Raw genomic sequence first — 55,521 nt, forward strand, 5'->3', positions numbered from 1 at the left:
GGCGCCGTAGCCGCCGACGTTCAGCGACAGGGCGATGATCGCACTCGGCCAGGGATCGATCGTGATGCCGATCGAGGGCATGCCGTAGAAGATCACGAACAGCTGCACGAGCAGCGGGGTGCCGCGGATCACCGAGATGTAGAACCGGGCGACTCCCGAGACGATCGGGTTCACCGAGATCCGCATCAGGGCGACGCCGACCGCGATGAGGAGCCCCAGGGCGAACGACGCCAGCGCGAGCGGGACCGTCGCCGTCAGACCCGCCAGGGCGATCGGCCCGAGCGAGTCCAGGAACAGCTGCCAGGGGCTCTCCATCGGTTACTGCGAGACGTCTTCGCCGAAGTACTTCTCGCTGATCTCGGCGATCGTGCCGTCTGCGCGCAGCTCTTCGAGCGCGGCGTCGACGGCTTCGACGAGCGACTCCTTGTCCTTCGTGAAGGCGAAGGCCTGCTCGCCCGCCTCGTCGGTCTCGGCAGCGATCTTGAGGCCCGTCGGGCTGTTGGTCGTCTCGTAGTCGAGGAAGGTGAGCTTGTCGTTGATGGTCGCGTCGACGCGGCCCTGACGCAGCAGCTCGACGGCCTGCGCCCAGCCCTCGACGCCCTCGACCTTGGCGCCGGACTCCTCGGCGAGGTCCTTCCAGTTGCTCGTGAGCGACTGGGCGGTGGTCTTGCCCTCGAGGTCGGCGAACGACGAGATGGAGTCGTCGTCATCGGCGACCACGATCACGCCGGGCGACACGGTGTACGGCGTGCTGAAGAGGTACTTCGCCGTGCGGTCGTCGTTGATCGTGACCTGGTTCGCGATCACGTCGAAGCGGCCCGCGTCGAGCCCCGCGAAGATCGCGTCCCACTGGGTCTCCTCGAAGGTGACCTCGAGGCCCAGCTTGTCGGCGACGGCCTCGATGATCTCGACGTCGTAGCCGGTGAGCTCGCCCGCGCCGTTGTCGTCGTGGAAGCTGAAGGGGCGGTAGGTGCCCTCGGTACCGACCGTGAGCGTGCCCTCCGTCGCGAGGCCGAAGTCGGAGGATGCCGAGCTCTCGTCGCCCGACGTGCTGGCGGGCGTGCTCGAACCGCTGCAGGCGGTGAGCGCCGCGGCGGCGACGACGAGTGCGGTGACGGCGATGAGACGACGGGACATGAACCCTCCTGGGGCATAAGGTGCGCGGTGCGATTTTACGCGACCGCGGCGGGACTCCCCCACAGTACGTGGAGTCGAGGGGGTGGCGGGCCGGCGATGACGTTGCGTTGCGGTTTTGGTATATCGGGCGCGGATGCCGGGACGCAGAAACGCCCCCGGGCGGACCCGGGGGCGTTTCGGTGACTCAGCGTCAGATGGAGTTGACGTCCAGCGGGATGCCGGGGCCGAACGTGGTCGACACCGCACCCTTCTGGATGTAACGGCCCTTCGAGCTGGACGGCTTGAGGCGGACGATCTCCTCGAGCGCTGCGCCGATGTTCTCGTCGAGCTGCTCGGCGGTGAAGGAGGCCTTGCCGACGACGAAGTGCACGTTGGCGTGCTTGTCGACGCGGAACTCGATCTTTCCGCCCTTGATCTCCTCGACGGCCTTGGCCGTGTTCGGGGTCACGGTGCCGGTCTTCGGGTTCGGCATCAGGCCGCGCGGACCCAGGACCTTGCCGAGACGACCGACCTGGCCCATGAGCTCCGGGGTGGAGACGGCCGCGTCGAACGCGGTCCAGCCGCCGGCGACCTTCTCGATGAGCTCGGCGCCGCCGACCTCATCGGCACCCGCAGCGATCGCTGCCTCGGCTGCGGGGCCGGTGGCGAAGACGATGACGCGGGCGGTCTTGCCGGTGCCGTGGGGCAGGATGACGGTGCCGCGCACCATCTGGTCCGCCTTGCGGGGGTCGACGGAGAGCTTCAGCGCGACCTCGACGGTCGAGTCGAACTTCGACGAGCCGGTCTCCTTCGCGAGGGCGACTGCCTCGGTCGGGGTGTAGAAACGGTCTGCCTCGATCTTCTCGGCGGCAGCCTTGTAAGCCTTGGACTTAGCCATGATTATTCTCCTCAGCCCTCGACCGTGATGCCCATGGAACGGGCGGTTCCGGCGATGATCTTCGAGGCGGCCTCGATGTCGTTCGCGTTCAGGTCGGCCTGCTTCTGCTCGGCGATCTGACGGACCTGCTCCTTGGTGATCTTCGCGACCTTGACGGTGTGCGGGGTCGACGAGCCCTTGGGCACGCCGGCGGCCTTCTTGATGAGCTCCGCTGCGGGCGGGGTCTTCAGGATGAAGGTGAAGCTGCGGTCCTCGTAGACGGTGATCTCGACGGGGATGACGTTGCCGCGCTGCGACTCGGTCGCGGCGTTGTACGCCTTGCAGAACTCCATGATGTTGACGCCATGCTGACCGAGCGCGGGGCCGATCGGCGGCGCCGGGTTGGCTGCACCGGCGTTGATCTGAAGCTTGATCAGGCCGGTCACCTTCTTCTTCGGTGCCATTTCCTCTTCCTTTCCTCGAACGGATGCCGGATGCATCCGCTCTCCCGCGATCCGGCGATTCCGGACGGCGGTGATGTTCGCACGCACGCAGAAACGGCGCACAAACCATAGAAGTCTACCGGATGGATGCCGCAGCTCGCACCTCGCGCGACGCGCGGGTGTTCCCAGCCGGAAGTCGGATACGGATGCGAGGGTGAACGGGTCAGCCACCGCCACCTCGGCACGAGAGGTGGCAGGAGAAGGAGAGCACGAATGGGACTGTTCCGCCGCACGCCGAAGACCCCGACTCCCCCACCCGCACCGCGCGTCGAAACCGCGCCGCCGACGACGGCGATGCCGATCATCCGCGGCGACCTCGAGGCGGAACTGGCCGCCGAGCTCGACGGCGGTGCTCCGGTTCGCGGAGCCGCGTTCTCCGGCCGGGGTCTGCGCCTGCAGCATCCGCCCGAGGCGGAGTTCGCCGCAGCGCACGCGCAGACGTTCGCCGACGCCGTGCGGAACATCGACGGCATCACTCTCGACTACTCGGTCGAGAGTCTGCGCACGGTCGACGGCGTGCTCGGGAACTTCGAGGAACCCGGCAGCGACGCCGTGGCGGAGACCGTGCTCGCCGCCGGGTTCTACGTGGGCGAGGTGATGGTGCGCCAGCACGGCTACAGATGGGTGAAGACTCCGGAGTACGTACCTCTCCGGGCTCCGTTCGACCTTCTGGTCGTCGGCCCGAAGGGCGACTATTCCAATCCGCTGAGCAAGGCGTTCAAGCGCGTGGAGAACGGCCCGGAGGACAGCGTCGCGTACTTCGTGGTCGCGATGGTCGCCGCGGCTGATCGCGACTAGCGACCGAACGCAGAACGCCCCGCCGGACGGACCGGCGGGGCGTTCTGCGTGAAGAGTTCTGGGTCAGATCATCTTCGTGACCTGGTCGAACGACAGCTCGACCGGGGTCTCGCGCTCGAAGAGCGAGACGAGGACCGTGAGCTTGCCGCTCTCGGGCTTGATCTCGCTGATCGAACCGGGAAGGCCCGCGAACGAACCCTCCTTGATGGTGATCGTCTCGCCGACCTCGAAGTCGACCTCTGCCGGCAGCGGACGGGCGACGGCGACGCCGCCCTTCGACGCGATGTTCTTGGCGGTCGGCACGTCCTTGACCTCGACGAGCGACTTCAGCATGTTGAAGGCCTCTTCGAAGCGCAGCGGCGTGGGGTTGTGGGCGTTGCCCACGAAGCCCGTGACACCCGGGGTGTGGCGCACGACCGACCAGGTGTCTTCCGTGAGCTCCATGCGCACGAGCACGTAGCCGGGGATGCGCACGCGGGTGACCATCTTGCGCTGGCCGTTCTTGATCTCGACGACGTCCTCCATCGGGACCTCGACCTGGTAGATCTCGTCCTCGACCTCGAGCGTCGACTTGCGCTGCTCGATGTTCGCCTTGACCTTGCGCTCGAAGCCCGCGTACGAGTGGATGACGTACCACTTGCCGGGAAGCATCCGCAGGTCGAGGCGGAACGCCTCGTAGGGGTCTTCCTCGGAGTCCTCGTCGGCCTCGTCGGCCTCGACGTCGGCGGCGGGACGGTCTTCCTCACCGTTCACGTCGGGCCCGTCGTAGGGGGTGACCTCGTCGGCCTCGGCGGCCTCGAGCTCGGCCGTCTCTTCGGCCACTGCGTCGTTCAGGACCTCGGCGGCGGCTTCGGACTCCGCTGCCTCGTCCAGGTTGAGAGCGTCGTTCACGATCGCGTCCGCCTCCGGGTCTTCGATTTCGATGTCGTCGTCGGTGTCATCGCCGTCTTCGTCCTCGACGTGCACGGCCACGTGCTCCGCCGACTCGGATGCGCGCTCTTCCTCGGCGAGGATGTTGCCCTCCTGGGCCTCGTCCTCTTCGCTGGACTGCTCTGCGGCAGGTGCCCAGTCGGCGTCGTCGGAATATCGTTCAGACACGTTGCTTCTTTCCACTCACCGCGGCGAGAGCCGTGGAGACTTTTCGGTCAGCCTGCGGCGCGAGCCGCGGGGGTGTCATCAGCCGGGGATACCGAACACGTAGTGCGTCACGAACGCGAAGAACGTGTCGAGGCCGTAGACGATACCCATCACGATCAGGACGAAGACGAGCACGACCGCGGTGAACTTGAACAGCTCTTTGCGGGTCGGCGTGACGACCTTGCGCAGTTCGGAGATGACCTGGCGGATGAACAGGGCGATGCTTCCGAAGAACCGGGAGAAGGGGTTGCCCTTCTTCTCGCGGGCGGCGCCAGCCGCGATGACCTCGCCGCGCGGTTCGTCCTGACTCATCCTGAATGTACCTTTCGTGTGTCAGCGTGCGCTGACGCGCAGGGCGGACAGGAATCGAACCTGCAACCTGCGGTTTTGGAGACCGCTGCTCTGCCAATTGAGCTACCGCCCTAGAGACCGGGAGGTCTCGGGGTGTTCCCACATCCTTTCACGGAATGACTCGGAGTGACCCGGGGCACGGCGAAAGAATGCAGAGAACAAACTGCTCCCCCAGTGTACGGCATCCGACGTCGCCCGCCGAACCGGGGCGACGTCGGCGCCCTCTTGTAGGCTTCGATGCGGGGAATCTCTGGGAGGGGTGTCGATGACAGCGGATGTGCAGCAGTTCCAGGTCGATCTGCGCGGCGTCGTCGACCTCCTGAGCCGCCACATCTACTCCAGCCCCCGGGTCTATCTGCGCGAGCTGCTGCAGAACGCCCGTGACGCGATCACCGCCCGACGAGAGGTCGACGGCGAGGGCGGACGGATCCGCATCACCCCGCTCACCGCCGAGAACGGCGAGTTCGTGCTGCGCGACGACGGCGTGGGACTCACGCTCACCGAGGTCGCCGATCTGCTCGCCACCGTCGGCCGCAGCTCCAAGCGCGACATCTTCGACCTGCCCCGCAGCGACTACCTCGGCCAGTTCGGGATCGGCCTGCTCAGTTGCTTCATGGTCGCCGACACCATCGTCATCCGCTCCCGCAGCGCGAAGGGCGGGGCGTCGGTCGAGTGGACGGGCAGCTCGGACGGCACCTTCCAGGTCGCCGAGATCGACGAGGAGCTGCCGATCGGCACGAGCGTGCACCTCGTGCCGCGCTTCGACGCGGGCGACCTGCTGCGCCCCGCCGCGGTGAACGAGCTCGCGACCGCGTTCGGCGAGTTCCTCCCCGTGCGGGTCACGATCGACTCCGGCGCGGGCGACCTCGATATCACGCACCCGGCCCCGTTCCTCGACGGCACCCCCGAAACCGCCGTGCAGTACGGCCGCGAACTGCTCGGCGCGGCGCCCCTCGACGTCATCGAACTGCACGAGCCGGCCACCGGCACCCGCGGACTCGCCTACGTGCTGCCCTTCGCTCCTCCTCCCGGCGCACGGCAGGCCACGCGCATGTACCTCGGCCGGATGCTCCTCTCGGAGCGCGCCGCCGACGTGCTCCCCGACTGGGCGTTCTTCGTCAGAGCGGTCGTCGACTCCACCGGGCTCGCGCCCACCGCGAGCCGCGAATCGCTCGTCGAGGACGCGGCACTCGAACGCGTGCGCGAACAGCTCGGCGCCGGCATCCGCCGCTGGATCCTCGAGCTCGGTCTGCGCGAGCCGCACCGGCTGGCCCAGTTCGTGGCGATCCACGAGCTCGGGCTCAAGTCGCTCGTGCGCCACGACGAGGAACTGGCCCGGTTCATCACCCGGTGGCTGACCGTCGAGACGACCCACGGCACGATGCAGCTGGGCGACCTCGTCGAACGCTACCCGCACGTGCGCTACGCCTCGTCGGTCGACGAGTTCCGCCAGGTCGCCGGCATCTCGCCGGCATCCGAGGTGCTCGTCAACGGCGGCTACCTCTACGACGCCGACCTCGTGCGCATGCTGCCGGACCTCTACCCCGCCGTGACGATCGAGAAGGTCGACGTCACCGGTGAACTCGACCGGCTCGACCCTCCGCCGCTCGACGACCGCGACGCCGCCGTCGCCCTCGAGGCCAGGGCGAGCGCCGTGCTCGCGGCCTCGTCGTGCGCGGTCGTGGTGCGATCGATCGACCGCCCCGACCTGACCGGCCTGTACGTCGCCGACCCGGACGTGCTGCGTGCGATCGACCGCGGCCGCACGAAGGGCATCACCGGCTCGCTCTGGGGCGGTGTGCTCGACAAGATCGACCAGACGCTGTCCTCCGCCCGCGACGACGACCTGAGCGCGCGCCTGTGCCTGAACTGGTCGAACCGCGTCGTGCGCGCGCTGGTCCGCGTCGATGACGACGCCGTGTTCGCGCGCACCCTCCAGCTGCTGTACATCCAGGCCCTGCTCGCCGGGCACCACCCGCTCAGCGATGCCGACCGCACGCTGATGACCACGGCTCTCAGCGACCTCGTCTCGCTCTCGGCCGGTCTCGAAGAGGACGCGTTCCCCTTCGAGGGCACCGCCGACGGGCCCGCCCGCTGATTCCCGCACCGAGGAGATGTCCATGACCCGTCCGAAGAAGCGCTTCTCGCAGCTCATCGAAGAGATCGACCGCACGCCCTGGGGCCCCGCCGAGCAGACGCTCGTCGCCGAGGCGGTCGCTCTCGCGCAGGAGATCGGCGACGAGCAGCTCGAGTACCAGGCGCGCATGCGGCAGACCGCATCGGCGAACATGAACGGCGCGACCGACGTCATGCTCAACTCGTTCGCCTGGTGCCTCGCCCGCCACGACGCCGACCCCGGCCGGTTCCCCGCCGACCTCGAGTACGGCGGCGCCGACCTGATGTGGCAGTTCAAGTGGATGGCGTCGTCGCTGCGCTCCTCCCCCGCGTTCTCGCAGGAGCAGATCGCTGCGGTGCTCGACGACATGGAGAACCACTACCGCGCGGCCGACCTCGGACTCAGCGGCGTGCTCACCGCCCGCTTCGAAGACGCGTGGGACGCGGGACGCATCGACGATGCCGAGGCGCTGCGCGTGCAGCTCGAGGCCACCCCGCGCGACGATCACAGCCACTGCGACGCCTGCGGGCGCAGCCAGTTCGCCGGGTTCTTCGCAGAGACGGATCGGGATGCCGACGCCATCCGCCTCGTCGAAGAGATGATCGAGGGCGGTTTCTCGTGCGGCGAGGAACCCGAGCACGCCCTCTCGCGCGTGCTGGTGCCGTACTTGCGCAACGGGCGGGGCGAAGAGGCCAAGACCGCGCACCTGCGCAGCTACCGGCTCGCGAAGGACAACCCCGACAACCTCCGCATCGTCGCGAACAACATCGTCTTCACCGCGATCACCGGCAACGAGGCGCGCGCACTGTCGCTCGTCGAACGGCACATCGGCTGGCTCGCGCACGACGGACTCAATGTCGACGCGCACTTCGCCGCACTCGCCGCGTTCGCCGTCGCGCTCGACCGCGTCGCCGCGACCGGTCATGGCGAGACCCCGGTGCGGGGAGCGGATGCCGCGGCCCTCGTGCCGTTCTTCGGACCGCACGACGGTCCCTGGAGCGCCGCCGACCTCGCCGCAGCCGCCTGGGCGACGGCCGAGCGCCTCGGTGCGGAGTTCGACCGCCGCGACGGTACCGACGGTCACGCCCGCGCACTCGAGCGAATGCGCGCGCTCGGAACCGAGAGCTACGACGTGCCGATCCGCTCGGATGCCTTCGTCGCACAGCCCGCCACCGTCGATCCGACGGACGCCGACGGCTGGTACGAGCGCGCGATGCAGCTCGCCCAGTACGGCGACGAGCAGGGCACCCTCGCCGCGCTCCCGCACGCCCTCGAGGTCGCCGACCCCGAGAAGCGCGCGCAGCTGCTGTCGATGCGCCTCGGCATCCTCGTCGCGCTCGATCGTGCCGAGGAGGCGTGGCCGGTGCTTCCCGAGCGCATCGCCGCGCTGCGCGCGGCAGGGAAGGCCGAGCAGGCCGATCTCGAGGAACGCCTCGGGCTCGCGACCTTCGGCCTCGCGACCCCCGAGGATGCCGCTGCCCTCGACCGCGAGCTCGCCGACGCCACGGCTCTGCCGGCGTGGTCGCGGGGAGATCTCGCCCTGAGCCGGGCATCGCTGCACCTGCGCGGCGACGACGCCGACGCCGCGCTGAACCTCGCCGAGCAGGCGGCGCGCGCATTCGCGGAGGCCGAGGACGCCCGCCTGTCGAACACGACGACGCTCGTCGCGATCTCGGCGTTGCTGCACAAGGGCGACACCGAAGCGGCATCCGCTCTGCTCGACCGGCTGATCGCGCAGGACGACCTCAGCACGGGCCACCGGGCGCACGCACTCGAGACGCGGGCCCGCATCCGTGGCGGCAGCGGCGACTTCGCCGAGGGCGCTGCCGATGCCGACGAGGTCTGCCGCCTGATCGCGGGCCTCGGGGCCACCCGTGCACTCGGCTCGGCCCACCTGCTCGCGGGCGCGCTGTGGGAGGACGCCGGCGAGCCCGAGAAGGCCGTCGCGCGGTTCCGGGTGCTCGCGCGCATCGCCGCACAGGAAGGGGCGGATGCCACGGGCGCCGACTTCCGTCTCGCGCGTGCGATGCTCGCGGCCGGCGATGCGGAGGAGGCCGCCGAGCTGTTCGGTACCGTGCTCGAGCGCGAGGAGAAGGCCGAGGTCGAACCCGCCTCGCGCGCCGCCACGGCGATGCTGCTCGCCCGCTCGCTCGCCACGGCGGGCGAGTTCGGTCAGGCGGTCGGCGCGTACGGCTACGCCGCCGACCTGTTCGGCCAGGGCGAGGAGTACGCGGATCAGGCCAGCGCCATGAGCGAGCAGGCCAAGATCCTCGCCCGCTTCGACGAGAACGACGATGCGCTCGCGCTGCTCGAATCGGCCGCCGACATCGTGCGTCGCGCACCCGACGCCGTGGGCGTCATGGCCGATGTGCTGCACAACCTCGGACAGGCCTACGGCGGGCGCGGCGACGAGCGGGCGTTCGCGCTCTTCGACGAGGTCGCAGCCCTCGCGACCGAGCACGAGGCCGACTGGCTGCGCGCCGATGTCACGGACTCCCGCGGGCGCGCGCTCGCCCAGCTCGGACGGATCGACGAGTCCGTCGCCGCCGCGCTCACCGCCGCCGATGCCTTCGCGACCATCGGAGACACCGGCTCCGCCGGGGGCTCGGAGCTGTTCGCCGCCCGCGTGCTCGTCTCGAACGAGCGCGGTTCCGATGCGGTGGCCGTGTACCGCAGTGCGATCGAGCACGGGGCGGAGTTCCCGCAGCTGCGACAGGTCGCGGCCCTCGAACTCGGCGACGTGCTCGAGGGACTCGGCCGTCACGGCGAGGCCGCCGAGGTGCGGGCACTCGTCGAGAGCTGAGTCTCTCGCGGCGGGCCCTTCGACAGGCTCAGGGACCCAGATTCCTGGATCCCTGAGCGCAATGGAGGGTCAGAGGAACTGGCGCCAGTTCGCGCGTGCCAGGTCGAGGAGTTCGTCGCCACGTCCCGACATGACCGTGCGGATGGCGTAGAGCGCGAAGCCCTTGACCTGCGCCGCCTCGATCGCCGGGGGCATCGACAGCTCCTGGCGCTCGGTGACGACGTCGAGCAGCGCGGGGCCATCGTGCGCGAGGACCTCGCGGACGGCATCCGGCAGGTCCTCGCTGTTCTCGACCCGACGCGCGAAGATGCCCATCGCCTCGGCGATCGCCGCGAAACTCGGGTTCGTCAGGTCGGTGCCGTAGGTGACGAAGCCCGCCGCCTTCATCTCGAGCTCGACGAAGTTGAGCGAAGAGTTGTTCACGACGATCGTCTTCACCGGCAGGTGGTTCTGGGTGAGGGTGATCAGCTCGCCGAGCATCATCGCGAGTCCGCCGTCGCCCGCGAGCGCGACGACCTGCCGGTCGGGGTGCGCGACCTGCGCCCCGATACCGTGCAGCAGCGCGTTCGCCATCGACCCGTGCGTGAACGAGCCGATTAGACGGCGCTGCTCGGTCATGTGCAGGTAGCGGGCCGCCCAGACGGTGGGAGACCCGACATCGGCGGTGAAGATCGCGTCGTCTGCGGCGTGGTCGTTCAGCAGCTTCGCGAGGTACTGCGGATGGATCGGACGCCCCGGCTTCGTCGGCACCGCGAGGTCGTCGAGCTTCGCACGGGTCTTGCGGTAGTGCGCGAGGGCGTCGTCGAGGTGGCCGCGGTCGTCCTTGCGGGCGATGCGCGGGAGAAGGGCTTCGGCCGTCGCACGTACGTCGCCGACGAGGCCCAGATCGAGCGGATGCCGCTTGCCGAGCTGCGAGCCGCGGATGTCGACCTGGATCGTCTTCGCCTTGTCGGGATAGAACTGCTCATAGGGGAAGTCACTGCCGAGCACCAGGAGCGCGTCGGCGGACTCCATCGCGCGATAGCCCGAGGCGAATCCGAGCAACCCCGTCATGCCCACGTCGAACGGGTTGTCGTACTCGATGAACTCCTTGCCGCGGAGCGCGTGGACGATGGGTGCGCCGAGAGCATCCGCGAGGGCGATGACCTCGTCGTGCGCTCCCTCGACGCCGGCGCCCGCGAGGATCGTGACCTTCTTCGCAGCGTTGAGCAGGGTCGCCGCCTTCTCGAGCTCGGGGCCGCTGGGCACGACGACCGGGCGGGTGCGCTCGATCACGACGCTGCGGTCGTCGGCGATCTCGGAGAGTGCGACGTCGCCCGGAATCACCAGCACGGCGACGCCGCGCTTCTCGATCGCCGCGCGCATCGCGATCTCCATCAGCCGCGGCATCTGCTTGGTGTCGGCGACGTACTCGACGTACACGCTGCACTCGCGGAACAGCTCCTGCGGGTGCGTCTCCTGGAAGTAGCCCGTGCCGATCTCGTTCGTCGGGATGTGCGCGGCGATGGCGAGCACCGGAACACGCGAGCGATTGGCGTCGTACAGACCGTTGATCAGGTGGAGGTTTCCCGGCCCGCAGGAGCCCGCGACGACCGCGAGGTCGCCCGTGGTGGCGGCATCCGCAGCGGCGGCGAAGGCGGCGGCCTCCTCGTGGCGCACGTGGACCCAGCGGATCGTGCCGTCCTTTCGGAGGGCGTCGGTGAAACCGTTGAGCGAATCGCCCGGCAGTCCGTAGACCCGGTCGATCCCGTTGGCGTGCAGAGTCTTGACGATGTTCTCAGCGACATTGGCCATGCTTCGACCCTACGCCCGCCCCGGCCCGCGCGGTCTGATCGGGTGTCGAGTGCCGGCTCGGCATCCGTCGGGTCCTTCGTGGCCGCGTGCGCCCCGTGAGGGGTCAGAACACGCCCTGCCCTCTCCGGGCTGTAAGGCGTGTCGTGACCCCTCACGCGAGCGCTTCTGCGCCGTGCGACGTGAGGGGTCAGAACACGCCGCTTCCGGCCCCCCGAGGAGGCGTGTTCTGACCCCTCAGATCACGCCGCGCCCGCGAGCAGCCGACGCACACGCCGCACGAGCGCGGCAGGATCGTCGAAGTCGCGGCGCGTGACTGTCACATATCGGTACCCGAGCGCCTCGAGCTCCGCGCGACGGATCTGATCGCGACTCCACTGGTCGGGGTCACGATGGTGATCGCCGTCGTACTCGATGATCAAACGCGACTCGGGGTAGAGCATGTCGACCCGGGCGATGAAGCGGTGCCCGTCTCGGATCTCCACATTGCACTGCGGCGTGGGGAGACCGGCCTCGATCAGGATCAGGCGCACCATCGATTCGCGCGGCGATTCGGCTCGGTCGTCGGCCAACTCCAGGGCGCGTTCCCTCGGCCTCGCGCCGCGCCCACCGCGAAACCGATGGTGAGCGCTCATCAACCCATCGAGGGTGGCGATCGGATGCCGACGGCTGATGATCGCGTCGGTGAGGGCGAGGAGGTGCGGAAGCGAGAGAACTCGCGATACATCGACCCACAGCCGAGCCGGCGCGAGAACACGGATGCCGTCGACGACGAGGACATCGTCCTCCTCCGTTTCGAGTCGGTGCCCGAGAACTCCGGCTCGTCGGATCCGAGTCTCGGCCCGGGCCACGCCGATTCGGGGACGCGCCCAGGCATCCGCCTCTTCCTTCATCGGGAGTGGCAGACCCCAGAGCAGCGCTGCCGTGATGTTGCAGACGAAGGCGTGCGAGGGCAGCGCCTCGAGGAGGAGTCGCAGCTTCTCCGTGTTCTCGAGCGCGACCCGAGCGCGTGTGCCGTGGAACGGCCGATCGAGGTCTTTCGCCCGCATCCGTTTGAGGGTCACTCCTTCGGTGAGCGCTGCAGAGACGGTGAACGCGGTGGGCAGAGCTGACGGAAGCGGGGACGGACGCATCCGCCGATCGTGCCGTTCTCGCGAGCGTCATGAGCACCTCGAGGCCGTTACACCCCGGATTTTGTGCAGAACGCAAGAGAGTCGCGGGCTGTGCAGAACCCATGAGGGGTCACGACACGCCGCACGGGTGGCGTGCCCTGCGGCGTGTTGTGACTCCTCACGGGAGGACGCGCGCGAGACCGCACCCGAAGAGTCAGAAAACGCCGCCTCCCGGGCGGGAAGGCGGCGTTTCTTGACCCCTCGCGAGAGGGTACGCAAGGGCGGTCAGCCGATGCGGATGAGCTTCTTGTTGACGAACTCGTCGGCGGCGAGGTGGCCGAGCTCGCGCGAGGTGCCGCTGCGCTTCACGCCGCCGAAGGGCAGCTCGGGGCTGTCGGCGAGCACGAGGTTGACGTAGACCATGCCGGCCTCGATCCTGTCGGCCACGCGCTCGGCCTGTGCGGCATCGGTCGTGAAGACGTACGAGCCGAGACCGAAGGTCGTGTCGTTCGCGAGATCGACGGCGGCATCCTCGTCGGCGACGCGATACACGACGGCCGCGGGCCCGAAGAGCTCCTCGCGGTAGACGTTCATCGCGGGCGTGACGTCGGCGAGCACGGTGGGGGCGAAGAAGGCGCCCTCGCGGGTGCCGCCCGTGAGCAGCGTCGCGCCCTGCTCGACGGCCTGATCGATCTGCTTCTGCAGGTTCTCGGCCGCCGTCTCGGACGACACCGGCCCGAGCACCGTGTCGTCGAGCGTCGGATCGGATGCCTCGACCGCCGCCATCGCCGCCGTGAACTTCTCGACGAAGGCGTCGTAGAGGTCGTCGACGATGATGAAGCGCTTGGCGCCGTTGCAGGCCTGGCCGTTGTTGTCGAGACGCGCGTCGACACCGGCCTGTACGGTGGCGTCGAGGTCATCCGTCGACAGCACGATGAACGGATCGGACCCGCCGAGCTCGAGAGCCACCTTCTTGAGGTTGCGTCCGGCGATCTCGGCGACTGCGGCACCGGCGCGCTCCGATCCCGTGAGCGAGACGCCCTGCACGCGCCAGTCGGCGATCATCGTCGCGATCTGCTCGTTCGTGGCGAGCACGTTCTGGTACGCGCCCTTCGGGAATCCGGCGTCGTGGTAGATCGCCTCGATCGCGGTCGACGACTCCGGGCACTGCGGCGCGGGCTTGAGCAGGATCGTGTTGCCCACGATCAGGTTCGGCGCCGCGAAACGCACGATCTGGTACGCCGGGAAGTTCCACGGCATGATGCCGACGAGCGGTCCGAGCGACGAGCGACGGATGATCGCCGAGCCGTCGCCGAGGATCGCGATCGGCTGGTCGGCCATGATCGACTCCGCCTGATCGGCGTAGTACTCCGCGATGTCGGCGGCGAAGTCGACCTCGCCCAGAGCAGCCTCGCGGGGCTTGCCCATCTCGCGCACGAAGATGTCGGCCAGCTCTTCGCGGCGCTCGCGGTGCAGCTCGGCCGCACGGCGCAGGAGCGCGGCGCGCTCGGCGACGGTCGAGGTGCGCGACCACTCGCGGTGCGCCTCGTCGGCGGCGACCAGTGCCTCTTCGATCTGCGCGTCCGTGAAGGTGTCGAAGGACGCCAGCGTCTCTCCGGTGGCGGGGTTGATGACGGCGTAGTCGGTCATGGCGTGTCCTCTCGTGGTGGCGTGGGACCCTTCGACGGGCTCAGGGACCCACGCCGGTGTCTGGGTCAGGAGACCGGGATGAGCGTGTACTTGGTGGACAGGTATTCGTGGATGCCCTCGAAGCCGCCCTCGCGGCCGACACCCGACTGCTTGACGCCGCCGAACGGTGCCGCGGCGTTCGAGACGACGCCCACGTTGAGACCCATCATGCCGGTCTCGAGGCCGTCGATCATCCGCTGCCCGCGCTGCAGGTTCTCGGTGAACACGTACGAGACGAGCCCGTACTCGGTGTCGTTGGCGAGACGCACGGCCTCCTCCTCGGTGGAGAAGGTCGAGATCGCGAGCACCGGTCCGAAGATCTCCTCGCGCAGGATCGCACTGCCGGGAACGACGTCGGTGAGGACGGTCGGCTCGTAGTAGGTGCCGACGCCGTCGAGGGCCTTGCCTCCGGCGAGCAGCGTGGCGCCGCGCTCGACGGCGTCGCCGACGAGCTCGGAGGCCTTTGCGACCGCGTCCTCGTCGATGAGCGGGCCGATCGCCACGCCCTCCTCCGTGCCGCGGCCGACCTTCATGGCATTGACGCGCTCGGTCACCTTGCGGGCGAACTCGTCGGCGACGTCCTCGTGCACGATGAAGCGGTTGGCGGCCGTGCACGCCTGGCCGATGTTGCGGAACTTCGCCAGCAGCGCGCCCTCCACGGCCTTGTCGAGATCGGCATCGTCGAACACGACGAACGGGGCGTTGCCGCCGAGTTCCATCGACACGCGCAGCACGCCCTCGGCGGCCTGGGCGATGAGCTTGCGGCCCACCTCGGTCGAGCCCGTGAACGACAGCTTGCGCAGCCGCGGGTCGGCGATGATCGGCGCCGAGAGGGCGCCCGACTTCGAGGTCTGCACGACGTTGACGACGCCCTTCGGGAGCCCCGCCTCTTCGAGCAGCTTGGTGAAGAAGATGGTCGTCAGCGGCGTGAGTGCCGGGGGCTTGATCACGACGGTGCAGCCCGCGGCGAGCGCCGGGGCGATCTTGCGCGTCGCCATCGCGAACGGGAAGTTCCACGGCGTCACGAAGAACGACGGGCCCACGGGGCGCTGCGAGACGACCATGTGCCCGGTGCCCTCGGGGTTGATGCCGTAGCGGCCGCTGATGCGCACGGCCTCCTCGCTGAACCAGCGCAGGAACTCGCCGCCGTAGACGACCTCTCCGCGTGCCTCGGCGAGCGGCTTGCCCATCTCGAGCGTCATGAGCAGCGCGAGGTCCTCCTTGTGCTGCTGCACGAGGTCGAACGCACGGCGCAGGATCTCACTGCGCACGCGCGGCGCGGTCGCCGCCCACGACTCCTGCGCGGCGACCGCCGCGTCGAGGGCGCGGATGCCGTCGTCCGGCGTCGCGTCGGCGATCGTGCGGATCACGGCCCCGGTGGAGGGGTCGGTGACGTCGAAGGTGCCGCCGGCGGAGGCATCCGTCCATTCGCCACCGATGAAGAGGCCGGTGGGGATGCTGTCGAGGAGGGCCTGCTCGGCCGGTGCGATCTGCGTGGTCATGGTTCTCTTTCTCTGAGGAGGCGAGGGGGTCAGCGGCGGCGGAGGCTCGGCGGGGCGTCGATGCCGAGGGTCTGCCCCCGGAAGAACGCGGGGCGCTTGACGGCGTTCCAGATCATCACCGCGATGCCGACGACGATGATGATCATGCCGAGGATGAACACGATCCCGACGCCGCCGACCTGGGCGCCGGAGCCGTAGGCCGGGTCCATGGAGTCGATCAGCGTCGTGACGAACAGCACGGCGAGGATCGCCCCGCCGACGAGCGGGAACAGGAACGTGAAGAACACGTTGCGCACCGAGTCGAACCACTGCTTGCGGAAGTACCAGACGCAGGCGAACGCGGTGATGCCGTAGTAGAAGCAGATCATCATGCCGAGCGTGAGGATGGTGTCCCACAGCGTGTTCTCGCTGACGACGCGCATGACCGCGTAGAACGCCGAGGCCACGATCGCCGACACGATGGTGGCGTACCCGGGGGTGAAGAAGCGGGGGCTGACCTTCGCGAACGACTTCGGTAGGGCGCCGTAGTGCCCCATCGCGAGCAGCGTGCGGGCGGGGCCGACGAACGTCGACTGCAGCGACGATGCCGAGCTCGTGAGAACGGCGAGCGAGACCAGGAACGCGAGCGGTCCGAGGATCGGCCCGGAGAGGTGGAAGAACACGTTCTCCTGGATCTCCTCGTTGCCGAGCCCGAGTTCGCCCGTTCCGACGCCCGCGAACATGATCATGGCGACCGCGAGCAGCAGGTACAGCGTCACGATCGTGACGACGGTGACGGTGGCCGCGCGACCCGGGGTCTTCTCGGGGTCCTTGGTCTCTTCGTTCATCGTGAGGGTGACATCCCACCCCCAGAAGATGAAGATCGAGAGCGAGAGCCCGGCGGCGACGGCGCTGAACGACGAGATCGCGAACGGGTTGAACCAGTTCGGATCGAACGGCTGGTAGTCGAAGCCGTTGCCGCTGACCGCCTGCACGATCGCCGCACCGGCGAAGAAGACCAGGACGAGCAGCTGGAAGCCCACGAGCCAGTACTGCAGCTTCTGCGTGGTCTGCATGTCGCGGTACGACACCAGGGTCGCGCCGAGCATGAAGAGCAGACAGACGCCGATGTTGATCCAGGTGACGCTCGCGAGGTCGGCGATGGCCGGGTTGTTCGTGATCTGGGAGATCAACAGGAAGAGGAAGTCGACCGCGATGCCGGCGAGGTTGGAGAGGACGAGGATCGTCGCGACGACCAGACCCCATCCCGCCATCCACCCGATCCACGGCCCGAAGGCGCGAGTGGCCCAGGTGAACGACGTGCCCGAGTCGGGCATCCGGTTGTTGAGCTCGCGGTAGCCGAAGGCCACGAGGAGCATCGGGATGAAGCCGACGAGGATGATCGCGGGGATCTGCGCACCGACGGTGGATGCCGTGGGGCCGACCGCGGCGGTGAACGTGTACGCCGGAGCGATGCACGAGATGCCGATGACGACGGCTCCGATGAGCCCGATGGTGCCGGCGCTCAGGCCCTTGCTCGACAGGCCGGTGGTCACTGCTTCGGGCTCCGTCGCCCGATTCGTGCTGCTCATCAGCGGTCTCCTGCTTCCCCGCGCGTGCGCGGGACGACGATCATGGGAACGGGCAGCTCGTGCAGCATCTTCGCCGCCGTGCTGCCCAGGAACAGGCGTCGCGGCTGTGCGAGCCTGCTGGAGCCGACGAGAGCGACCTCGCCCGGGAGCCAGGAGAGATTCGAGACGGCGTCCTCGACGCTGTCTCCGGGGGCCTCTTCCATTACGGCACCGAGGGTGTCGGGAAGACGGTCCTTCGCCCGGGCGAGCACCTCGTGGGCGTGCTCCTCGCCGACGACGCGGATCGCGCCGGTGTCGAGTCCCGGGGGAACGTCGAAGGGTACGAGCGAGACGAGTCGCAGGTCGACGCCTCCGTCGGCCGCGAGCGCCGCCGCCTCGTCGAGCAGCACCTCGGCGCCCGGTCGGGTTCCGACGGCGGCCGTGACGCGCGGCACGACGTGGTCGTCCTGCGTCGCCGTGCCCGCGGGTGCCAGCGCGACCGGGATGGTCGAGGAGTGCAGCAGCTCCGAGGCGACCGAGCCGAGGCGGTGACGGCCAAAGAGGCTGCCGGCGGCCGCGCCGACGACGATCAGGCGGGCATCGAACTCCTCGCCGGCGGCGATGAGGCCCTCGGCGAACGATTCGGCGATCCGCACGTGACCGCGGCTGTGCACCTCGTGCGGAAGGCGCAGGATCGCGTCCTCCAGCCAGCGCTTCGCCTGGGCGCGGATGTGGTCCTCATAGGCCCGCTCGGGCGGGACGACCGGGCTGCGCGTCCCCTCGGCGGGGAGCACGATCACCAGGTGGAGCGTCGCATCGAGGCTGCGCGCGAGACGCGCGCCGAGAGCCGCGGCATCCGCCCCGGCATCCGTCGCCGTGTAGCCGACGACGATCGAGGAGCTCATGCGCCGCTCGCTGCCGTGCCGACGCGACCCGCGTCGATGATGTTCTCGGCGGCGAGGTGACCCATGCGGATCGCGCCGTCGACGTGCTGGTATCCCGCGCCGGCCATGTCGCTGCAGGCGAAGTGGATCGGGCCGACCGCGGCGCGCAGGTCGGCGCCGTAGCGGTGCAGACCTCCCATGTCGAAGCTCGCGGCGTAGGCGCCGCGCGTCCACTCCTCGGTGCCCCAGTCGCTCTCGTAGTAGACGACGGGGTTCTTGGCCTCGGGGCCGTAGTAGTGCGAGAGCGACTCGAGGATGCGCTCCTTGCGCTCCTCGGCCGACAGCTCGAACAGATCGTCGGCGTTCTGGTCGGAGACGAAGCCGACGAGGGTGCCGCGCTCATCGCCGTGGTTGGTGTTGTCGTAGGCCTCGTGCGACAGCTCGTACGGGCTGAACGCGGTACCGCTGAGCCCCTGCTCGCGCCAGAACGGCCGGTCGTAGACGGCGTGCACCTTGATGACGAAGCCCATAGACAGGTGCTGGTGCAGCTGGTGCTGACGGCGCGGAAGCGGCGGCACGAACGAGATGCGGCTGTAGAGCACGGGCGCGTGCGCGAGGATCGCGAAACGCGCGCGGACGGTGAGGTCGTCGGTCGTGGCGGTCACCCCGGTCGCGCCCCATTCGAGCGAACGCACGGGCTGGTTCAGCAGGACGTCGTCGCCGAGCCGCTCGGCGAGCAGGATCGGCACCCGCTGCAGACCGCCCACGACGCGCTTGTCGAGGATGAAGTCGGCGTCGACGAGGTGGGAGTAGGAACCCGCGGATGCCGCCATCAGCAGCGACTGCAGCAGCGAGAACGCGTGGGTGGGCTTGGTGAGCATCGCGGAGCCGGTGGCGAAGGCCAGGTTGCGCACGGCCTCGTCGTCGTCGGTCTGCTGGCGGAGCCACGCATCCCAGGTGACGGCGTCCCACTCGGCGGCCTTCGGGTGCGCCCAGGGACGGTCGGGGTCGATCTCGGCGACCATCGCATCGAGGCGCTCGGTGATCTCGGCGATCGCCTTCTCGGTGGCGGCGGAGACGGGGAACATCTCGCCCGTGAAGCGCGAGGTCTTGCCGTCGGGGCCGACGTAGACGCTGTCGCCCTCGCGGTAGCGGCTGTAGGTCTCGAGGCCGAGCTCATCGATCGTGTCGATGAGAGCCTGCTGGTCGGGTGAGACCCACTGGCCGCCGATCTCGAGCATGGCGCCGTCGATGACGTCGGTCCACAGACGCCCGCCGACGCGGTCGCGCGCCTCGAGGACGGCGACCGACAGTCCCGCCTTGCGCAGGTCGTTCGCCGCCGTGAGGCCGGCGGCGCCGGCGCCGATGATGAGGACGTCTCGCGTGATCTCAGCCATTGCAACTCCTTCGTCGGATGAAACTGTCGGGTGAATCTGTCGGGGTGGATCTGTGGTGAAGAGTGCCGGCCGCGACCCCCAATCCCCCGATCAGGGTCGCGGCCGGACGTTTTCCAGATGGCGCGAACGCGCCCGTCGGTTACGCCGCGGCGAGCGCCGCCGCCACGATGTCGAGGCCTTCGTTCAGCAGCTCGTCGCCGATCGAGAGCGGCGGGAGGAAGCGGATGACGTTGCCGTAGGTGCCGCACGTGAGCACGATCACGCCCTGAGCGATGGCGGCCTTCGCGACCGCGGCCGTGAGCGCGGCATCCGGCGCCTTCGTCTCGGGGTCGACGAACTCGGCGGCGATCATCGCGCCGTGTCCGCGCACGTCGCCGATGCGGGCGTCGCTCTTCTGGATGTCGAGCAGACGCGCGGTGAGGATCTCACCGATCTCGCGTGCGCGCTCGATCACTCCATCGTTCTCGAACACGTCGATCGAGGCGAGAGCCGCGGCGCAGGCGATCGGGTTGCCGCCGTAGGTGCCGCCGAGTCCACCGGCGTGCGAGGCGTCCATGATCTCGGCGCGGCCGGTGACGGCGGCGAGCGGCAGACCACCGGCGATGCCCTTGGCGGTCGTGATCAGGTCGGGCTCGATGCCGAAGATCTCGCTCGCGAACATGTGCCCCGTGCGGGCGAAACCGGTCTGCACCTCGTCGGCGATGAAGACGACGCCGTTCGCACGGCACCACTCGGCGATCGCGGGGAGGAAGCCCTCGGCGGGCACGATGAAGCCGCCCTCGCCCTGGATGGGCTCGATGATGACAGCGGCGAGGTTGTCGGCGCCGATCTGCTTCTCGAGCTGCAGGATGACGCGGGCTGCGGCCTCTCCGCCCTCGAGACCGTCGCGGAACGGATACGACATCGGTGCCCGGTAGACCTCGGGCGCGAAGGGACCGAAGCCGCTCTTGTACGGCATCGACTTGGCGGTGAGCGCCATCGTGAGGTTGGTGCGGCCGTGGTAGCCGTGGTCGAAGGCGACGACGGCCTGACGACCCGTGTACTTGCGGGCGATCTTGATCGCGTTCTCGACCGCCTCGGCTCCCGAGTTGAACAGGGCGCTCTTCTTGGCGAATTCGCCGGGCGTGATGCGGTTGAGCGCCTCGGCGACGCCGACGTACGACTCGTAGGGCGAGATCATGAAGCAGGTGTGCGTGAACTGCGCGGCCTGCGCGGCGACGGCGGCGGCGACCTTCGGGTGCGCGTTGCCGACCGAGGTCACGGCGATGCCGGAGCCGAGGTCGATGAGCGAGTTGCCGTCGGCGTCGACGACCACGCCGCCACCCGCGGCGACCGCCGCGACGGGAACCGTGTGACCGACACCCGCGGCCACGGCATCCGCCTTACGGGCCAGCAGCTCGGCCGAGCGCGGGCCGGGCAGGTCGGTGACCAGGCGACGCTCCTGGGGGAGCTCGGGTCCTCCGAGGGGGACGACGGGGGATGCGGTGTCGAGGAGTGCCATGTCGCGAGCGTACGACCGGGCACCGACATCGCGCATTCGCCCGACTGTACAATCGACGACGAGACTTCGCCGAGACGTACAAGAGAGGCGGCGCATGGCCGATCAGCCCACTCTGCAGGCCCTCCTCCGGCGCCGCGATCTCGACCTCCGTCTGGTGTCGCACCCGGCCGCGCTTCCGGTCGGCGCCCTCGAGAGGCCGTTGCGCTGGGTGCACAGTTCGGACCTCGCCGACCCCACCCCGTTCCTCTCCGACGACCTCGCCCTCCTCACCACCGGCACGCAGTTCGACGCGGCATCCGAAAGAGACTCGGCATCCGACATCGGCGCGTACGTCGCCCGACTCGCCGACCGCGGCGTGCTCGGACTCGGGTTCGGCACGGAGGTGCACCGCTCCGGCATCCCCGAGGCCCTGGTCGACGCCTGCGCCCTGCACGGCATCCCGCTCTTCGAGGTGCCCTATCGCACCCCCTTCATCGCCATCGCCCGCGCTCACTCCGAAGCCATCGCCGCGCAGGCCTACGCGCGGCGCTCCTGGGCGCTCGACGCGCAGCGCGGGCTCGCACTGGCCGCCCTCCGCCCCCGAGGACTCGATGCGATCATCACCGAGCTCAGCCGTCGGCTCGGCGTGTGGGCCGGGATGTTCGACGCCGCGGGCGCCCTGCTGCACTCCCCCGCGCGCGATGCGGTCGACCGCGAGCTGCTCGACGCCCTGGGCGAGCGCGTCGCCGAGGTGCTCGCCCGCGGGCTCGAGGCCGGGCAGTCGCTCACGATCGACGGGCGCACCTTCCTGCTCTCGACCGTCGGCCGCGGCGGGCACCTGCGCGGAGTGATCGCCCTCGAGATCGACACCCTCGACGCCGAGGCACGCGCCGTCGTCACCTCGGTGATCGCGATGTCGGGGCTGGCGCTCGAGCAGAGCGAGCAATTGGCGCGCAGCCGGCGACGCCTGCACTCCCAGCTGCTGCGCTCCCTGCTCACCGACGACCCGTCGATCGCGCGGCGCGTGCTCGGTGCGCTGCCCGTCGCGCCGATCGTCGTCGCCGTCTCCGGCGATGCCCCCGCCACCGCCCTCGTGGACTGGTGGGAGCGTCAGCGCACCGAGCACGGGGTGGCGTCGTTCCTGGCCGAGTCGGACGACGGCGTGACGATGTGCGTCGCGGCCGACGACGACGCACTCCTCGACGAGCTGGCGGCGCGTTTCGGCATCCGCATCGGCGTCTCCGAACCCGACTCCTACGCCGCGTTCTCCCGCTCGCACGCCCAGGCCCTCACCGCTCTGCGCCAGCGGAGCACGCCGGGCGCCGCCCGATTCGCGGATGCCGCCGGCTCGAGCATCCTGTCGGCGCTGGCCACCGACGAGGCACGCCTGGTCGCCGAGTCGCGCCTCGCACCGCTGCGCGCCCACGATGCCGGTACCGGGTCGGGGCTGGAGCAGTCTCTGCGGGTGTGGCTCGAGAACGACGCACGCGCCGAACAGGCAGCGACCGCGCTGGGGGTGCACCGCCACACCCTCCGCTCGCGTATCGCCCAGGCGGGCACGCTGCTCGACATCGACCTGTCGTCGTTCCCGGCGCGCGCCGAGCTGTGGGCCCTGCTGGAGACGGCGCGCGACTGAGGCGCGAAGAGCACGTTCCCGTCGCAGCGCGAACGCGGGTCGAGCCGCGAACGCGCTACGCGGACGGCGCCGCCCGGAGCGGCCAGGCGGGCCACCAGCCGTCGTCGAGATCGCGCAGCACGGCGGCTTTCTGCTCGCGCACCTCTTCGGGCAGTTCCGGAGCCGCCCCCGAGCTGCTCGATCGCCCCTCTCCGCCGAGGGAGACCAGCTGCGTGAGCTGCCAGGCGCGGCGTCCGACGGGGAACCGCTCGCGGATTCCGCCCGCAGCGATCGCAAGAAGCGTCCTCTCGAGCTCATCCGCCGCGGATTCGGCGGTCTCGTCGCACGCATCGCACGTGCAGGAGGGGATGATCGCCCGGAAGAGCGCACCGGCCTCCACCTCGACGCACGGCCCGGTCTCCGTGAGCGCGATCGGAGCACCCGTGGGCGGTTCCAGCACGATGCGGCGGGCGCCCTCGGGCCCTCCCTCCTCGCGCACCTCGGTCGCGTACCCGCTGCGGAGGTGATCGACGAGGGCATCGACGACGAGGCGAAGCGGTTCGAAGCGCTCCGGATGCGACTCCCGCGAGTACGCGTCCTCGGGCGGAGCGCCGCCCGCCCACCGGCTCCCGTACCGGATGATGCGCCCCTCGTCGTCGACGTACTCGCGCGTCGGAAGACTCGGACGACGGTAGTCGACCGGCGGGACGATCAGCGCCGGTTCCGGCAGGTCCCGGGTGAGGGCCTGCATCTCCTGGTCGTCGAGATCGTCCTGCTCCCAGGAGGCGAGCATCTCCCGGAAGTCGTCGAGCCGCTCGGGGTGCGTGAGGATCCCCTGCAGGAGACCCGCCACCGGGATCGAGCGCGTGTTCGTGCCGACCTCGAGGTCGGGCGTCGCACGCCACGTGGCCGCGGGATGGATGACGGCGATCGCATTACCGAGGAACCGAGCCGCGGACTCCGCCAGGGCAGCCGAATCCGCGATGATCGGATGCTCCGCGACGAACCTCCACAGCGCCGGGAAGTCCTCCGCCAGCTCCGCCGGAACGGCTCCTTCGCGTTCGACGAGGTCCGCGAAGGATTCGAAGCCCTCGATGAACCGCACCGGCCCCGGAGCGGCGGTCAGCGGACCGAAGCTCAGGATGGCGGAGGCGGCCCCCGGCGGCGCGCCGACCGGCCCGGGGAAGACGTCGCTGTTCATCGTGTCGCTCCTCTCCTCACCCCCGGCGTCGTCATCGCGCCGAGTCCGATGAGCCTAACGAGCACCCTCACTCCGGCGCGTGCGCCTCGAGGAATTCGTACACATCGGTCGTGTCCACGCCCGGGAACGATCCGGTCGGAAGCGTCGCGAGCAGCGTGCGCGGGGTCTTCACATTCGGCCAGGAGTTGTCGCGCCAGCGCTCCTCGAGCTCGGCCGGGGCTCGACGGCAGCACACCTCGACCGAATGCTTCGAGACTCCGCGATGGGGAGTGTCGCGTCCGACGAACCACTTGGTGTCGTCGAAGCGCACGCCCACGCTCACCGAGTGCAGCCCCTCGCTCGACGCCTCGACCCTGGCCGTGCACCAGTAGGTGCCGTTGCCGGTGTCGGTGTACTGGTAATAGGGATTGAAGCGGTCGTCCTCATCGAACACCACCCGGCTGGTCCACCTGCGGCAGCACATCTGCCCTTCGATCGCCCCGAGGCGGTCGGCGGGGAAGTTCACGTCGTCGTTCTCGTACGCCTTCGTGATCGTGCCCGACTCGTGCACCTTGAGGAAGTGCACGGGGATGCCGAGGTGCCGCGTCGCGAGGTTCGTGAAGCGGTGCGCGGCCGTCTCGTACGAGACGGAGTAGGTGTCGCGCAGATCTTCGATCGAGATCGCCCGTCGCGCCTTCGCGTCGCGGAGCGCCGGGACGACGTGCGCCTCGGGGATCAGCAGCGCACCGGTGAGGTAGTTGGTCTCGACCCGCTGGCGCAGGAACTCGGCGTAGCTGCGCGGCTCGGAGTGCCCGAGGATGCGGCTCGACAGCGCCTGCAGCACCGCGGTGCGGGCGTCGCCCTTGGCCGGCACGCTGCTCGACAGGTACAGGCGCCCGTGCGCGAGATCGGCGACGCTGCGGGTGGTCTGCGGCAGATCCGGCGCGTAGTGCAGAGTGAAGCCGAGATAGGCGGCGATCTCGGATGCCGTGCGCTGGGTGAGAGGGCCGCCGGGGTGGCCGACCGCGTCGAGGATCTCGGCGGCCTTCTGCTCGAGGTCGGCGAAGTGGTTGTCCTGCCGGCGCATGAGGTGACGCAGCTCGACGTTCGCCCGCCGGGCCTCTTCCGGCGTCGCCGCCCGCTCGTCGCGGAGTCGGTCGATCTCGCCGTGCAGCGCGAGCAGGGCGGTGAGCGCCTCGGTCGGCATCGACTTCGCGATACGGAAAGGCTCGATGCCGAGCGCCTGGAACGTCTGCCCCTTCATCGCGCGTTCGAGCGCGATCTCGATCGCACTGCGCTCGTCGAGCGGCTCGCCCTCGAGCAGAGCGTCGAGCGTCACCCCGAGGGCGCGCGCGATCGCCTGGAGCTGCGACAGCTTCGCCTCGCGCTTGCCCGTCTCGATCATCGACAGCTGACTCGGCGCACGATCGACCGCGGAGGCGAGGTCGTCGAGGGTCATCCCCCGCGCGGTGCGCAGACGGCGGATACGCCGCCCGATCGTGAGGGCGTCGGTCTCCTCTGCGGTTCCCGCCGGGGTCCCTGAGCCTGTCGAAGGGTCCATGACGGCGATTCTGTCACAGAAACAGAATTTCGACCGATCTTCACAGGGAAACCCTTCATCGAAGCATCCGTTCTTCACCCACAGTGGATCACACGCCACCCGGCACCGCCGCCGGATCGACCGAAGGAGACACCATGACGACGCACGCACCCCGCCCCGCAGGTCTGCGAGCCGGCGACCAGGTCCAGACCGCCGCCGAGCTCCAGGAGATCTGGGACACCGATCCCCGCTGGGACGGCGTCGAGCGCACCTACACCGCCGCCGACGTCATCCGCATCCGAGGGTCCATCCGCGAGGAGTCGACGCTCGCCCACCGCGGCGCCGAGAACCTCTGGAACCTGCTCCACACCGAGGACTACATCCGCGCACTCGGTGCCTACACCGGCGGCCAGGCCGTGCAGCAGGTGCGCGCCGGGCTCAAGGCGATCTACCTCTCGGGCTGGCAGGTCGCCGCCGACGGCAACCTCGCGGGCCAGACCTACCCCGACCAGTCGCTCTACCCGGCGAACTCGGTGCCGGCCGTCGTGCGCCGCATCAACAACGCGCTGCTGCGTCAGGACCAGCTCGAGCACGCCGAGGCCGCGGCGGGCGAAGGAGAGATCACGCAGGACTGGCTCGCCCCGATCGTCGCCGACGCCGAGGCCGGATTCGGCGGACCGCTCAACGCCTACGAACTCGCTCAGTCGCTGATCCAGGCCGGCGCAGCCGCGATCCACTGGGAGGACCAGCTCGCGAGCGAGAAGAAGTGCGGCCACCTCGGCGGCAAGGTGCTCGTGCCCACCCAGCAGCACATCCGCACGCTGAACGCGGCACGGCTCGCGGCCGACGTCGCGGGCGTCCCGACCGTCATCATCGCCCGGACGGATGCCCTCGCGGCCGACCTGCTCACCAGCGACGTCGACGAGCGCGACCAGGCGTTCACCACCGGCGAGCGCACGCCCGAGGGCTTCTACCGCGTGACGCCGGGCATCGACGCGGTCATCAGCCGCGGCCTGGCCTTCGCACCCTACGCCGACCTGCTCTGGGTCGAGACGGGCGAGCCCGACATCGAGCTGGCGCGCGCCTTCGCCGCGGCGATCCACGCCGAGTTCCCGGGCAAGCTGCTCGCCTACAACTGCTCACCCAGCTTCAACTGGAAGCGCCACCTGTCGGATGCCGAGATCGCGACGTTCCAGCAGGAGCTGGCCGACCTCGGCTACAAGTTCCAGTTCATCACGCTGGCCGGCTTCCACGCCCTGAACTACTCCATGTTCGACCTCGCCCGCGGCTACGCCGATCGCGCCATGAGCGCGTACGTCGAGCTGCAGGAGGCCGAGTTCGCCGCCGAGGCCGACGGCTACACCGCCACCAAGCACCAGCGCGAGGCGGGCACCGGCTACTTCGACGTGATCTCCACGGCGCTCAACCCCGACAGCGCCACTCTCGCCCTCGCCGGCTCCACCGAGACCGCGCAGTTCCACTGACCCTCCCTCTTCACCGGGTTGCTGAGCCTGTCGAAGCACCCCCACGAGACAAGGACCCATCATGACCATCACACCCCCCACCCCGACCCTGCAGGGTCCGGCGATCGAGATCACCGGTACGCTGCACGACCGCTACGACGAGATCCTCACGCCCGCGGCGATCGCGTTCCTCACCGAACTGCACCACCGGTTCGCATCGCGTCGCCACGACCGCCTGGCCGACCGCATGCGCCGCCGCTTCGAGATCGGCAACGGGCACGACCCGCACTTCCGGGCCGACACGGCGCACATCCGCGACGACGCCTCGTGGCGCGTCGCCGGTGCCGGACCCGGCCTCGAGGACCGTCGCGTCGAGATCACCGGACCGACCGATCCGAAGATGACGATCAACGCCCTCAACTCGGGCGCGCGGGTCTGGCTCGCCGACCAGGAGGATGCCACGAGCCCCACCTGGAGGAACGTCGTCGAGGGCCAGCTGTCGCTGCGCGATGCGATCCGCGGCGAGCTGTCGTTCACGTCCCCCGAGGGCAAGGAGTACCGCGTCACCGCCGAGCGCACGCCGACCATCGTGATGCGTCCGCGCGGCTGGCACCTGCCCGAGAAGCACATCGCCTTCATCGACCGCGCGGGGCGCCGCACCGCGGCATCCGGATCGCTGGTCGACTTCGGCCTCTACTTCCTGCACAACGCGCAGGCGCTGATCGAGGCGGGGCGCGGCCCGTACTTCTACATCGCGAAGCTCGAGTCGAGCGACGAGGCGAAGCTGTGGGACGACGTGTTCTCGTTCAGCGAGGAGTACATCGGTCTCCCCCACGGCACGATCCGCGCCACGGTCCTGATCGAGACCCTGCCGGCGGCGTTCGAGATGGACGAGATCCTCTACGAGCTGCGCGACCACTGCGCGGGCCTCAACGCCGGACGCTGGGACTACATCTTCTCGATCATCAAGAACTACCGGGGTCGCGGCGCCCGCTTCGTGCTGCCCGACCGCAGCGAGGTGACGATGACGGTGCCGTTCATGCGGGCGTACACCGAGCTGCTCGTGCAGACGTGCCACAAGCGCGGGGCATTCGCGATCGGCGGCATGAGCGCCTCGATCCCCAACCGCCGCGACCCCGAGGCCACGGCGCGCGCGATCGAGAAGGTCGCGGCCGACAAGAAGCGCGAGGCCGGCGACGGCTTCGACGGCACCTGGGTGGCGCACCCGGATCTCATCCCGACCGCGCAGGCCGAGTTCGACGCGGTGCTCGGCGATCGACCCAACCAGGTCGACCGGCAGCGCGACGACGTGCATGTGCAGGCATCCGATCTGATCGACCTGCACATCGGCCGACCGATCACGGCGAAGGGCGTGCTCGACAACGTGTCGGTCGCGATCCGCTACCTCGAGGCCTGGTTGCGGGGACTGGGCGCGGTGGCGATCGACAACCTCATGGAGGATGCCGCGACCGCCGAGATCAGCCGCTCGCAGGTGTGGCAGTGGATCCACCAGGACCGCACCACCGAGGACGGCACGGCGATCACCGCCGAGTACGTCGAGGAGCTCGTCTCCGCCGTGCTCCGCGAGGCGACACGCAGTGCCGACGACCGGTTCGACGACGCCGCGGAGATCTTCCGCGAGGTCGCGCTGCGCGAGGAGTTCCCCACCTTCCTGACGCTGGGCGCCTACGCCCGGTACCTCGACTGACGTCCTGACCGTGAGGAAGAGCGGATGCCGCGGCTGAACCGGCCGCGGCATCCGCTCTCGGGCGTAGCCTGAAGACATGACCGAGTTCTGGGGCGACATCGCGAGCGAGTTCCTGCACCTGTACCCGAACGGCGGGCGCCTGCTCGCGGTGGCGGGGGCGGATGCCGAGCGCTCGCGCCGCGCGGCCGACGATCTCGCCGCGGCGCTCACCGCCGCGGGACAGCGCGTCGAGCGGGCGCACTCCCCTGCCGGCGACGAGGACGCGCTGCGCACCGAGGTGATCGCGCCGTTCCGCACCGACCGCAGCGACCGCGTGCTCGTCGTCTCGGGCCCGGCCTCGCTCGTGAGCGCGAGCGCCCGCGGCCTCTGGAACTTCGCGATCTGGCAGCTCGCGGGCGACGAACAGCCGCACACCGCGGCATCCGTCATCGTCGACGTCACCGGCCCGGATGCCCCGACCCGCCGCTTCGCGGACTACTGCGCCCTGCCCAGCGCCTTCGGCGCCTGACGCGAAAGCTCGCGCCCCGGGTCACGTGAACGACGCGGCGACCGAGTTGCGGTGGTAGTCGAACACGATGCTCGTGCGCGTCGAGGCGACGCTGCTCTGGGCCGAGAGGTGCTCGAGCACGAACTCGCGCATCTCCGAGGAGTCCGCCACCGCGATGTGCAGCAGGAAGTCGTCGTCACCGCCCAGGAAGAACACCTGGATCACCTGCGGCAGCGCGCGCACCCGGTCGGCGAACTCGACGATGCTCTCGCGGCGGGCGCTCGGGCGCAGGCTCACGCCGATGATGGCCTGGAGGCCGGCGCCCAGCATCCGCTCGTCCACGCTCGCGTGGAACCCCGTGATCACGCCGCGCTCGATCAGCGAGCGCAACCGCGCGTGCGCCGTCGACGGGGCGACGCCGAGCGTGCCGGCGAGCTCGGCGTTGGTCATGCGGCCGTCCTCCGCGAGCAGCGCGACGATGCGCTGGTCGACCGGGTCGAGCGCGGGAGCCCGAAGAGTGTTCGGTCGATCCGGGGTCGTAGAGGTCTCCATGCGAATCATTATTCAGGATTCGGACGACTCGCGAATGATCTTCGCGGAATCTGTTGTCCTGCCGATGTTTCTGCGATCCTGTTCTGCAATAACCGCCCCTGAGCAGTGGAGTATCGATGAAGATCGGCGTGCCGACCGAGGTCAAGAACAACGAGAACCGCGTCGCGCTCACCCCCGCGGGCGCGGACCGTCTCGTCCACGAGGGACACCGCGTGCTCGTGCAGTCCGGCGCCGGACTCGGGTCGCGCATCGATGACGACGCCTACCGCGCCGTCGGCGCCGAGATCGTGGACACCGCCGCCGAGGCCTGGGGCGGGGCCGACCTCCTCCTGAAGGTCAAGGAGCCGATCGCGCAGGAGTACGGTTTCCTGCGCCCCGACCTCACCCTCTTCACGTACCTGCACCTCGCGGCCGACCGCCCGCTGACCGAGGCGCTCGTCGCCGCCGGCACCACCGCCGTCGCCTACGAGACCGTGCAGCTGCCCGACCGCAGCCTGCCGCTGCTGGTGCCGATGAGTGAGATCGCCGGCCGCCTGTCGGTGACGATGGGCTCGTACTCCCTGCTGCGCTCGAACGGTGGCCGCGGACTTCTGCTGGGCGGCATCGCGGGCACTCCGCGCGCCAAGACCGTCGTGATCGGCGGCGGCGTCGCGGGCGAGCACGCCGCAGCGAACGCCTTGGGCCTGGGCTCGCAGGTCACGGTCTTCGACATCTCGCTGCCGCGCCTGCGCGACCTCGAGCACCGCTACGGCGGCGCGCTCCAGACCCGCGCGTCCAGCCGCTACGACATCGCCGAGGAGCTCGCGACCGCCGACCTCGTGATCGGTTCGGTGCTCATCCCGGGCGCGGCCGCTCCCAAGCTCGTCACCGACGACATGGTGGCCGGCATGAAGGCCGGCTCGGTGCTCGTCGACATCGCGATCGACCAGGGCGGGTGCTTCGAGGGTTCGCGCCCCACGACCCACGACGACCCCACCTTCGCGGTGCACGACTCGATCTACTACTGCGTCGCCAACATGCCCGGCGCCGTTCCGGAGACCGCGACCCGCGCGCTCACGAACGCGACCCTCCCCTATGTCTCGGCGATCGCCGGGAAGGGCTGGGCGCAGGCATCCGCCGACGACGCGTCGCTCGCGAAGGGCCTGAACGTGCAGGGCGGGCGCATCACCCTCGACGCGGTCGCCCGCGCGCACGGCCTCTGAGCCCCCTCCACTCTCGTGAGGGGTCACGACACGCCCTCCGCGCACGCCTCGACGGGGCGTGTTACGACCTCTCACCGGGTTCCCCCGTGTCAAGAACCCACGATCTTGCTCGCGTCGCGGCCCGCACAACGCCCGCGCCCCCGAGTACGCTCGTAATCGTGACCGAACGCTCTCCTCTCTCCCGCAAACTGTCCGCGATCGCCGAGTCCGCGACCCTCAAGGTCGATGCGAAGGCCAAGGCGCTGAAGGCGGAGGGCAAGCCCGTCATCTCGTATGCCGCCGGCGAGCCCGACTTCGCGACGCCGCAGTTCATCGTGGATGCCGCGGCCGAGGCCCTGGCCGACCCCGCGAGCTACCGCTACACGCCCGCCGCCGGCCTCCCTGCGCTGCGCGAGGCGATCGCCGCGAAGACGCTGCGCGACTCGGGTCTCGAGGTCTCGCCGAGCCAGGTGCTCGTGACCAACGGCGGCAAGCAGTCGGTCTACCAGGCGTTCCAGACCGTGGTGAACCCCGGCGACGAAGTGCTGCTGCCGGCACCGTACTGGACCACCTACCCCGAGGCGATCCGTCTCGCCGACGGCACGCCCGTCGAGGTGTTCGCGGGAGCCGACCAGGACTACAAGGTCACGGTCGCGCAGCTCGAGGCCGCCCGCACCCCGCGCACGACCGCGCTCGTCTTCGTGTCGCCGTCGAACCCCACCGGGTCGGTGTACACCGCCGAGGAGACGAAGGCGATCGGCGAGTGGGCCCTCGAGCACGGCATCTGGGTGATCAGCGACGAGATCTACCAGAACCTCACGTACGAGGGAACCGCGGCGGTCTCGATCGTCGAGGCGGTCCCCGAGGTCGCCGGCCAGACGATCCTCGTCAACGGCGTCGCGAAGACCTACGCCATGACGGGCTGGCGCGTGGGCTGGATGGTCGGCCCGGCCGACGCGATCAAGGTCGCCGGCAACCTGCAGTCGCACCTGACGAGCAACGTCAACAACGTCGCCCAGAAGGCCGCGATCGCCGCACTCAACGGACCGCAGACCGAGGCCGAGCAGATGCGCGAAGCGTTCGACCGTCGTCGCCGGCTCATCGTCTCGGAGCTCTCGAAGATCGAGGGCGTCGTCGTGCCGAACCCCCTCGGCGCCTTCTACGTGTACCCCGATGTGCAGGGGCTCCTCGGCCGCACCTGGGGCGGCGTCACGCCGACCACGTCGCTCGAGCTCGCCGACCTCATCCTCGAGCAGGCCGAGGTCGCGGTCGTCCCGGGCGAGGCCTTCGGCCCGAGCGGCTACCTGCGCCTGTCGTACGCGCTCGGCGACGACGCGCTGCTCGAAGGCATCCAGCGCCTGCAGCGCCTGTTCGCCTCCTGAGGCATCCGGGTGTCACCCGGAGGAGCCTCACTCCTCCGGGTGGTACCCGATCAACCAGCGGATGCCGTAGCGATCCACGAGCGACCCGTCGACGTCGCCCCACGGGCGGGTGGTCAAGGGCGAGATGACCCGACCTTCTGCGGCGAGCGCGTCGAACCAGCGCGTGAGGGTGTCGGCATCCGCCGTTCCCAGCAGCGAGAAGAACATCCCGCCCATCTGCACCGCGTCGTCGTCGGCTCCGGCGTCCGCCCCGGCGAGCTCGACGACTCCGCGCAGCATGCCGTGCCCGATCGCGTCGGCGGGACCGTCGTGGCGACCGAGCTCGGCGTAGTCGAAGAGCTGCAGCTCGCCACCGAAGATGCCCTGGTAGTGAGCGAAGGCCTCCGCGGCGTTGCCGGGGAAGAGGAGGTAGGGGATGAGTCCGCTCATCCCGCGAGTGTACTGCGGTAGCGTCGCGGCTTGCCCTCGCCGAGGTCGATCACCCGCGCCACGGCGGTGACCTCGACCGGCACCGCCAGCAGCGCGGCGAGCGCCGCCTCGATCGCCGCGGCGTCTCCCCCGGCGATCGACGCGTGCACGACCCCGTCGTCGCCCTGCACGACAGACCACCCCTCGGCGCCGTGCGCCTGCAGGTGCTGGGTGAGGTCGACGCTGGCGACGAGCGACCCGTCGCCCGCGCGGAAGCGGGTGTTCTCCCGCCCCTCGAGGTCGGCGATCCCCACCGCGCCGTCGGGCAGCCGCACGAGCCGCCCGTAGTCGCCGGTGCGGTAGCGCACGAGGGGCAGCAGCGGATTCTCCCCCGCGGTCACCGTGATCTCGCCGACCTCTCCGTCGGGCACCGCGATGTCGCGCCGCGGATCGAGCACCTCGACGAGCACGCGCCGATCGAGCACCCGGAACGGGCCGTCGTCGGCGCGCGCGGCGATCGGCCGGGTCTCGTGCAGCCCGTAGACGTCGATCACGGGGCAGCCGAACGCGTGCTCGAGCCGCGCGCGCAGCGGGGCCGAGAGCGCCATCGCCCCCGAGAAGATCACCGACGGATGCAGCACCCCGTCGAGTCCCGCATCGACGAGCTCGGCGAGGCTGGTCGGGTGCCCGCTGAGGATCTGCGGGTCGGCGTCGGCGAGGAACCGTCGTCGGGCGTCGGCATCCGGCCACGCCGACACGTGCAGGTTGAGGCGGGCCATCGCGCGGTGGGCGAAGCTGCTGATCACCGAGACGTAGGTGAACGCCTGGCGTTGGAAGACGAGGTTCGCGACCGCCATCCGCTCACCGTCATCGGTGACGGTCGCGCCCTGCTGCGCGGCCAGCGCGCGTAACAGGTGGAACCCGCGTGCGACCTCCTCGACGTCGTCGGGGATCAGCAGGGCGGCACCGGTCGACCCCGAGCTCGTACCGTGCAGCATCCGTCCGAGGTCGGCGTCGAGCGGCACGTGCGCACCGAGGTCGGCGACGAGGTCGCTGCGGCGGGTGGTCGGGTAGTCGGCGAGCGCGGCATCCGCGGGCATCGCCCGATGCCTCAGCGTGCGGCGCACCGCGGCCAGGTGATCGGCGAGCCATCCGTCCGTCGGGAGCGGATGCCGTACCCGCTCGACCTGCGCGGCGCTCAGCCGGTCACCGGTCGCGTGCGTCCACTGCGGGGCGTCGGGATGCCGTCGCCACCGGGTGAGGCGAGCGGCCCCCGCATCGTCGAGGGTCGGCCAGCGCTCGGTATCCGTGAGCACCGCTGCCGCCCCGGGTGCGTACTCGGCGAGTGCGAGCGGATCGATGGCGTCGGGGTCGTCGGGAACGCCGACCCGCTCGGCGTCACTCACTGGAGTACCGGGCCGCCGCCTCCTTGCGACGCGCCTCCTGCAGCTTGCGGGCGATCTCGGCGCGATGCCGGTGCCCCTCGTAGGCGTCCGCGAGCGCCTTGTCGCGGGCGAGGGAATCGACCGCGGCGAGCAGCGACGAGGCGGTCTGCGCGTCTTCGCCCTCCGGCAGGTATCCGCGCCAGAGCAGGAACGTGCGCGCCGCTTCGATGCGCCGCTCGTCGTCGGAGATCCAGCTCAGCGGGTCGGACACGGGGGCGAGCCGCAGTGCGAGCGCGTCGACCGCGAGGGCAGCAGCACCCCCTCCCACCGGGGAGGAGAACGGGGCGACGAGCTCCTCACTCGCGATGATCCAGAGCGCGATCGCCGCTCCCCGGCGCACGCGCTCATCGCCGGCGAAACGCACGCAGGCCGGCGCCATCCCGAGCACGTCACCCGCGAGCGCGCGCACGGAGACGCGGTCGTCGAGGAACATCTGCGGCACCGCCGAGAGCCGGGCGGCGATCGCATCGAGTGCGGGGCCCGGGCGGGCGCGCGTCCACGCCTCCTGCTCCCCGCCGGACCGCTCGCTCCAGGCCGCGAGCAGCTCTCCCGTCGACGCCTGCTCGTTCTCCGCCCGCTCCGCCTCAGCCATGCAGTCGCTCCGCGAGGGCGGCGCAGGCCGCCGGGGCATCGTCCATGCTCGACAGGTACACCACGTCGTACCCGTCGCGCCGGGCGAGGTCGGAGACGCGGTGGAGTCGGTCCATGAGCACGAGCGTACCCGTGGTGAGCTTCTCCCTCACCGCCCGGGCGACGCCCGCGAAGGGTTCGTTCCCGACGCCGAACATCGACACGAGCCCGTCGTCGGAGAGCACCACGACATGGCGCTGCACCTCCTCGGTCGCGCGCGGGAGAGCCGCGTAGCGGGAGCCGTACAGATCGAGCGGGAACGAAGTGCCGCCGCCGAAGAACACGCAGAGGGCGCTGACGATCTCGGCGGGGTCGCGGCTGGCGCGCTCCATGCCCGCGACCTGCCCGGCGGCGGAGAAACTGGTCACGCGCACGCGCCCGCCGCCGCGGAGCACCGACAGCGCGAGGATCGTGCCGGCCAGCACGGCCGGAGACCCGGCGCGGGGGTTGCGCATCGACCCGGACGAGTCGATGTAGAGGTCGATCTCGATGCTCGTCTCGCGCACGACCGGGTCGTCGTCCAGTTCCGAGCGGCGCCGCGTGGTCACCCCGGGAATGACCCGACCGCCGCGCAGGGTGGCGGCCCAGTCGATGTCGCCGATCGCGTCTCCGGTCTCCCACAGTTCGAGCGGCCCGGGGAGCCCTCCGGCGGGCTGCGCCGGCGCGCGCCGCGTGTAGGGGCGCACCCGACTCGCCGCCTCGGTGCGGTACCAGGCCGCGAGCACCTCGGCCTGATCGAGGTCGGAGTAGAGCCCCAGCGTGCGGGCGACGTCGAGGCGCTGTCCGGGCTGCGACGACGCGTCGTCGTCCGGCTCCACCGCCTCCGCCGCCCCCGGATGCGCCGGGAGGTCGCCGCGCAGACGCTGATCCGCGAGGATGCGACCGAGTTCCTCGGCGCTCGGGCCCTTCTCGTCGGCCGCGCAGCCGACCCCGCCGACGGTGGGCACCTCGCGCGCGGCATCCTGCCGTTCGGCGATGTAGGGCGCCGCGATCACCCCGAACCGCACCGCACCCGACACCGGGTCGGCGCCGAACGTGCGCACCGCATCGGCGACCAGCGCGGCATCGACGACGGGATTCGTCGTGCGCGCGCCGGCGAGCTCGGCGGCGATGCGCGCGCTCTCGGCCTTGCGCTCGCGCAGGATGCGCTCCTTCTCACGGTGCCTCTCGGCGATCGTGTCGAGCGGCGGCAGCTGTTCGTGCGCGACGGCGGGCGGCGGGGCGGGCGGGGCGTCGATCGCGCAGAGCGTGCCGGCCGGCAGCCGCCACAGGATCTCGTAGGCGCGGCAGTACACCCACCACAGTCGATCGGCGCTGCCCGCGGGTGCGGGGTACAGCACTCGACCGAGACGGATGATCCCCGGCTCACCCGCGGCATCCGCCTCGGCCCGCTGCAACTGCGCGAGCCGGGTGTTGACGAGCAGATCGTTCCAGAGGTTGGCGAGCAGGCCGATATCGGATGCCGCGGGTGCGCGCGACGAGACCGCGGCGAGCGCGCGTGCCATCTGATGCCGCACCTTCAGCCCGTCGATCCGGGTGCTCGGGGCGAGCACGTGGTGTCCGACCTCGTGCGCCAGCATGCTCCAGAGCTCGTCGGCGAGGCCGCGGCCGGCGAGGTAGTCGGGGTCGATCGAGACGGACGGTGGGAAGGTGAACCAGGCGGGCGCCCCGGCGTTCGCGTGCGCACCGGGCAGCACGATCGGGTCGTTCAGTCGTACACCCCACAGCGTGAGCGCGCGCTCCCAGGCCGCGCGCACGGTCTCGTCGACCGCTGCGCGGGGAACCTTTCCCGTCCTCACGCGGCGTCTCGCACGTGCACCCAGGCGAGGTGGGTGTCGGGCCCGATGACGACGCTCACGCCGTCGTCCGCGGGTGCGGAGGCCGCGGGGTCGGAGGCCGCAGCTTCGGGCTCGACGGATGCCGTGAGCCGGGCGCACCACACGTCGGCGTCGAGACGCCACCACTCCCCCGCGACGAGGATCGCGAACGCTCCGGCGTCCGCGAGGCGCACGACCCGGTCCGGCGGCCGGATCCACGCGCCGCCGACGCCGCGGAACCCGCCGGTCGCGAGTACGTAACCGCGCTCGTCCGCACGCCCGGGCCACCAGAACCGGTCGGTGCGCTGCCGGCGCAGGAACGCTTCGAGCAGGTCGATGCCGATCCCGAGGGTCGCGGCGGCCGCCCGCCGCTCGTCCGCCGGCTCGATGCGTTCGAGCCGGGTCAGGGCGTCGTCGCGCAGAGCCAGGGCGCCGGACCGCCACGCCGCGATCGCGACGAGGTCGAGGGCGCGCTCGCGATCGCTCGCGGCATCGGCATCCTCCGCGAGTCCCGCGGCGAGCGCTCGGACGAACAGCCCCACCTCGCCGTGCGCGCGGCGCACGCCCTCGATCGCGGCGGCGATGTCGAGTCCCCCGGCCGTCAAGTCGGGCGGCGAGGCGGGCGGGAAGGAGTCCCGCGCATTCGCGAGCTGCAGCGGGCGGCGGATCACCCGCGGGTCTCCTGCCAGCGGGCGAACGCGGTGTAGCGCTGGTGCAGGTACTTGAGCGCGATCACGTCGTCGAAGTCGCGGCCGTAGAGCTTGCCGACGCCGGCGATGCGGCGCAGCTGCGCCTCGATCGCGGTGATCCGGCGCGAGACGTCGAGGGCCGACACACCGTCGAGTCCTCGGTCGAGTTCGCCGAGGAGCGCGGCCACCGGGTCGTCGGCATCGCGGCCGAGCATGTCGTACTGGCGGCACGACTGCACGAACAGGTCGTTCAGCCAGCTCACGGTGTCGGTGGCGAGTTCGCGCTCGGCCCCCACGTCGAAGCGCGGGTGGGTGTCGTTGGGCAGCAGTTTTCCCCGCAGCACGAAGGGCAGGATCGCGGCGATGTCGGCGAGCTCGACGGCATCCGCTCCTCGGAACCAGGCCATCGCCTTCGCGTACAGGATGAGCGTCTGCAGTGCGCGCACCGAGAGGCCGTTGCGCGTCTGGGCGCCGAGGTCGACCTCGAGGTCGGCGCCGCTGTTCGCCTCGATGACCTCGCCGACGCTGCCGCCCGCGGTCGTCACGACGTCTTTCGTGCGGTACTCGAAACGGCGTCCGCCGTGCTGCACGAACTCGAAGTGGCTGAGGAAGAACCGCAGGCGGTGGCGCACGCCGTCGGGGATCGGCACGGCGCGGATCAGGGCGCGCATCCGCTCCTGTTCGGCCGCATCGAAGCGCAGTTCCGTCGGCACGTGCTCCTCGGGCTTCTCCCCCGCCTCGACCCGCGTGATGAGCTCGTCGAGGAAGCGGCTGTTGAAGCCGGCGGCCTGCACCGTGACGTCCATGCGATCGCGGAGCGCCTGGATCACCGGGAACGTTCCACCGCCCGCATCGTCGTTCGCGGTGAAGAACCAGCTCTCGACGCCGCCGTGCGGTGCGGTGCGTCGCATCTGGTCGTGGCTCTCGACGTACCCCTCGGCGACCATCGTCAGCAGCGCCGACTGCGTCTTGGTGGGGATGCGGTTGTACTCGTCGATGATCTTCACCGGGAGGCCGAGCCAGTCGCGCCACGCGATGCGGATGTCGCTGAGCTTCTCGGCCTCGACGAGGTCGCGCGGCAGCGGGATGCCCACGAGGTCGCTCACCGTGAGCTGCGGCTGCCCCTGCTGCACGGCCCGCCGCACCTCGTCGGCGCCGGTGCCGGCGAGCACGCCCATGAGCACGGCGACCGTCGTCTTGCCGCGCCCCGGCCCGCCGATCAGGAGGCACTTGCCGCCGACCGCGAACGTGAGCAGTGGCAGCAGCACGTTCGACGAGAAGGATGCCTGAGTGGGCAACGAGACCTTGGCATCGGCGTCGCCGAGCGCGATCGAGAGCGGATCGCCGTGCGAGAACTCGATGTCGTAGTACGGGGAGATGACGGCCCGATTGACCATCCAGTAGTAGGCCTGGCGCAGCTTCTCGTCGAGGGGCACCGCGGTCGCCGCCGCTGCCGGGCGGAAGAGCTCCTCGGCGGTCATCTGCCCGACGCCGTGATCGGCTCCCGGGTTGGTGGGCGATGCGGACACGCGGCTCCAGCGATCGGACATGCGATCATCCTACGGGCGGCGGCTCAGGGCCTCCCGTCGCCCTCTCCGGTCCGACCGTCCGCCCCGTGCGCGTCCGCGCGGTTCGTTTCCGACTCGTGGGCAGCCGCGCCGTGCGCAGCCGCCCCGTGCGCTGCCGCGCGCTGCAGGGCGCGCTGCTCGTCCATCGGGCGCGCCTCGAGCGGGATCGCGAAGCTGAGGTGCGCGGCCAGCAGCGGTTCGAGAGCGGATGCCGCGGCCTGCACGCGCGCCGGCACGTCGCCGCGCACCTCGAGCCAGGGCACCGGCTGCGCGGCGAGGACATCGCGGAAGCGCTGCTGCATGTCGTGGCGGATGTGCTCGCCGTCGCGCATGCCGTCCTGTTCGAACGGGATCTCGTCGCCCGTGAGCACGTAGAGGAGGGGGCGGTGGCCGTCGGCGGCGCGGTGCAGGCGCTCGGCGACCGTGCCGACGTAGCGCTCGTGCCAGAGCGCGGTCGCGAGCACATCGGTGTCGCACACCAGCACCGGGCGCGGCACACGGCGCAGCGCCCGCTCCTCGAGGGCGATCTGCCGGTCGACGATGAGGTCGAACTCGTCGCTGCGCCAGGGCGCCTCGAGCCCGCCCTCGCGCACCTCGGAGTGCTCCCGCCCGTACTCGGGAACCCACAGCGTGCCGAGGTGCGCGGCCAGCGCCTCGGCGAGCGTCGTCGACCCGGTCGACTCGGCGCCGAGAACGACGACCCGGGGAGTGAGCGACGCCCGCACGGCCGGCGCGAGCTCGTGCCAGAGCGCCGCGGGGTCGGCGCGGATCGCCGTGCCCGACACCGGGTTGATCCGTCGACCCTCGTCGATGCGTACCCAGTGGGCCCCGAGGCGCTGCGCGAGTTCTCCGCCGTACGCGTCGCACGAGTAGACGGTGTCGACGGGGCCGTCGAGCAGCGACTCGATCACGGCGAGGTGCTCGCGCCACGCGGCATCCGATCCGAAGTCCACCGGGGCGTCGTCCATCGCCGCCACGACCCGGGCGCCGGGGTGCGATTCACGGATCCAGTCGGCGCGCGTCTCGAGCGGGATCGATTCGACGGATGCTCCGAGCACCTGCACGGTGACGCGCTCGCTGCGCCGTTCGGCCTCGCGGATGAGGTGCGAATGCCCGCTGTGGAACGGATAGAACTTGCCGATCACGAGCCCGTGACCCTCACGGCGCGGTGCCGTGGCCGTCACGCGGGCGCCTCGACGCGTTCGCGCTCCCGCTCGTCGGCCGCCACTCGGCGCCACGAGGTGAAGCCGAACACGCACAGGCCGATGAAGAGCAGGTACAGCGCCGCGATGACCCACAGCCCGGTGACGATCGAGATGCCGATGATCACGACGTCGACACCGATCCAGACGAACCAGTTCTGGATCCACTTGCGGTTGAGCATGTACTGCGCGACGAGGCTCGCCGAGGTGGTGAGCGCATCCGCGACCGCGACCTCCGAGTCGGTGAACGACGTGAGCACCCACACCAGCACAGCGGCACCGGCGATCCCGGCGAGCACCAGCCACGGCACCGCCCGGCGCGGAGTGCTCGCGATGTAGGTGCGACTCTGTTCCTCACCCCGCGTCCACCGCCACCAGCCGTGCACGCCCATCACGAGGTAGACCGCCTGCAGGCCGGCGGCGGCGTAGACGCCCGCGCCGAGGAAGACGACGAAGAGCACGACGTTGTTGGCGATGCCGATCGGATACGTCCACACGTTGCGGAGCCCCGCCAGGAGCACGCAGACCGCGCCGGTCACGAAACCGAGCACCTGCTGCCACTCGGCGATCAGCCAGTCGAGCACGACGGGCCTAGAGCTCGACGCCGACGAGAACCGGCTCGGGCTGCAGCACGAGCCCGAACTCGCTGTGCACCCGGCTCTGGATGAAGCGCGCGAGCTCGGCGACCTCCGCGGCGGTCGCGCCGCCCCGGTTCGTGAGGGCGAGCGCGTGCTTGGTCGACACCGAGGCGCGCGAACGCGGCAGCTTGAAACCCTTGCGGATGCCGGCCTGCTCGATGAGCCACGCGGCGCTGACCTTGACGTCGGCCGCTTCACGCGCCGGTGCCGGGATCAGACCTCCGTAGGACGCGAGCGGGATGACGGTGACGGTGTCGAGATCCGGCGAGACCGGCCAGCGCGGACACTCCGGCGGGAGGGCGCGGGCGACGGACTCCGTGACGATCGCGTTCTGGAAGAACGACCCGACGCCGTGCGTGTCGGGATCGACCTGGTCCCACAACATCCCCTTCGAGGCGCGCGTGGCGAGGATGCGCTCGCGCACCCACGACAACGGCACGGGGGCGTCGTCGCCGAGGGTCAGCGCCCGGCGCAGCTGCTCACCGCGCACGATGCGCTCCCGCGCGACCAGCAGATCGACCGTGATCGACAGGATCACGGCACGCCGCTCGGGCTCGCTGCCGTAGTGGTGCTTGAGCACCGAGGTGCGGAACCCGAGGCCCAGCTCGGAGGCGGGGACCGTCGAGATCTCACCGGTCGCCGCGTCGATCAGCTCGACCTCGACCAGGGTCTCCTGGATCTCCTGCCCGTACGCACCGATGTTCTGCACGGGAGCGGCCCCGACGGTGCCGGGGATGCCGCTCATCGCCTCGAGCCCGGCGTAGCCGTGTTCGACCGCGTACGCGACGAGTTCGTCCCACCCGTGGCCCGCCTGGGCGCGCAGCCGGATGCGGCCCTCGTGGGGCGAGGGCAGCTCGTCGATGCCGCGGGTGAGCACCCGGATGACGGTGCCCTCGAACTGCTCGTCGCCGACGAAGAGGTTCGAGCCTCCGCCGAGCACGAACCACTCGTCGCCGCGCGACCACGTCTCGCGGAGCGCGCTGACGAGCCCCTCGGCGGTCGTGGCGTCGAGCATCCGCTCGGGCGCACCGCCCGTGGCGATGGTGGTGAGCGCGGAAAGCGGGATCGGCGTGATCTCGTGCACCTCGGCGTCGCCCATCAGACCGCGATGCGCAGCTGCGCCTTGACGAGCACGGTGGCCTCGCCGAAGGTGACCTTGAGGTCGACGCGCGCGGCCGTCTCGTCGACGGCGCCGATCGTGGCCAGCACGTGCACGTCGGCACCGTGCTCGGGGTCGACGACGACGGGCTTCGTGAAGCGCACGCCGTAGTCGAGGATGCGGGTCTGCGGGTCGAGAGCCGCGACGACCACCGAGGAGGCGATCCCCATCGTGAGCATGCCGTGCGCGAGCACGCCGGGCAGCCCGACGGAGACGGCGACGTCGTCGCGGTAGTGGATGGGGTTGAAGTCACCGGAGGCCCCGGCGTAACGGACGAGCGACTCGCGCGTCAGGTGCACGGTACGCTCGGCGATCACGTCTCCGATCGAGTACGCCATCACTCCCCCTCTCCGACCAGCAGCACGCTGGTCGCGGTCACGACATGGGCACCTGCGGCATCCGTGATCTCGGCCTCGCTCGTGATGAGCGCGTTGCCGGCCATCATGCGGATGCCGGTGACCCGCAGTTGCGCGCTGAGCTCGTCACCCGCGACGATCGGCCGCGTGTACGCGAAGCGCTGCTCGGCGTGGATCGTGCGCGCCAGCACGATGCCCGAATCCTCGGCGCCCAGGAGCTGCTGGAGCGTGAGGTCCTGGATGACCATCGGGAACGTCGGGGGCGCGACCACGTCCGCGAAGCCGGCCGCGCGGGCCGCCTCGACGTCGGTGTGCTGCGGAGCATCGGCGAAGACGGCGCGGGCGAACTCGCGCACCTTCTCACGACCGACGAGGTACGGGGGCGTCGGCGGGAACTCCCGGCCGACCAGTTCTGGGTTCACTGGCACCCCTCGATCCTATCGAGGGTCGCCGACAGCCGCCCCGCCCGCCGGTGCGGTCAGTCCTTCTTCTCGCGGCCCCGGATCGCCTTGAGCGCCATCTGCACCGCGATCACGACGAGATATGCCGCGAAGAGGATGTTGCCGGTGCCGGGATCGATCAGCGTCGCGAGCCAGGCGCCGAGCGCGGTCGTGGTGCAGGCGGCGACGCCGATGAGCGCGGCGGCGAGCAGATCGACGTTGCGGTTGCGGAGGTTGCCGAACGTGCCGGAGACCGCGGTGGGGATCATCATGAGGAGCGACGTGCCCTTGGCGACGAGGTCGCTCGTGCCGAAGGCGAGCATGAGCACCGGAACGACGATCACACCCCCGCCCACGCCGATGAGGCCCGCGAGCACACCGGTGCCCACGCCGACGACGACGAGCGCGATGCCCGAGATCCAGGTGAGGTCGAAGGGCGCGTCCCGCGAGGGGATCACGAGGAAGAGGCTCACGATCACGACGAGGAGGAAGCCCACGAAGCCCCAGCGCAGGGCGGTCTGCGAGATGCGCGGCAGCAGGCGGGTGCCGATCTGGGCGCCGACGACAGCGCCCGCGGCGAGGATCAGGGCGGGGATCCATGCGACGGACCCCGAGGCGGCGTACGAGATCACACCGACGGCCGCGGTGGGGACGATCGCCGCGAGCGAGGTACCGGCCGCGAGGCGCTGATCGAAGTGCAGGAACAGCACCAGCAGCGGGACGATCACCGTGCCGCCGCCGACCCCGAAGAGTCCGGAGAGGAGGCCGGCGAGCAGGCCGATCCCGATGAACGTCGTATAGGCCCGCGGTCCGCGGAACGGTCTCGTGGCCGCGTCGTTCACGTCTCTCCTTCTCACGCGGCCCCGGGACGTGGCCGCACCGTCCGCCAGCCTACTCCCGCGCGGGGCGTGCGCCGGACTCGAGGCTCTGCGTCAGCTGCGCGACCTGCGCGCGCAGCTCGCGCAGCTCGGCGAGCACCGCGGCCTCGCCGTGACCGCCGACGGTCACCTCGTGGACGGGGGCCTCGCCGTTGCGGACGCGGTCCTCGTCGAGGCCCTGCATCGCGTCGACGATCACCGCGATGAACAGGTTGAGGACCGTGAGCGCGCTGATCAGCACGAAGGGCACGAAGAACGCCGGCGCCCAGGGGATCTCGGCGCTCACCGTCCGCGCGATCGCACTCCAGGAGTCGAGCGTCATGATCTGGAAGAGCGAGAAGAGCGACGCGCCCATGTCACCGAAGTACTCGGGGAAGCGCGCCCCGAACAGCATCGTCGACATCACCGCACCGACGTAGAACACGATCACCAGCAGCGCCGCGATGGAGACGATGCCGGGCACCGCGCGCACGAGCGCGTCGACGACACGACGCAGCGAAGGGATCACCGAGATCAGACGCAGCACCCGCAGCACCCGCAGCGCCCGCAGCACCGCGAAGCCGTCGGCGCCCGGGATCAGGGCCACGCCGATCACCAGGAAGTCGAACACGTTCCACGCGTTGCGGAAGAACCCCAGGCGTTCGGCGTACAGCTTGAGCGCGATCTCGATCAGGAAGATGCCGAGACAGACCTTGTCGAGCACGTGCAGCAGCCCGCCGAACGACTCCGTCACCGCCAGGGAGGTCTCCAACCCGAGGATCACGGCGTTGACGAGGATCACGACGATGATGAAGGTCTGCACCGGCGACGAGAGCACGAAGCGTCCCACCGCCGCTCGCGAGTGCCAGGCATTCGTTCGCATGACGGCATCCTTTCATGCCGTCCGCCGTACACGCGAAGAAGCCCGCCACCTCAGAGGTGACGGGCTTCTCTCGAGTCGAGTGATTACTCGGACTTCTCCTCGGCGGCAGGCGCCTCGGTGGTGTCTTCGGCGGCGGGAGCCTCCTCGGCGGGAGCCTCCTCGACGACCTCGGCGGTCTCCTCGGCGGGAGCCTTCTCGGCCGGCTTCTCCGCCTGGGGGGCGGCAGCGGCCTTCTTGGTCGACTTCGCCTTCGGCGTGACGGGCTCGAGGACGAGCTCGATCACGGCCATGGGAGCGTTGTCGCCCTTGCGGTTGCCGACCTTGGTGATGCGCGTGTAGCCACCCTCGCGGTCAGCGACCAGCGGAGCGATCTCGGTGAAGAGCGTGTGCACGACTTCCTTGTCACCGATGACCGAGAGCACGCGACGGCGTGCGTGCAGGTCTCCGCGCTTGGCGAAGGTGATGAGACGCTCGGCGAGCGGACGCAGGCGCTTGGCCTTCGTCTCGGTCGTCTTGATCGACTTGTGGGTGTACAGCGCAGCGGCGAGGTTGGCAAGCAGCAGGCGCTCGTGGGCGGGGCCGCCTCCGAGGCGGGGACCCTTAGTGGGCTTGGGCATAATCGTCTAACTCCTGGTCAGAAAGGTCGGGTATCAGAAGGACTCGTCTTCGCTGCCGCCGTAGAAGTGGGCGCCGTCGAAACCGGGCACCGAATCCTTGAGCGACAGACCGAGCGAGATGAGCTTGTCGCGCACCTCGTCGACCGACTTCTGGCCGAAATTGCGGATGTTCATGAGCTGCGTCTCCGACAGGGCGACGAGCTCGGAAACGGTGTTGATGCCCTCACGCTTCAGGCAGTTGTACGAGCGGACCGACAGGTCGAGGTCCTCGATCGGCATCGACAGCTCGCTGGAGTTCACAGCCTCCACCGGCGCCGGGCCGATCTCGATGCCCTCGGCCTCGACGTTCAGCTCGCGAGCGAGACCGAACAGCTCGGTGAGCGTCTTGGCAGCCGAAGCGACGGCGTCGCGGGGGCTGATCGAGTTCTTCGTCTCGACGTCCAGGACGAGCTTGTCGAAGTCGGTGCGCTCCCCGGCACGGGTCGCGTCGACGCGGTAGCTCACCTTGAGGACCGGCGAGTAGATCGAGTCGATCGGGATCTGACCGGCCTCGGCGTACTCGTTGCGGTTCTGCGTCGCCGAGACGTAGCCACGGCCACGCTCGATCGTGAGCTCGAGCTCGAACTTCGCGGTGTCGTTGAGCGTCGCGATGACGAGCTCGGGGTTGTGCACCTCGACACCGGCCGGAGCCGAGATGTCAGCGGCGGTCACTTCGCCCGCACCGGTCTTGCGCAGGTACGCGGTGATGGGCTCGTCGCGCTCCGAGGAGACGACCAGCTGCTTGATGTTGAGGATGATCTCGGTGACATCCTCCTTCACACCGGGGATCGTGCTGAACTCGTGCAGCACGCCGTCGAGACGGACGCTGGTGACAGCGGCACCGGGGATCGACGACAGCAGGCTGCGACGCAGCGCGTTGCCGATCGTGTATCCGAAGCCGGGCTCCAGAGGCTCGATGATGAACCGGCTCCGGTTCTCGACGATCTTTTCCTCGGTGAGTGTGGGACGCTGTGCAATGAGCACTCTGTGTTCCTTTCGATCACATGACCGCTATATGACATGTGGTGGGTGAGGTCTTGAGTTGTGGAAGTCGATGCCCGCGAACGGGCGGGCGAGCCGCTCGGCCCCGACCGCTCAGAGAACGGGACGGGGCGAGCGGCTCGCGAGCCGGATCAGACGCGGCGACGCTTCGGCGGGCGGCATCCGTTGTGCGCCTGCGGGGTGACGTCCTGGATCGAGCCCACCTCGAGGCCGGCGGCCTGGAGCGAGCGGATCGCGGTCTCGCGGCCGGAGCCCGGACCCTTGACGAGGACGTCGACCTTCTTGACGCCATGCTCGGCGGCCTGGCGGGCAGCCGACTCGGCTGCCATGCCGGCGGCGTACGGGGTCGACTTGCGCGAGCCCTTGAAGCCCACGCCACCCGACGATGCCCACGCGATGACGGCGCCGGACGGGTCGGTGATCGAGACGATCGTGTTGTTGAACGTCGACTTGATGTGGGCCTGGCCCAGCGCGATGTTCTTCTTTTCCTTGCGGCGCGGCTTGCGCGCGGCGGCCTTGGGTGCAGCCATGAAAGTGTTCTCCTAGTCCCTGGGGCCGCGCTTAGCGGGCCTTCTTCTTGCCGGCGACGGTGCGCTTCGGGCCCTTGCGGGTACGGGCGTTGGTCTTGGTGCGCTGACCGCGGACCGGGAGACCACGACGGTGGCGGATGCCCTCGTAGGAGCCGATCTCGACCTTGCGGCGGATGTCTGCGGCGACCTCGCGGCGCAGGTCACCCTCCACCTTGTAGTTGCCTTCGATGTGGTCGCGGAGGGCGATCAGCTGGTCGTCGCTGAGGTCCTTCACGCGGATGCTCTCATCGATGTCGGTCGCCTTGAGGATCTCGACCGAGCGGGTACGGCCGACGCCGTAGATGTAGGTAAGGGCGATCACCACGCGCTTGTCGCGCGGGATGTCAACGCCGGCAAGACGTGCCATGCGGTTCTCCTGGGTGTTGTGGAGGTGTGGAACAGGATCGGTGCCCGGGCCTCCGCCCCGAGGTGTCGGCTCCGGTGGACACAGCTCCCCTGTGGGTCGCTGAGCCTGTCGAAGCGTCTGATCCTGCCGTTCGTGTATTCAGTTGTGTGTCAGATCAGAAGAATGATCAGCCCTGGCGCTGCTTGTGGCGCGGGTTGCTCTTGCAGATCACCATGACGCGGCCGTGGCGGCGGATCACCTTGCAGTGATCGCAGATGGGCTTGACGCTGGGGTTGACCTTCATGATGTTTCCTGTTCGCTGTCTTCGTACCGCCCCGCTGCGGGGCAGGCCGTTACTTCTCGACCGATCAGCGGTAGCGGTAGACGATACGGCCGCGGGTGAGGTCGTAGGGGCTGAGCTCCACGACCACGCGGTCCTCGGGGATGATACGGATGTAGTTCTGCCGCATCTTGCCGGAGATCGTTGCCAGGACCTTGTGTCCGTTGCTGAGCTCAACGCGGAACATCGCGTTGGGAAGAGCCTCGGAGATCACGCCCTCGATCTCGATGACACCGTCTTTCTTAGCCATAGCCTCGCTGACGCTTCTGCAGACCGGTCGATCTGCGGTGGGTGATTGGTTTGTTGGTGCTGCGCCGACGGACACGCCGAATCAGTGCGCAAGGCACCAAAGATCTATGTTAGACGACGCCGGGACATCCGGCAACCTGAGCCGGAAGCATCCGCGCGTCGCCCGCCGTGCACGCCACGAGGGCGGCCCCGTGACGGGACCGCCCTCGTCGTGATGCGGATCCGCTCAGGGCAGGATCTGCGCGAAGCGCGACTGGATGTCGGCGTTCTCGATACGCTCACCGTTGATCTCGACGGTGGGCGTGCCCTGGATCTCGTGCTGGTTGGTCTGGTCGCGAACGAAGTTCATGTAGGTGCCGTCCGCGATGCAGTCGGCTGCCGCACCCGCCCCGACCTGCTCGGCGTAGGACGCGAGCTCTTCGTCGGTGTAGCCGGCGGTGTTCTCCTCCGGCTGGTTGCTGAACATGAAGTTGAAGAAGTCGAGGAACGAGTCCGGCGCGTTCTCGGCGACGCAGTAGGCGGCGCCCGCGGCACGGGTCGAGTACTTCGTGTTCTGCGAGTACCGGTCGAGGATCGAGATCGGGTGGATGTTCAGCGTGATGTCGTCGCTCGCGGCGGCGGACTGGAGCTGCTCGCCGTACGCGTCTTCGAAGTCGCCGCAGATGGGGCACATGAAGTCGACGAAGACGTCGATCTCGTCATCGCCGCCACCGAAGCTGATCGCGCCGGTCTCCTGGTTGACGTTGCCACCCTCGGGGGCGACGCCGGGGGCCGTGGCCTGGTTGTTCAGGAACACCACGAGCCCGCCGAGGACGACCAGCACGACGACGACTGCTGCGGACACCCCGATCGCGAACCAGTTGGTGTTGCTCTTCGCCGCTGCCATTGTCTTCCGTTTCTCTCGGTCTCGCCGCAGTTATTGCGGACGCAAGTACCCTGTGATCTTCCTGCATCAGCCTATGGGGTTCGTGTGAGGCGAACCTTGCCGGCAGTTCACGCTTGCGTAACGGATGCCGGGGGCAGCCGATGAGACGAGAGGGAGCGGGAGCGTCAGTCGACGGGAACCGGCGTCACGCCGAAGGGCGCGAGGCCCGCTGCGCCGCCGTCGGGGGCGGTGAGCACCCAGAGCCCGTTCTCGTGCACGGCGACGCTGTGCTCCCAGTGCGAGCCGTCCGAGCCGTCGACGGTCGAGACGGTCCAGTCGTCGTCCTCGATGAACGTCTCCTCGCCGCCCGCGGTCACCATCGGCTCGATCGCGAGCACGAGGCCCGGCTTCACCTCGGCTCCAGGGTCGGGCGTGCGGTAGTTGAAGACGCTCGGCGCCTCGTGCATCTTGCGGCCGATGCCATGGCCGACGTACTCGCGCAGGATGCCGTAGGTCTCCCCCGACACGGCGGAGGGGCCCTGGGCCTCGATGTACCCCTGGATCGCGGCGCCCAGGTCACCGAGATGCGAGGCGGTCGCCATCGCGGCGATGCCGGCCCACATGGACCCTTCCGTCACGCGCGAGAGCTCCTCGCGATTCGCGACGACGTCCGGTCGCGTCTCGTCGGGGACGACGACGGTGATCGCACTGTCGCCGTTCCACCCCTGGTACTGCGCACCGCAGTCGACCGAGACGATGTCGCCGGGCTGCAGCACCAGATCGCCGGGGATGCCGTGCACGACCTGCTCGTTGACCGAGACGCAGATCGTGTGGTGGTAACCGCGCACGAGCTGGAAGTTCGATTCCGCGCCGCGAGCGAGGATCACGCGATTCGCCTCGGCGTCGAGCTCGAGCGTCGTCACCCCGGGGCGGATCAGCGGACGGACGGCGTCGAGCGCCGCCGCCGTGATCAGCCCGGGCTCGACCATCGATCGGAGCTGGGCCGGGGTCTTGTAGATCGACCGGCGGAACATCTCGGAGCCGCTCAGACGGCGACGCGCAGACCGCGTGCGTCGAGCGCGGCGACGATGCGCTCCGTGATCTCGTCGAGCGAGCCGACGCCGTCGATTCGGTCGACGATGCCCTTCTCGCTGTAGACGTCGATGATCGGAGCGGTCTCTCGCTCGTAAATGTCGAGCCGGTGGGCGATCGCGTCTTCGGTGTCGTCGGAGCGCCCCTGCTCGATCGCACGGAGGCTCAGACGCGAGATGCTCTCGTCGCGCGGCACGTCGAGGAGGATCACGGCGTCGAGCGACTCGCCACGTCCCGCGAGGAACTCCTCGAGGTGGCCGACCTGAGCCGTGTTGCGCGGATACCCGTCGAGGAGGAAGCCGTTCGCGGCGTCGTCCTGCGCCAGACGATCGCGCACGATCTCGCCCGTCAGCTCGTCGGGGACCAGGTCGCCGCGGTCGAGGATCGCGGTCACCTTCTGTCCGAGCTCCGTGCCGCCCTTGATGTTGGCGCGGAAGATGTCGCCCGTCGAGACAACGGGGATGCCGAAGGTCTCGGCGATGCGCACGCCCTGCGTGCCCTTGCCGGAGCCCTGCGGGCCGACGATCAGGAGACGTGCGGATGCCGTCATCGGAGGAGCCCTTCGTAGTGACGCTGCTGCAGCTGGGCGTCGATCTGCTTGACCGTCTCGAGACCCACACCGACGATGATGAGGATCGACGCGCCACCGAACGGGAAGTTCTGGTTGGCACCGACCGTCGCCAGGGCGATCAGCGGGATGAGGGCGATCAGACCCAGGTAGATCGAGCCCGGCAGCGTGATGCGCGTCAGGACGTAGTCGAGGTACTCGGCGGTCGGACGACCCGCGCGGATGCCGGGGATGAAACCGCCGTACTTCTTCATGTTGTCAGCGACCTCGACCGGGTTGAACGTGATCGCGACGTAGAAGTAGGTGAAGCCGATGATGAGCAGGAAGTACGCCGCCATGTAGATCGGGTGGTTGCCCGTGGTGAAGTACGTGCTGATCCAGGTGACCCACGCGGCGGGCGTCGAGCCGTCCTGCGGGGTGTTGAACTGCGCGATGAGCGCGGGGATGTACAGCAGCGACGAGGCGAAGATGACCGGGATCACACCGGCCATGTTGACCTTGATCGGGATGTAGGTGTTGGTGCCGCCGTAGGTACGGCGTCCGACCATCCGCTTGGCGTACTGCACCGGGATGCGCCGCTGCGACTGCTCGACGAACACGACGAGACCCATGACGATGATTCCGACGAGCAGCACGAGCAGGAAGACCTCGAAGCCCTTCGTCTGCCAGATGAGGCTCATCGCGCCGGGGAAGGTCGCGGCGATCGAGGTGAAGATGAGGAGCGACATGCCGTTGCCGACGCCGCGCTCGGTGACGAGCTCGGCGAACCACATGATGAGGCCGGTACCGGCGGTCATCGCCATGATGATGAGCAGCTGTGCCCACCAGACGTCATTCGTGAGCAGGTTCTGGCAAGCCGCGAGATCGGTCGTGCCGAACAGCTGGCCGCTGCGCGCGACGGTGACGAGAGTCGTCGACTGCAGCAGCGCGAGGGCGATGGTGAGGTAACGCGTGTACTGGGTGAGGCGGGCCTGGCCGGCCTGGCCTTCCTTGTGCAGCGCCTCGAAGTGCGGGATGACCACGCGCAGGAGCTGCGTGATGATCGTCGCGGTGATGTAGGGCATGACACCCAGCGCGAAGATCGACAGCTGCAGGAGTGCGCCACCCGAGAAGAGGTTGACCAGACCGAGGAGACCCTCGGTCCCGTTGTTGGCCGCGAGGCACTCCTCGACGTTCGGGAAGTTCACGAACGGAGCGGGAACGTTGGAGCCGAGTCGGTAGATGGCGATGATGGCCAGGGTGAAACCGATCTTCCGACGCAGGTCGGGAGTGCGGAAGATCCGCGCGATGGCGCTAAACAAGAACGTGCCTCCTGAAAGGGGTTGCCGCGACCGATGGGCGGCTGAAAGACCAGAGTAACCTAAACGCGGTTCTCGGCATCCATGTGCACAGAAGGGGCCGGAGAATCTCCGACCCCTTCCCTGCTGTGGTTACTTGACGGAACCGCCCGCAGCCACGATCTTCTGCTCGGCAGAACCCGAGACCTTGTCGACCGCGACGGTGAGCTTCACGGCGATGTCGCCGTTGCCCAGAACCTTGACCTTCTCGTTCTTCCGAACCGCACCCTTGGCGACCAGGTCGCTGATGGTGACGTCTCCACCCTGGGGGTAGAGCTCCGCGAGCTTCTCCAGGTTCACGACCTGGTACTCGACGCGGAACGGGTTCTTGAACCCGCGCAGCTTCGGGGTGCGCATGTGCAGCGGCATCTGCCCACCCTCGAAACCGACGCGAACGGTGTTGCGCGCCTTGGTGCCCTTGGTTCCACGACCGGCCGTCTTACCCTTCGAGCCCTCACCACGGCCGACGCGAGTCTTGGCGGTGTTGGATCCGGGGACGGGACGCAGGTGGTGCACCTTCAGCACGCCGGGGCGCGATGCCGGAGCATCCGCCTTCGGCGCAGCCTTCTTGGCAGCCGGCTTCTTGGCGGGAGCCTCAGCCTTGGCGTCGGCCGCAGCGGTCTTGGCCGGAGCCTTCTTCGCGGCGGGCTTCTTCTCAGCGGCGGCCTTGGGGGCTGCAGCCTTCTTCGTGGCCTTCTCGGCCTCAACGGCCTCGTTCTTCTCAGCCATTAGTCGATCTCCTCAACCTTGACGAGGTGTGCGACGGTCTTGACGTAACCGCGCGTCTGCGCGTCGTCGGGGCGGACGGTGGTGTCACCGATCCGCTTGAGACCGAGGCTGCGCAGCGTGTCGCGCTGGTTCTGCTTCTCGCTCACCTTGGACTTGATCTGCGTGACCTTGAGCCGGGCGGCCATCAGGCACCTACCTTCTGTGCGGCGATGGCCTCGGCCTCGGCGCGGACAAGACGCGCCGGTGCCACCTGGTCGAACTCGAGGCCACGACGCGCGGCGACCGCACGGGGCTCCTCGAGCTGCTTCAGGGCGGCGACGGTCGCGTGCACGATGTTGATCGTGTTCGACGAACCGAGCGACTTCGACAGGACGTCGTGGATGCCGGCGCACTCGAGCACGGCGCGGACGGGACCACCGGCGATAACTCCGGTACCGGCGGCAGCCGGACGCAGCAGCACGACACCGGCCGCAGCCTCACCCTGCACGGGGTGCGGGATGGTGCTGCCGACGCGCGGAACGCGGAAGAAGTTGCGCTTGGCCTCTTCGACACCCTTCGAGATCGCCAGAGGGACCTCACGGGCCTTGCCGTAGCCGACGCCCACCAGACCGTTGCCGTCACCGACGACCACGAGAGCGGTGAAGCTGAAGCGACGACCACCCTTCACGACCTTCGAGACACGGTTGATGGTGACGACGCGCTCCAGGAACTGGTTGTCACCACGGTCGCGCGAGTTGCGGTCGCGGCCACCCTGGTTGCGGTCACCGCGGCCACCGCGACGACCGTCGCGCTGGTCGCGAGTCGGCTCTGCCTGCGTGGTGCCGGCGGCCGTCTCGGAAGTGGCAGCAGCCGCTTCGGTCACTTCGTTCTCCTTGTTGTCACTCACAGTGCCAGACCCCCTTCGCGGGCGCCATCGGCGATGGCGGCGACACGACCGGCGTAGCGGTTACCGCCACGGTCGAACACTGCCTCGGAAACGCCGGCGGCCTTCGCGCGCTCGGCGACGAGCTCGCCGACCTTGCGGGCCTTGGCGGTCTTGTCACCCTCGAAGCCGCGCAGGTCGGTCTCGAGCGTCGATGCCGACGCGACGGTGTGACCCTTGCTGTCGTCGACCAGCTGGACGAAGACGTGGCGGGCCGAACGGTTGACGACGAGGCGCGGACGCACCTCGGTGCCGACGACCTTCTTGCGAAGGCGGGCGTGACGACGCGCGCGGGCGTCGGACTTTGACTTGAGAGCCATGGTTACTTACCACTCTTTCCGGCCTTGCGACGCACGTTCTCGCCGGCGTAGCGGACGCCCTTGCCCTTGTAGGGCTCCGGCTTACGGATCTTGCGGATGTTGGCAGCTGCCTCGCCGACAGCCTGCTTGTCGATACCGCTGACGGTGAGCTTGTTCGTGCCCTCGACCGTGAGCGTGATCCCCGCCGGCGGGTCGATCAGGACCGGGTGCGAGAAGCCGAGAGCGAACTCGACCGAGCCGCCCTTCTGCTGGACGCGGTAACCGGTGCCGACGACCTCGAGACCCTTGGTGTAGCCCTGGGTCACGCCGATGATGTTGTTGTTGATGAGCGTGCGGGTCAGGCCGTGAAGCGACCGCGACTCGCGCTCGTCGTCGGGACGGGTGACCAGAACCTGGTTCTCCTCGACCGCGACCTCGATGGGGCTGGCCACCGTGAGGGTGAGTTCACCCTTGGGGCCCTTCACCGCGACCTCGCGGCCGGTGACCGAAACGGTCACGCCCGCGGGAACGTCGATGGGAAGTCGTCCAATACGCGACATTTCGAATTACCACACGTAGGCGAGAACTTCTCCGCCCACGCCCTTCTGCTCTGCCTGACGGTCGGTGAGGAGACCGGAGGAGGTGGACAGGATGGCCACGCCGAGGCCGCCGAGGACGCGCGGGAGCTCGGTGGACTTCGCGTAGACGCGGAGGCCGGGCTTCGACACGCGCTTGATGCCGGCGATCGACCGCTCGCGGTTCGGGCCGTACTTCAGCGTCAGCGTGAGGTTCTGACCCACGCGGGCGTCCGAGGTCTCCCATCCGGAGATGTAACCCTCCTGCTGGAGGATCTCGGCGATGTGCGTCTTGAGCTTGCTCGACGGCAGGGTCACGGAATCGTGGTGCGCCGAGTTCGCGTTACGCAGACGGGTCAGCAGATCTGCGACCGGGTCTGTCATTGTCATTGTTGTTTTCCTTTGTTCATGAGGTTCCGGCTGCCGTTACACGACAGACGGCCTGCGATGACACGCAATCTTCAATTGTACGCACACATCGACGGGCTCAGTGACACATGACCACTGAGCCCGTCGAGGGTGTTACGCCTGTGCGTCTTCCGAGCGGAACGGGAAGCCGAGGTGGCGGAGCAGTGCCCGGCCCTCGTCATCCGTCTTCGCGGTGGTGACGACGGTGATGTCGAAACCGCGAACCCGGTCGATCTTGTCCTGATCGATCTCGTGGAACACGCTCTGCTCCTGGAGACCGAAGGTGTAGTTGCCGTTGCCGTCGAACTGCTTGGCCGAGAGACCGCGGAAGTCGCGGATACGGGGCAGTGCGAGCGAGACGAGGCGGTCCACGAACTCCCACGCGCGGTCACCGCGGAGGGTGACGTGCGCGCCGATGGCCTGGCCCTCGCGCAGCTTGAACTGCGCGATGGACTTGCGGGCCTTCGTGACGATCGGCTTCTGGCCGGTGATCTTGGTGAGATCGTCGACCGCGCCGTCGATCACCTTGCTGTCGCGAGCTGCCTCGCCGACACCGGTGTTCACGACGACCTTGACCAGTCCGGGGATCTGCATGACGTTGGCGTAGCCGAACTCGTCCTGCAGAGCCTTCTTGATCTCGGCGTTGTACTTCGCCTTCAGGCGGGGCTGGATCTTGCCAGCCACCGCGGCGTCGGTGGTTGCCATCAGAGGTCCTTACCTGACTTCTTCGCGAACCGCACGCGGACGGTGCGCTTCACGCCGTCCTTCGTCTGCTCCTCGACCCGGTGGCCGACCTTGGTCGGCTTCTTGGTCGAAGGGTCGACGAGTGCGACGTTCGAGATGTGGATGGGAGCCTCGACGGTCTCGAGGCCACCGGTCTTGGTGCCACGCTGCGTCTGGCCGACGCGGGTGTGCTTGGTGACGTAGTTCACGCCCTCGACGATGATGCGGTTGCGCTCGGCAAGGATCTCGAGGACCTTGCCCTGCTTGCCGCGGTCTCCGCCGCGCTCGGGCTTGGCGCCCGTGATGACCTGAACGAGGTCACCCTTCTTGATCTTCGCCATGACTTAGATAACCTCCGGCGCCAGCGAGACGATCTTCATGAACTTCTTGTCACGAAGCTCACGGCCGACCGGTCCGAAGATACGGGTGCCGCGGGGCTCCCCGTCGTTCTTCAGGATGACGGCGGCGTTCTCGTCGAACTTGATGTACGAGCCGTCGGGACGGCGCGTGGACTTGACGGTGCGGACGATGACCG

Annotated in this window: 58 protein-coding genes and 1 tRNA gene (2 of these 59 only partly in view); 9 read left to right on the plus strand and 50 right to left on the minus strand. The window is 69.4% G+C overall.

Annotation, left to right across the window (positions count from 1 at the left end):
• From ACTJKK_RS06975 to rplK, 4 genes are all read right to left on the minus strand, one after another.
• On the minus strand, positions 1 to 315 hold the 5' portion of the coding sequence (locus ACTJKK_RS06975; RefSeq protein WP_440747453.1) for an amino acid ABC transporter permease. The gene continues 351 nt to the left of window position 1, outside the view; the window shows 315 of its 666 coding nt (coding positions 1–315); its start codon is at positions 313 to 315; its stop codon lies off the left edge, out of view.
• Between the two features lie 3 nt (positions 316 to 318).
• The gene (locus ACTJKK_RS06980; protein ID WP_440747454.1) at positions 319 to 1,137 is read right to left on the minus strand and encodes an amino acid ABC transporter substrate-binding protein; all 819 of its coding nucleotides are present in this window, start codon (positions 1,135 to 1,137) and stop codon (positions 319 to 321) included.
• A gap of 190 nt (positions 1,138 to 1,327) precedes the next feature.
• Positions 1,328 to 2,014: a 50S ribosomal protein L1 gene (rplA, locus tag ACTJKK_RS06985; protein ID WP_247625125.1), complete on the minus strand. Its 687-nt coding sequence runs from the start codon at positions 2,012 to 2,014 to the stop codon at positions 1,328 to 1,330.
• Positions 2,015 to 2,025: 11 nt separating this feature from the next.
• A complete protein-coding gene (gene rplK / locus ACTJKK_RS06990; RefSeq protein ID WP_247625126.1) occupies positions 2,026 to 2,457 on the minus strand; it encodes a 50S ribosomal protein L11 in 432 nt (143 codons plus the stop codon).
• A gap of 252 nt (positions 2,458 to 2,709) precedes the next feature.
• Here rplK and ACTJKK_RS06995 point away from each other — a divergent pair, with 252 nt between their 5' ends.
• Positions 2,710 to 3,294, plus strand: coding sequence for a hypothetical protein (locus tag ACTJKK_RS06995; RefSeq protein WP_440747455.1), 585 nt, complete (start codon positions 2,710 to 2,712; stop codon positions 3,292 to 3,294).
• Between the two features lie 63 nt (positions 3,295 to 3,357).
• On the opposite strand, the gene nusG is transcribed toward ACTJKK_RS06995, so the two are convergent.
• The 3 genes from nusG to ACTJKK_RS07010 form a co-directional block, all read right to left on the minus strand.
• On the minus strand, positions 3,358 to 4,392 hold the full coding sequence (nusG, locus tag ACTJKK_RS07000; RefSeq protein WP_440747456.1) for a transcription termination/antitermination protein NusG: 1,035 nt from the start codon (positions 4,390 to 4,392) through the stop codon (positions 3,358 to 3,360).
• 78 nt (positions 4,393 to 4,470) lie between these two features.
• The gene (gene secE / locus ACTJKK_RS07005) at positions 4,471 to 4,743 is read right to left on the minus strand and encodes a preprotein translocase subunit SecE (RefSeq protein ID WP_247625129.1); all 273 of its coding nucleotides are present in this window, start codon (positions 4,741 to 4,743) and stop codon (positions 4,471 to 4,473) included.
• A 39-nt stretch (positions 4,744 to 4,782) separates the two neighbouring features.
• Positions 4,783 to 4,855, minus strand: a tRNA-Trp gene (locus ACTJKK_RS07010).
• A gap of 192 nt (positions 4,856 to 5,047) precedes the next feature.
• Here ACTJKK_RS07010 and ACTJKK_RS07015 point away from each other — a divergent pair.
• On the plus strand, positions 5,048 to 6,880 hold the full coding sequence (locus ACTJKK_RS07015) for an HSP90 family protein (protein WP_440747457.1): 1,833 nt from the start codon (positions 5,048 to 5,050) through the stop codon (positions 6,878 to 6,880).
• Between the two features lie 22 nt (positions 6,881 to 6,902).
• The gene (locus ACTJKK_RS07020) at positions 6,903 to 9,701 is read left to right on the plus strand and encodes a hypothetical protein (RefSeq protein ID WP_440747458.1); all 2,799 of its coding nucleotides are present in this window, start codon (positions 6,903 to 6,905) and stop codon (positions 9,699 to 9,701) included.
• Positions 9,702 to 9,770: 69 nt separating this feature from the next.
• On the opposite strand, the gene poxB is transcribed toward ACTJKK_RS07020, so the two are convergent.
• The 8 genes from poxB to gabT all read right to left on the minus strand — a co-directional run bounded on the left by poxB (position 9,771) and on the right by gabT (position 21,127).
• Complete coding sequence (gene poxB / locus ACTJKK_RS07025; RefSeq protein ID WP_440747459.1) at positions 9,771 to 11,495, minus strand: ubiquinone-dependent pyruvate dehydrogenase; 1,725 nt, start codon at positions 11,493 to 11,495, stop codon at positions 9,771 to 9,773.
• Between the two features lie 239 nt (positions 11,496 to 11,734).
• Positions 11,735 to 12,625: an endonuclease domain-containing protein gene (locus ACTJKK_RS07030; RefSeq protein WP_440747460.1), complete on the minus strand. Its 891-nt coding sequence runs from the start codon at positions 12,623 to 12,625 to the stop codon at positions 11,735 to 11,737.
• Positions 12,626 to 12,889: 264 nt separating this feature from the next.
• On the minus strand, positions 12,890 to 14,254 hold the full coding sequence (locus tag ACTJKK_RS07035; RefSeq protein ID WP_247634124.1) for an NAD-dependent succinate-semialdehyde dehydrogenase: 1,365 nt from the start codon (positions 14,252 to 14,254) through the stop codon (positions 12,890 to 12,892).
• Positions 14,255 to 14,319: 65 nt separating this feature from the next.
• On the minus strand, positions 14,320 to 15,795 hold the full coding sequence (locus tag ACTJKK_RS07040) for an NAD-dependent succinate-semialdehyde dehydrogenase (RefSeq protein WP_440747461.1): 1,476 nt from the start codon (positions 15,793 to 15,795) through the stop codon (positions 14,320 to 14,322).
• 29 nt (positions 15,796 to 15,824) lie between these two features.
• The gene (locus ACTJKK_RS07045) at positions 15,825 to 17,366 is read right to left on the minus strand and encodes an APC family permease (RefSeq protein WP_440747462.1); all 1,542 of its coding nucleotides are present in this window, start codon (positions 17,364 to 17,366) and stop codon (positions 15,825 to 15,827) included.
• A complete protein-coding gene (locus ACTJKK_RS07050; RefSeq protein WP_440747463.1) occupies positions 17,366 to 18,250 on the minus strand; it encodes a universal stress protein in 885 nt (294 codons plus the stop codon). The genes ACTJKK_RS07045 and ACTJKK_RS07050 overlap by 1 nt, the downstream gene beginning before the upstream one ends.
• A complete protein-coding gene (locus ACTJKK_RS07055) occupies positions 18,247 to 19,626 on the minus strand; it encodes a flavin monoamine oxidase family protein (protein WP_440747464.1) in 1,380 nt (459 codons plus the stop codon). Before ACTJKK_RS07055 ends, ACTJKK_RS07050 begins: the two co-directional genes overlap by 4 nt.
• 139 nt (positions 19,627 to 19,765) lie before the next feature.
• Positions 19,766 to 21,127, minus strand: coding sequence for a 4-aminobutyrate--2-oxoglutarate transaminase (gabT, locus tag ACTJKK_RS07060; RefSeq protein WP_440747465.1), 1,362 nt, complete (start codon positions 21,125 to 21,127; stop codon positions 19,766 to 19,768).
• 94 nt (positions 21,128 to 21,221) lie between these two features.
• Here gabT and ACTJKK_RS07065 point away from each other — a divergent pair, with 94 nt between their 5' ends.
• Positions 21,222 to 22,742, plus strand: coding sequence for a PucR family transcriptional regulator (locus tag ACTJKK_RS07065; protein WP_440747466.1), 1,521 nt, complete (start codon positions 21,222 to 21,224; stop codon positions 22,740 to 22,742).
• A 55-nt stretch (positions 22,743 to 22,797) separates the two neighbouring features.
• Here the strand turns inward: ACTJKK_RS07065 and ACTJKK_RS07070 are convergent, their stop codons facing one another.
• Together ACTJKK_RS07070 and ACTJKK_RS07075 are read right to left on the minus strand one after the other, a co-directional pair.
• On the minus strand, positions 22,798 to 23,922 hold the full coding sequence (locus tag ACTJKK_RS07070; protein WP_440747467.1) for a DUF6226 family protein: 1,125 nt from the start codon (positions 23,920 to 23,922) through the stop codon (positions 22,798 to 22,800).
• Between the two features lie 67 nt (positions 23,923 to 23,989).
• Positions 23,990 to 25,462, minus strand: a complete 1,473-nt coding sequence (locus tag ACTJKK_RS07075) for an XRE family transcriptional regulator (protein WP_247634116.1) — start codon at positions 25,460 to 25,462, stop codon at positions 23,990 to 23,992.
• 134 nt (positions 25,463 to 25,596) lie between these two features.
• Between ACTJKK_RS07075 and aceA the strand changes: the two genes are divergently transcribed.
• From aceA to ACTJKK_RS07090, 3 genes are all read left to right on the plus strand, one after another.
• Entirely contained in the window at positions 25,597 to 26,925 is a 1,329-nt protein-coding gene (gene aceA, locus ACTJKK_RS07080; protein WP_440747468.1) for an isocitrate lyase, read from the plus strand.
• A 61-nt stretch (positions 26,926 to 26,986) separates the two neighbouring features.
• Positions 26,987 to 28,612, plus strand: a complete 1,626-nt coding sequence (aceB, locus tag ACTJKK_RS07085) for a malate synthase A (RefSeq protein WP_440747469.1) — start codon at positions 26,987 to 26,989, stop codon at positions 28,610 to 28,612.
• 76 nt (positions 28,613 to 28,688) lie between these two features.
• On the plus strand, positions 28,689 to 29,120 hold the full coding sequence (locus ACTJKK_RS07090; protein WP_440747470.1) for a hypothetical protein: 432 nt from the start codon (positions 28,689 to 28,691) through the stop codon (positions 29,118 to 29,120).
• 21 nt (positions 29,121 to 29,141) lie between these two features.
• Here ACTJKK_RS07090 and ACTJKK_RS07095 read toward each other — a convergent pair whose 3' ends face one another.
• Positions 29,142 to 29,660, minus strand: a complete 519-nt coding sequence (locus ACTJKK_RS07095; protein ID WP_247625146.1) for an Lrp/AsnC family transcriptional regulator — start codon at positions 29,658 to 29,660, stop codon at positions 29,142 to 29,144.
• A 107-nt stretch (positions 29,661 to 29,767) separates the two neighbouring features.
• Between ACTJKK_RS07095 and ald the strand changes: the two genes are divergently transcribed.
• Positions 29,768 to 30,853: an alanine dehydrogenase gene (gene ald / locus ACTJKK_RS07100; protein WP_336642237.1), complete on the plus strand. Its 1,086-nt coding sequence runs from the start codon at positions 29,768 to 29,770 to the stop codon at positions 30,851 to 30,853.
• Positions 30,854 to 31,011: 158 nt separating this feature from the next.
• The gene (locus ACTJKK_RS07105; protein ID WP_440747471.1) at positions 31,012 to 32,214 is read left to right on the plus strand and encodes a pyridoxal phosphate-dependent aminotransferase; all 1,203 of its coding nucleotides are present in this window, start codon (positions 31,012 to 31,014) and stop codon (positions 32,212 to 32,214) included.
• A 27-nt stretch (positions 32,215 to 32,241) separates the two neighbouring features.
• Here the strand turns inward: ACTJKK_RS07105 and ACTJKK_RS07110 are convergent, their stop codons facing one another.
• The 32 genes from ACTJKK_RS07110 to rplN all read right to left on the minus strand — a co-directional run.
• Positions 32,242 to 32,643 (minus strand): VOC family protein, encoded by a 402-nt coding sequence (locus tag ACTJKK_RS07110; protein WP_247956738.1) that lies wholly within the window; start codon positions 32,641 to 32,643, stop codon positions 32,242 to 32,244.
• Positions 32,640 to 34,028 carry an AMP-binding protein gene (locus ACTJKK_RS07115; RefSeq protein WP_440747472.1) on the minus strand — a complete coding sequence of 463 codons (1,389 nt, stop codon included), beginning with the start codon at positions 34,026 to 34,028 and terminating at the stop codon, positions 32,640 to 32,642. The genes ACTJKK_RS07110 and ACTJKK_RS07115 overlap by 4 nt, the downstream gene beginning before the upstream one ends.
• The gene (locus tag ACTJKK_RS07120) at positions 34,021 to 34,659 is read right to left on the minus strand and encodes a phosphohydrolase (RefSeq protein ID WP_440747473.1); all 639 of its coding nucleotides are present in this window, start codon (positions 34,657 to 34,659) and stop codon (positions 34,021 to 34,023) included. Before ACTJKK_RS07120 ends, ACTJKK_RS07115 begins: the two co-directional genes overlap by 8 nt.
• On the minus strand, positions 34,652 to 36,496 hold the full coding sequence (locus ACTJKK_RS07125) for a VWA domain-containing protein (protein ID WP_440747474.1): 1,845 nt from the start codon (positions 36,494 to 36,496) through the stop codon (positions 34,652 to 34,654). Before ACTJKK_RS07125 ends, ACTJKK_RS07120 begins: the two co-directional genes overlap by 8 nt.
• Positions 36,493 to 37,185 (minus strand): potassium transporter Kef, encoded by a 693-nt coding sequence (locus ACTJKK_RS07130; protein WP_440747475.1) that lies wholly within the window; start codon positions 37,183 to 37,185, stop codon positions 36,493 to 36,495. The genes ACTJKK_RS07125 and ACTJKK_RS07130 overlap by 4 nt, the downstream gene beginning before the upstream one ends.
• A complete protein-coding gene (locus ACTJKK_RS07135) occupies positions 37,182 to 38,753 on the minus strand; it encodes an AAA family ATPase (RefSeq protein WP_440747476.1) in 1,572 nt (523 codons plus the stop codon). The genes ACTJKK_RS07130 and ACTJKK_RS07135 overlap by 4 nt, the downstream gene beginning before the upstream one ends.
• A gap of 23 nt (positions 38,754 to 38,776) precedes the next feature.
• Positions 38,777 to 39,955, minus strand: coding sequence for an AAA family ATPase (locus ACTJKK_RS07140; RefSeq protein WP_440747477.1), 1,179 nt, complete (start codon positions 39,953 to 39,955; stop codon positions 38,777 to 38,779).
• Positions 39,952 to 40,557 carry a nicotinamide riboside transporter PnuC gene (gene pnuC, locus ACTJKK_RS07145; protein ID WP_247956744.1) on the minus strand — a complete coding sequence of 202 codons (606 nt, stop codon included), beginning with the start codon at positions 40,555 to 40,557 and terminating at the stop codon, positions 39,952 to 39,954. Before pnuC ends, ACTJKK_RS07140 begins: the two co-directional genes overlap by 4 nt.
• A gap of 7 nt (positions 40,558 to 40,564) precedes the next feature.
• Positions 40,565 to 41,695 (minus strand): UDP-N-acetylmuramate dehydrogenase, encoded by a 1,131-nt coding sequence (locus ACTJKK_RS07150; protein ID WP_440747550.1) that lies wholly within the window; start codon positions 41,693 to 41,695, stop codon positions 40,565 to 40,567.
• A gap of 14 nt (positions 41,696 to 41,709) precedes the next feature.
• On the minus strand, positions 41,710 to 42,108 hold the full coding sequence (locus tag ACTJKK_RS07155) for a MaoC/PaaZ C-terminal domain-containing protein (protein WP_440747478.1): 399 nt from the start codon (positions 42,106 to 42,108) through the stop codon (positions 41,710 to 41,712).
• The gene (locus ACTJKK_RS07160; RefSeq protein ID WP_247634102.1) at positions 42,108 to 42,554 is read right to left on the minus strand and encodes an FAS1-like dehydratase domain-containing protein; all 447 of its coding nucleotides are present in this window, start codon (positions 42,552 to 42,554) and stop codon (positions 42,108 to 42,110) included. Before ACTJKK_RS07160 ends, ACTJKK_RS07155 begins: the two co-directional genes overlap by 1 nt.
• Before the next feature lie 50 nt (positions 42,555 to 42,604).
• Entirely contained in the window at positions 42,605 to 43,408 is an 804-nt protein-coding gene (locus tag ACTJKK_RS07165; RefSeq protein WP_440747479.1) for a sulfite exporter TauE/SafE family protein, read from the minus strand.
• A gap of 49 nt (positions 43,409 to 43,457) precedes the next feature.
• Positions 43,458 to 44,306: an ion transporter gene (locus ACTJKK_RS07170; RefSeq protein WP_440747480.1), complete on the minus strand. Its 849-nt coding sequence runs from the start codon at positions 44,304 to 44,306 to the stop codon at positions 43,458 to 43,460.
• Positions 44,307 to 44,389: 83 nt separating this feature from the next.
• Positions 44,390 to 44,923, minus strand: coding sequence for a 50S ribosomal protein L17 (gene rplQ, locus ACTJKK_RS07175; protein ID WP_440747481.1), 534 nt, complete (start codon positions 44,921 to 44,923; stop codon positions 44,390 to 44,392).
• A gap of 33 nt (positions 44,924 to 44,956) precedes the next feature.
• The gene (locus tag ACTJKK_RS07180; RefSeq protein WP_247625164.1) at positions 44,957 to 45,946 is read right to left on the minus strand and encodes a DNA-directed RNA polymerase subunit alpha; all 990 of its coding nucleotides are present in this window, start codon (positions 45,944 to 45,946) and stop codon (positions 44,957 to 44,959) included.
• Between the two features lie 149 nt (positions 45,947 to 46,095).
• The gene (gene rpsK / locus ACTJKK_RS07185; protein ID WP_017829189.1) at positions 46,096 to 46,494 is read right to left on the minus strand and encodes a 30S ribosomal protein S11; all 399 of its coding nucleotides are present in this window, start codon (positions 46,492 to 46,494) and stop codon (positions 46,096 to 46,098) included.
• Between the two features lie 31 nt (positions 46,495 to 46,525).
• Positions 46,526 to 46,900 carry a 30S ribosomal protein S13 gene (rpsM, locus tag ACTJKK_RS07190; protein ID WP_017201568.1) on the minus strand — a complete coding sequence of 125 codons (375 nt, stop codon included), beginning with the start codon at positions 46,898 to 46,900 and terminating at the stop codon, positions 46,526 to 46,528.
• 166 nt (positions 46,901 to 47,066) lie between these two features.
• Positions 47,067 to 47,183, minus strand: a complete 117-nt coding sequence (gene rpmJ, locus ACTJKK_RS07195; RefSeq protein WP_005050492.1) for a 50S ribosomal protein L36 — start codon at positions 47,181 to 47,183, stop codon at positions 47,067 to 47,069.
• Between the two features lie 64 nt (positions 47,184 to 47,247).
• Complete coding sequence (infA, locus tag ACTJKK_RS07200; protein WP_017201569.1) at positions 47,248 to 47,469, minus strand: translation initiation factor IF-1; 222 nt, start codon at positions 47,467 to 47,469, stop codon at positions 47,248 to 47,250.
• Positions 47,470 to 47,694: 225 nt separating this feature from the next.
• Positions 47,695 to 48,354 (minus strand): DsbA family protein, encoded by a 660-nt coding sequence (locus ACTJKK_RS07205; protein ID WP_440747482.1) that lies wholly within the window; start codon positions 48,352 to 48,354, stop codon positions 47,695 to 47,697.
• 164 nt (positions 48,355 to 48,518) lie between these two features.
• A complete protein-coding gene (gene map, locus ACTJKK_RS07210; RefSeq protein ID WP_440747483.1) occupies positions 48,519 to 49,367 on the minus strand; it encodes a type I methionyl aminopeptidase in 849 nt (282 codons plus the stop codon).
• An 11-nt stretch (positions 49,368 to 49,378) separates the two neighbouring features.
• Positions 49,379 to 49,975, minus strand: coding sequence for an adenylate kinase (locus tag ACTJKK_RS07215; RefSeq protein WP_247956747.1), 597 nt, complete (start codon positions 49,973 to 49,975; stop codon positions 49,379 to 49,381).
• A complete protein-coding gene (secY, locus tag ACTJKK_RS07220; RefSeq protein WP_247625168.1) occupies positions 49,972 to 51,294 on the minus strand; it encodes a preprotein translocase subunit SecY in 1,323 nt (440 codons plus the stop codon). Before secY ends, ACTJKK_RS07215 begins: the two co-directional genes overlap by 4 nt.
• A 129-nt stretch (positions 51,295 to 51,423) precedes the next feature.
• Positions 51,424 to 52,059, minus strand: a complete 636-nt coding sequence (rplO, locus tag ACTJKK_RS07225) for a 50S ribosomal protein L15 (protein ID WP_247634097.1) — start codon at positions 52,057 to 52,059, stop codon at positions 51,424 to 51,426.
• Positions 52,059 to 52,244, minus strand: a complete 186-nt coding sequence (gene rpmD, locus ACTJKK_RS07230) for a 50S ribosomal protein L30 (RefSeq protein ID WP_017201575.1) — start codon at positions 52,242 to 52,244, stop codon at positions 52,059 to 52,061. Before rpmD ends, rplO begins: the two co-directional genes overlap by 1 nt.
• Complete coding sequence (gene rpsE, locus ACTJKK_RS07235; RefSeq protein ID WP_282185367.1) at positions 52,244 to 52,921, minus strand: 30S ribosomal protein S5; 678 nt, start codon at positions 52,919 to 52,921, stop codon at positions 52,244 to 52,246. The genes rpmD and rpsE overlap by 1 nt, the downstream gene beginning before the upstream one ends.
• Before the next feature lie 20 nt (positions 52,922 to 52,941).
• A complete protein-coding gene (rplR, locus tag ACTJKK_RS07240; protein ID WP_247625170.1) occupies positions 52,942 to 53,301 on the minus strand; it encodes a 50S ribosomal protein L18 in 360 nt (119 codons plus the stop codon).
• Between the two features lie 2 nt (positions 53,302 to 53,303).
• Positions 53,304 to 53,840, minus strand: a complete 537-nt coding sequence (gene rplF / locus ACTJKK_RS07245) for a 50S ribosomal protein L6 (protein ID WP_247634096.1) — start codon at positions 53,838 to 53,840, stop codon at positions 53,304 to 53,306.
• 6 nt (positions 53,841 to 53,846) lie between these two features.
• Positions 53,847 to 54,245, minus strand: coding sequence for a 30S ribosomal protein S8 (gene rpsH, locus ACTJKK_RS07250; protein ID WP_247956748.1), 399 nt, complete (start codon positions 54,243 to 54,245; stop codon positions 53,847 to 53,849).
• Positions 54,246 to 54,377: 132 nt separating this feature from the next.
• On the minus strand, positions 54,378 to 54,968 hold the full coding sequence (gene rplE / locus ACTJKK_RS07255) for a 50S ribosomal protein L5 (RefSeq protein ID WP_247625173.1): 591 nt from the start codon (positions 54,966 to 54,968) through the stop codon (positions 54,378 to 54,380).
• Entirely contained in the window at positions 54,968 to 55,327 is a 360-nt protein-coding gene (rplX, locus tag ACTJKK_RS07260; protein ID WP_247625174.1) for a 50S ribosomal protein L24, read from the minus strand. The genes rplE and rplX overlap by 1 nt, the downstream gene beginning before the upstream one ends.
• 3 nt (positions 55,328 to 55,330) lie before the next feature.
• Positions 55,331 to 55,521 carry the 3' portion of a 50S ribosomal protein L14 gene (rplN, locus tag ACTJKK_RS07265; RefSeq protein ID WP_045253838.1) on the minus strand. Its footprint extends 178 nt past the window's final position, so only the last 191 of its 369 coding nucleotides appear in the window; the start codon falls outside the window, past its right edge; it ends in the stop codon at positions 55,331 to 55,333.

This window comes from Microbacterium sp. 22179 (assembly GCF_052045715.1).
Taxonomy (GTDB): domain Bacteria; phylum Actinomycetota; class Actinomycetes; order Actinomycetales; family Microbacteriaceae; genus Microbacterium; species Microbacterium galbinum.

Coding starts and splice junctions, on each gene's coding strand:
- ACTJKK_RS06980 (WP_440747454.1), bottom strand. CDS start 1,137: ATGTCCCGTCGTCTCATCGCCGTCACCGCACTCGTCGTCGCCGCCGCG.
- rplA (WP_247625125.1), bottom strand. CDS start 2,014: ATGGCTAAGTCCAAGGCTTACAAGGCTGCCGCCGAGAAGATCGAGGCA.
- rplK (WP_247625126.1), bottom strand. CDS start 2,457: ATGGCACCGAAGAAGAAGGTGACCGGCCTGATCAAGCTTCAGATCAAC.
- ACTJKK_RS06995 (WP_440747455.1), top strand. CDS start 2,710: ATGGGACTGTTCCGCCGCACGCCGAAGACCCCGACTCCCCCACCCGCA.
- secE (WP_247625129.1), bottom strand. CDS start 4,743: ATGAGTCAGGACGAACCGCGCGGCGAGGTCATCGCGGCTGGCGCCGCC.
- ACTJKK_RS07015 (WP_440747457.1), top strand. CDS start 5,048: ATGACAGCGGATGTGCAGCAGTTCCAGGTCGATCTGCGCGGCGTCGTC.
- ACTJKK_RS07020 (WP_440747458.1), top strand. CDS start 6,903: ATGACCCGTCCGAAGAAGCGCTTCTCGCAGCTCATCGAAGAGATCGAC.
- poxB (WP_440747459.1), bottom strand. CDS start 11,495: ATGGCCAATGTCGCTGAGAACATCGTCAAGACTCTGCACGCCAACGGG.
- ACTJKK_RS07030 (WP_440747460.1), bottom strand. CDS start 12,625: ATGCGTCCGTCCCCGCTTCCGTCAGCTCTGCCCACCGCGTTCACCGTC.
- ACTJKK_RS07035 (WP_247634124.1), bottom strand. CDS start 14,254: ATGACCGACTACGCCGTCATCAACCCCGCCACCGGAGAGACGCTGGCG.
- ACTJKK_RS07040 (WP_440747461.1), bottom strand. CDS start 15,795: ATGACCACGCAGATCGCACCGGCCGAGCAGGCCCTCCTCGACAGCATC.
- ACTJKK_RS07045 (WP_440747462.1), bottom strand. CDS start 17,366: ATGAGCAGCACGAATCGGGCGACGGAGCCCGAAGCAGTGACCACCGGC.
- ACTJKK_RS07050 (WP_440747463.1), bottom strand. CDS start 18,250: ATGAGCTCCTCGATCGTCGTCGGCTACACGGCGACGGATGCCGGGGCG.
- ACTJKK_RS07055 (WP_440747464.1), bottom strand. CDS start 19,626: ATGGCTGAGATCACGCGAGACGTCCTCATCATCGGCGCCGGCGCCGCC.
- gabT (WP_440747465.1), bottom strand. CDS start 21,127: ATGGCACTCCTCGACACCGCATCCCCCGTCGTCCCCCTCGGAGGACCC.
- ACTJKK_RS07065 (WP_440747466.1), top strand. CDS start 21,222: ATGGCCGATCAGCCCACTCTGCAGGCCCTCCTCCGGCGCCGCGATCTC.
- ACTJKK_RS07070 (WP_440747467.1), bottom strand. CDS start 23,922: ATGAACAGCGACGTCTTCCCCGGGCCGGTCGGCGCGCCGCCGGGGGCC.
- ACTJKK_RS07075 (WP_247634116.1), bottom strand. CDS start 25,462: ATGGACCCTTCGACAGGCTCAGGGACCCCGGCGGGAACCGCAGAGGAG.
- aceA (WP_440747468.1), top strand. CDS start 25,597: ATGACGACGCACGCACCCCGCCCCGCAGGTCTGCGAGCCGGCGACCAG.
- aceB (WP_440747469.1), top strand. CDS start 26,987: ATGACCATCACACCCCCCACCCCGACCCTGCAGGGTCCGGCGATCGAG.
- ACTJKK_RS07090 (WP_440747470.1), top strand. CDS start 28,689: ATGACCGAGTTCTGGGGCGACATCGCGAGCGAGTTCCTGCACCTGTAC.
- ACTJKK_RS07095 (WP_247625146.1), bottom strand. CDS start 29,660: ATGATTCGCATGGAGACCTCTACGACCCCGGATCGACCGAACACTCTT.
- ald (WP_336642237.1), top strand. CDS start 29,768: ATGAAGATCGGCGTGCCGACCGAGGTCAAGAACAACGAGAACCGCGTC.
- ACTJKK_RS07110 (WP_247956738.1), bottom strand. CDS start 32,643: ATGAGCGGACTCATCCCCTACCTCCTCTTCCCCGGCAACGCCGCGGAG.
- ACTJKK_RS07120 (WP_440747473.1), bottom strand. CDS start 34,659: ATGGCTGAGGCGGAGCGGGCGGAGAACGAGCAGGCGTCGACGGGAGAG.
- ACTJKK_RS07135 (WP_440747476.1), bottom strand. CDS start 38,753: ATGTCCGATCGCTGGAGCCGCGTGTCCGCATCGCCCACCAACCCGGGA.
- ACTJKK_RS07155 (WP_440747478.1), bottom strand. CDS start 42,108: ATGGCGTACTCGATCGGAGACGTGATCGCCGAGCGTACCGTGCACCTG.
- ACTJKK_RS07170 (WP_440747480.1), bottom strand. CDS start 44,306: ATGCGAACGAATGCCTGGCACTCGCGAGCGGCGGTGGGACGCTTCGTG.
- rplQ (WP_440747481.1), bottom strand. CDS start 44,923: ATGCCCAAGCCCACTAAGGGTCCCCGCCTCGGAGGCGGCCCCGCCCAC.
- rpsK (WP_017829189.1), bottom strand. CDS start 46,494: ATGGCTGCACCCAAGGCCGCCGCGCGCAAGCCGCGCCGCAAGGAAAAG.
- rpsM (WP_017201568.1), bottom strand. CDS start 46,900: ATGGCACGTCTTGCCGGCGTTGACATCCCGCGCGACAAGCGCGTGGTG.
- rpmJ (WP_005050492.1), bottom strand. CDS start 47,183: ATGAAGGTCAACCCCAGCGTCAAGCCCATCTGCGATCACTGCAAGGTG.
- infA (WP_017201569.1), bottom strand. CDS start 47,469: ATGGCTAAGAAAGACGGTGTCATCGAGATCGAGGGCGTGATCTCCGAG.
- ACTJKK_RS07205 (WP_440747482.1), bottom strand. CDS start 48,354: ATGGCAGCGGCGAAGAGCAACACCAACTGGTTCGCGATCGGGGTGTCC.
- map (WP_440747483.1), bottom strand. CDS start 49,367: ATGTTCCGCCGGTCGATCTACAAGACCCCGGCCCAGCTCCGATCGATG.
- ACTJKK_RS07215 (WP_247956747.1), bottom strand. CDS start 49,975: ATGACGGCATCCGCACGTCTCCTGATCGTCGGCCCGCAGGGCTCCGGC.
- rplO (WP_247634097.1), bottom strand. CDS start 52,059: ATGGCTGAGAAGAACGAGGCCGTTGAGGCCGAGAAGGCCACGAAGAAG.
- rpmD (WP_017201575.1), bottom strand. CDS start 52,244: ATGGCCGCCCGGCTCAAGGTCACGCAGATCAAGTCCAAGGTGAGCGAG.
- rplR (WP_247625170.1), bottom strand. CDS start 53,301: ATGGCTCTCAAGTCAAAGTCCGACGCCCGCGCGCGTCGTCACGCCCGC.
- rplF (WP_247634096.1), bottom strand. CDS start 53,840: ATGTCGCGTATTGGACGACTTCCCATCGACGTTCCCGCGGGCGTGACC.
- rpsH (WP_247956748.1), bottom strand. CDS start 54,245: ATGACAATGACAGACCCGGTCGCAGATCTGCTGACCCGTCTGCGTAAC.
- rplE (WP_247625173.1), bottom strand. CDS start 54,968: ATGGCAACCACCGACGCCGCGGTGGCTGGCAAGATCCAGCCCCGCCTG.
- rplX (WP_247625174.1), bottom strand. CDS start 55,327: ATGGCGAAGATCAAGAAGGGTGACCTCGTTCAGGTCATCACGGGCGCC.